The organism is Mesorhizobium loti, from assembly GCF_013170705.1.
GTDB lineage: Bacteria > Pseudomonadota > Alphaproteobacteria > Rhizobiales > Rhizobiaceae > Mesorhizobium > Mesorhizobium loti_D.
This window is the reverse complement of the sequence record NZ_CP033334.1, coordinates 3,700,132-3,757,802: the sequence shown is the minus strand read 5'-3', so window position 1 is coordinate 3,757,802 and position 57,671 is coordinate 3,700,132. Positions and strand designations below refer to the sequence as shown.

Genomic DNA, 57,671 nt, shown 5'->3' with positions numbered 1-57,671 from the left:
GGCGCTACGGGCAATTCCTTCCTCACGTCGATCGTCGGCGGCACGGTCCATGTCCTGCCGTCCCGCCACATCTATGCCGGCGGTGCCAACCGGCCTGTCGTCATGGTGGAGTTGAAATTACCCAATATCGGCCTTGGCTCGGTTGAAGCCCGCAAGGCCTTCATCACCACTGCCGCCGGGATTGTCGCCGATCTCTGCGTCCCGGAGCACAAGCCCGAAAATACCTGGATCAACATCGTCAACGCGCCCGACGGCGGCTGGGGCATCGGCGACAGGCAATATACGAGCGATGCGCTTGTCGCCGCCGTCACCGCCGCGGCGCACTGAACCGATGGGGAACGACAGGATGCGGCTCTCCCCTTCGCTGTTCTTCACCACCAACTGCGAGCCGGCACTGGCCTTCTACGAAGAGTGCGGGCTCGGCCGGGCAACCATCCTGTTGCGCTGGGGCGACAACGGAATGCCGGTTCGCACCGAAGCCATGCGTGGAAAGATCCTGCATGCCCGCTTCGAAGGTCCCGGTGTGCTGTTTCATGCCTCCGACAATGACGATGCGGAGCCGATGAAAGGCTCCGCCATGATGCTGGAATTCGACGATCTGGCCGCCATGCGGGAGCTTTTCCAACGCATGGCCGCTGGCGGCCGCATCACCGTGCCCGTGGCGCGGCAATATTGGGGAAGCAGTTTCGGCATGCTGGTCGACGCCTATGGCGTGCAATGGATGTTCAGCTGTTCCAGCGAGTGAGGACAAGGATCACGACCTTCTTACCGGAAATGGAATTGGCGCCGCATTGCCGCCGCGTCGGATCGCTTTCATGGTGCTCGGATGCATGTCGCTCAAAAATGGATCCCGGCTTTGGGAGAACGACCTGCATGAAACAAGGACCGGAGGTTCGGCATGCGACCGGTGACGGCAATCACGCTGCTCTGGCTGATTTGGGTGCTCACGTGGATTGCGGCCGCAGCGTGGGCTGATCCAGTTCAAAAACGCGCCACTATTAGGGCCGAGGCCCGCTATCGTGTCTTCTGGCTGGCCGGCACCGTCCTGCTGTTCGTTCCGGCGCACGGCTACGAAGGCAGGTTGAGATTGTGGACCCCAACCCTCGCAGAGGCCTGGGCTTGCATTGCCCTGATCGCCGTCGGGCTGATCTTCTCGTGGTGGGCGCGCATTCATCTGGGCAGGTTGTGGTCGGCCTCGGTCACTGCCAAGGCAGACCATCGCATCGTCGACACGGGCCCCTATGGCCTGGTCCGGCATCCGATTTATACGGGGCTGCTGTTGGCGGTGCTCGCCACCATGGCGGCAAAGGGGACGGTCTGGGGTGTTGCCGGCGCGGCCCTGCTCATCATCGGCGTCGTCATGAAGGCAAGGCTCGAGGAACGCTTCCTGCGCGGCGAACTTGGCCCCGCCTATGACGATTACGCACGGCGAGTGCCGATGCTGGTGCCCTTCACACCGGCCTGACACGTTGGAGCGCCGCTTAGTCCGATCTTCTAGAGCGTGTTGCTGTTGATTTGAATCGGTTGGGATTCACGCCGAGGTGATTTTGTGATTCAAGATGCTGGCTGGGCGGAGGCCAGCATCGGATGCCAAGACCCTATTCAAACGATCTTCGTGAGCGCGTTGCGGCAGCGGTTGCGGCTGGCCGGACATGCCGGGAAACGGCTGCATTGTTCGGGGTGAGCGTGGCGAGTGTTGTGAAGTGGTCGCAACGCCAACGATTGAGCGGAAGCGCATCGGCGTTGCGCATGGGGCGTCAATCCGGCCGGGATTTGGAGCCACATCGCGTGTGGCTGCTGGAGCGGGTAGCCTCACAGTCGCATGTGAGCGTGCGAGCGCTGTCGGCGGAGCTTGCCGAGCGCGGCATCGTGGCAGCCCCGGTGTCGGTGTGGCGGGTGCTGAAGGAGGCCGGGTTCAGCTTCAAAAAAAACGCTGTTCGCCAGCGAGCAGGACAGGCCGGCGATTGCGCGGCGCCGGGCGCAATGGAGGAAGTATCAAGGCAGGCTTGATCCACGGCGCCTGGTGTTCATCGACGAAACCTGGGCAAAAACCAACATGGCGCCGCTACGAGGCTGGGGGCCTCGTGGGCACCGATTGGTCGCCAAGGCTCCGCATGGCAAATGGCGCACGCTGACCTTCCTGGCCGCGCTGCGCTGCGAGCGCATCGACGCGCCCTGCGTCATTGATGGTCCCATCAACGGTGCAAGCTTTGCGGCCTGGGTTGAGCAGTTCCTCGTGCCGACGCTCTCGCCCGGTGACATCGTCGTCATGGACAATCTTGGAAGTCACAAGGGGCAAGCCATTCGTCGTGCCATTCGCGCGGCCGGAGCCAAGCTTTTCTACCTGCCACCCTACAGTCCAGACCTAAACCCGATCGAGCAGGTCTTCGCCAAGCTCAAGCACCTCATGCGAAAGGCTTCAGAACGGACCGTCGAGGCCACATGGCGACGTATCGGAACACTCCTCGAAAGCTTTCAACCCGCTGAATGCGCCAACTATCTCGTCAACGCTGGATATGCTTCAATGTAAGTGAAACACGCTCTAGCCGCGCTGCTTTCCCGAAAATGGTCGACGGCGCCGCCGATTTGAACCCAATCATGTTTCGACTGCTCGAAGATCGACCGCGCTGGCGAAGGATATTTCGGATCCGAAAGCGCGCCGACGGCGACGCCGATCATTGACGGCAGCCTGTCGGCCCTCCAGCAGACGGTCGATCCGCAGTTCGGACAAAAGCAGTTGCGGACCTTGCCGCCGCTTGCCGCATCGCGGGTGAATTCCTTCGCGGTTCCAGAGATGGCGACAGCATCAGCCGGATAAAAGGCGCCGACGCCGAAGGGCGCGCCGGTTCGGCGCTGGCAATCGAGACAGTGGCAGGCGACAACCAGCTTTGGTGGGCCTGTCAGCGTGAGCGTGAGGGCACCGCAGCTGCATCGTGCATCGGCCATTGGAACTCTCCTTTCTGAAACGGGATCGCGTTGCTCCAAGTTGAGATACCCCCGACACAGGCTGTGCGAGGGTCAGGTCAGGTTGAAACGGAGTGGAAGACGGCGCGAAGCGGCCCGCTGAGGACGAAAGTCCGAATGGTCTTTCAGGCCGGCATCACCGCGACGTTGCTTAGAGCATTCGGATGAGCGCGCCGCCTATCGAATACCCCGCGCCGAAGGCGCAGATCAAGCCGAAATCGCCGGGCTTCATGTCGGCATGGTTCTCCGACAGCGCCACGATGGCCCCGGCGCCCGCGGTGTTGCCCAGCCGCTCCAGCACCATCGGCGCACGGTCATGATCGACGTCGTGGCCAAAGGAGAGCTTCAGGATCATGGCATTCATGCGCGCATTGGCCTGATGCAGCCAGAAGCGCCGGACCGCCTGAGGGGTCAGCCCGTGCTCGGCCAGGAATTCGACGATGAACTTCTGGCCGGCGACGGTGACTTCCTTGAACACCTTGTTGCCGACCTGCTTGATCAAATTGCCTTCCAGGTTGATCATGTAGGGATCGTCCTGGGCGGTGCGCGTGTGATAGCCGAGATTGGTGCGGATGTTGTTCGACATCTGCGTCCAGATGCGTGTGTCCAACACCTCGAAGCGTCCCGGCCGTTTGTCGCCCTTGGCAAGTCCCTCCACCACCAGCGAAACCGAGGCGTCGCCGAAGATGAAATGCGTCTGCCGGTCGCGGAAATTGAGATGGCCGGTGATGATTTCCGGCGTGGTCACCAGGATGCGCTTGTGCGCGCCCGAGCGCACCAGATTGACGGCCATGTGCAGGGCCGCGGCGGCGGAGGAACAGCCAAGCCCCATGTCGAAGCCCGCGCCCCTTGTCCCCAGCGCTTCCTGCATTTCGATGGCGATCGCCGGATAGGGCCGCTGGTGGTGGGAAGCCGAGCAGATGATCAGGTCGATCTGCGACGGCTCAAGCCCGGCGTGGTCGAGCGCCTTCCTGGCCGAGGCGATGCCGAATTCCGCTTCCAGCGACAGCGCATCGTCGGGCCGCGCCGGAATGCGCGGCGCCATGCGGGTTGGATCGAGTATGCCTTCGCGCTCGATCACATGACGGGATTTCACACCCGAGGCATGAACGATGAAGTCGCTGTCGGATTTCTGCAGCAGCGCCTCACCGGTGACCTGGCGGCGTGCGTTCTCGGTGTCGACCCAGCTGTTGAAGCTCTCGACCAGCTCTTCATTGGTGATGACAGCTTCAGGAATTTCAGCGCCGATGCCGCTGATGATGACGCGATGCATGTTTCAGTCCGTCCCATCCGCAGGCGTTGCGGCTTCATGTGGGCGCCGAAACGCTTCGGCGCAACACTTTTCTCATCCGGCCGGTTTACGCCGGCTTAAAGCAAGGTTTCAGGCCGGCCTGACCCGCTTTCACCAGGCGCACAGCTTGGTGTTCGTCTGCGGGTTGTTCCAGCAGGCGCCGTCGTCGCGGCTGCGCACATACTGTCCCGGCAACGGCACGTTGCGGCGGCCGAGATTGACGTAGCCATAGGCAAAACCCGGCCCGTCGATCTCCAGCACATAGGTCGGATAGCCCGGCGCCGAGATGCGGAAGCTGCCCGCATCGTCGATCATGCGGTAGCTGCAGGGAAAATACCCGTCATCCGTGGTGAAGCAGCGCGCCCGCTTGGCTTCGGCCGAAACCGAAAACGCCAGAAGTGCCGCCGCGCATACGCCACCGCCGCAAAGCAATCTTTTCAAAGTCATCACTCCCCCCTGCCATGCGGGCCATCGTCGCCCGCGCGATGAGTTGGCATGGCGGTCAAACCGGGTCAAGCGGCCGCGTCAGGGCCCAAGAAAAGTGGATAATTCTTTCCTAGCCGGCCCTTTTGGCGACTATGAAAATTCGCGGGAAGCGTAGCAAAACCTTGCCGTTTGCCGTCCTGGGATAGGCCTTGGCGATCTTGGCCGTGTAGCTGTCGAGGAACAGCTTGCGCTCTTCCGCCTCCAGCGGATCGAGGAACGGCTTCAGCCCGGTCGCCTTGACCCACTCGACGATCGCTTCGGCATCGGCCAGCGGATGATTGTAGATGGTGTGCCAGATATCGAGCCGGTCGCTGAGCGGCGACAACAGGTCGTAGTAGAACGACACCGGCGGCAGCGGCGCGCGCGCCGCGCCCTTTATCCTTGCCGCAAACGGCATTTCGGCGGCGGTCTCACGCATCAGCCGATGCGAATCCTCGGCCATATTGTCGGGCATCTGGATCGCCAGCGCACCGCCGGGCGCGAGGAAGCCCATCAGCCGCTGAAACACCGAAGGGTGCTCGGGCAGCCACTGGAACACCGCATTGGCAAAGATGACATTGACCGGCTCGGCCGGCCGCCATGTCGAAGCATCGGCGAGGTCGAAGCTGACATTGGGCAGGCGCGCCCTCGCCTTCTCGATCATGTCGGGAGAGGTGTCGAAACCGCTCACCTGCGCATCCGGCCAGCGCTCGACCAGGAGCTCGGTGGAATTGCCCGGTCCGCAGCCGATGTCGACGACCCGGCGCGGGAAATCGACCGGCACCTGTGCCGCCAGGTCGCGCGCGGGCCGCGTGCGCTCATCCTCGAATTTCAGATATTGGGCGGCGGACCAGTCAGCCATTTGAACTCCTCATGTGGTTTGAGAATTCGCCGCCCCTATGGTCCCCTACCGCGTCAGCCGCTTGTGAGTCATGCGGTGCGGGGCCGCCGCTTCGGCGCCCAGGCGCCGCAGCTTGTCCTTCTCATATTCCTCGAAATTGCCTTCGAACCATTCGACATGCGCATCGCCTTCGAAGGCCAGCATGTGGGTCGCCATGCGGTCGAGGAACATGCGATCGTGGCTGATGATGACGGCGCAGCCGGCATAGGCTTCGAGCGCGTCTTCCAGCGCTCCCAGCGTTTCGGTGTCGAGGTCGTTGGTCGGTTCGTCGAGCAGCAGGACGTTGCCGCCATTCTTCAACATCTTGGCCAGATGCACGCGGTTGCGCTGGCCGCCGGAGAGGTTGCCGACCTTCTGCTGCTGGTCGCCGCCACGGAAGTTGAAGGACGAGCAATAGGCGCGGCTGTTGATCTCGTGCTTGCCGAGCTTGATGATTTCGGCGCCGCCGGAGATTTCTTCCCACACGGTCTTATTCCCATCCAGTGCATCGCGGCTCTGGTCGACATAGCCCAGCTTGACCGTCTCGCCGATGCGCACGGTGCCTGCATCCGGCTTTTCCTGGCCGGTAAACATCTTGAACAGCGTCGTCTTGCCGGCGCCGTTCGGGCCGATGACGCCGACGATGCCGCCTGGCGGCAGCCGGAACGACAGGTTCTCGATCAGAAGCTCGTCGTCAAAGCCCTTGTTGAGGCCTTCGACCTCGATGACCACATTGCCGAGGCGCTCGCTCGAGGGAATGACGATCTGCGTATCGGTCGGCTTGCGGTTCTGCGACTGCTCGACCAGTTCCTCATAGGCCTTGATACGCGCCTTCGACTTGGTCTGGCGTGCCTTCGGGCTCGACTGGATCCATTCGCGCTCGCGCCAGATCGACTTCTGGCGGGCGTCGTCCTCGCGGCCTTCCTGGATCAGGCGCTTGGCCTTGGCGTCGAGATATCTGGTGTAGTTGCCCTCGTAGGGAATGCCGCGGCCGCGGTCGAGTTCGAGGATCCAGCCGGTGACATTGTCGAGGAAGTAGCGGTCGTGGGTGATGATCAGCACCGAGCCCGGATAGTCGCGCAGGTGCTTTTCGAGCCACGCCGTGGTCTCGGCGTCGAGATGGTTGGTCGGTTCGTCGAGCAGCAGCAGGTCGGGCTGTTCGAGCAGCAGCCGGCAGAGCGCCACGCGGCGGCGCTCGCCGCCCGACAGGTTGGTGACTTCGGAGTCAGGCGGCGGACATTGCAGCGCGTCCATCGCCATCTCGACCTGCTGGTCGAGATCCCAAAGGTTGAGCCGGTCCATCTCGTCCTGGAGCTTGGCGGACTCGTCCGCCGTCTCGTCGGAATAGTTCATCATCAGCTCGTTGTAGCGCTCGATGATGGCGGTCTTCCTGCCGACGCCGTCCATGACGTTTTCACGCACGGTCTTGGAGTTGTCGAGATGCGGCTCCTGCGCCAGGTAGCCGACGGTGGCGCCTTCGGCCAGCCATGCCTCGCCCTGGAACTCCTTGTCGAGCCCGGCCATGATGCGCAGGATCGTCGACTTGCCCGAGCCGTTCGGCCCGAGAATGCCGATCTTGGCGTCCGGGTAGAAGGACAGATGAACGTTATCGAGCACCTTCTTGGTGCCATAGGCCTTCGACAGGCCGGACATGTGATAGATGAACTGGCGTGCCACGCGCGCTTTCCCTGAAACTGACTGAATTGTCGATTTGAATGGAGGTTGGCCGCTATGTAGGCGATGCGGCGGCGAACGGCAATCGCTTTTGCCAGATCAAGCCGACCACACGAACTAAGTGCGCGCCGCCTCCTGAAGTTTTCCATCGGCAACGAGCCGCTGAAAGCTCCGGTTAACCCTTCCGCGTCAAAAGAGGATCGGGGTGGAATCGCCGGCTGGCCGCGATTCCTGGAAAGAGAGCGGATCGACGGCATTGCTGAACAGTTTCCTGCTCCTTGCCGAAGCGATCGTCTACTTCAGCGTCATGGTGACGCTTTTTCGCTTCAGGAAGCGCATTGGTCTGGGCGTTTTCGTCTGCGCGCTCGGCGTCATGCACTTCCTGGAAACCTATCTCGCCAGCGTCTTTTATGTCGCCTTGCCATTCGGCATGGTTTCGCCGGGCTCGGCGGTGCTGTTTTCGGGCAAGCTGGTGATGCTCCTCCTGCTCTACATGAAGGAGGACGCCGCCACCGTACGCCAGCCGATCTACGGCCTGCTGCTCGGCAATGCGCTGATGATCGGGCTGGTGCTGCTCTTGCGCCTGCACGCCATAGCGCCGCTGCCCGATGGCCGGCTGCCCGACATCGGCTTCATCGACGAGATGGGCTGGCTGATGGTGTGGGGCACGACGCTGCTGTTCATCGACGCCATCCTCATCATCCTGATCTATGAAAAGCTTGGCCGGTATCTGCGCGAGGCACAGTTCGCACGCATCCTGATTTGCGTCGCCTGCGTGCTGACCTTCGACCAGGCGGGTTTCTTCACCGCGCTGCATTTCGTTGCCGGCGCGCCGATCGATGTCTTCCTCGGCGGCTGGTTCGCCAAGATGGCCGCGGCCCTGGCCTTCAGCGGCATGCTCGTGGCTTACCTCAGATGGTTCGAGGAGCGCGACATTCCGCTGCCGCGTGGGCTGACCGATATTTTCCAGACGCTGACATACCGCGAGCGCTACGAAGCACTGGTCGAGCATGTCGGCCGCGACGGCCTGACCGGCCTGCTGCATCGCGGCCGCTTCGATGCTGACGGGGAAGCCGCGGTCGAGATCAGCCTGCGCACGGCGAGGCCGCTCAGCCTGCTGATCATCGATGTCGACCATTTCAAGTCGATCAACGACCGTTTCGGCCATGCCGAGGGCGACAAGGTGCTGAAGACGGTTGCGACCCTGCTTCGCGAGGTGGCCAGCGCCGAAGACCAGGTGTTCAGGATCGGCGGCGAGGAATTCGCCGTCCTGAGTTCGCGCCCGCATTCGGTCGCCAGGCTGTTTGGCGAAAGCATCCGCTACGCGGTCAAGGCATCGGCCGTCACCAGCCGCTTCGAGCTGACCGTCAGCGCCGGGGTTTCAACCGTCGGCGAAACGACCCGCTGCCTTGCCGATCTGTTCGCGCTCGCCGACCAGCGCCTCTACAAGGCGAAGTCGACCGGGCGTGATCGCGTCGTCGGCGAGCCAGGCGGCCCCGAGGCCGATATGGCGGTCGCTTGGACCAAGTCGGGGCAAATCTAGCGCCGGTCACGGGCAGGCGACGGCCGTTCGGGCGGCGCTTACTGGAACCCGATCGCGTCGACGGTGCCGGTCGGGCAACCGGCCTTGTTGGTCGGCACCGAGGCCAGCAGCAGGTCCTTGAGCGAAGCGTTCGGGCCGATCGGGCCGGCAAGGCCAAGCGTCAGTTCGCCGATCAGCCGCCGGCCGCTCGTGGGATCGATGACGCAGGACACCCGCACGCGGTCGCCTGCTCCCGCGCCGAACGCGGTGTCGAAGGCGCCGCGGATCTGGTCCGCCGTCAGCTTGCCGCCAATATTCTTGACGAAGAGATCGCGCACCGGCGAGCTGTTGACCTGCCGCATCAGGCTGAGCGCATCCGCAAAATACTCCTGCTGGCTCTTGCCGTAGCAGGTGCCGTGCTTGATCCACTCATGCCGTTCCAGCTGGGAGGCCGTCCCCGGCATCACCTGGTCGAGCTCCTTGCGGGTGCCAGCGTCCAGATTGACCGGCGGCAGGTCCTTCCAGTGAGCCGGATTGTCGTTGGCCTTGTCGTTGGCCGCCACCTGGCAATAGAAATTGCCGTTCGGCTGCGGCCACAGGCCGTGCAGGGTGAAATTGGTGGCATCGAACTCGTTCGGGTTCTGCGCCTTGCATTCGGTCTTGTTCGACTTGGTCTCGCAAAAAGCCGGCTGCCAGCTCAGCGCGAAGACATATTCGGGCTTGCCCGAGGCGGCGGGCTTGCCTTGTCCGCCAGGTGCAGCCGGCACCGTCGCGGCACTGCTGCCCGACAGATGGCCGCAACTGACCTTCACCCAGCGGCGCTCCGGATCGGCACCCGGCACCAGGATCAGATAATGTGTCGGCGCGTCCTTGTTGCCGGCCAGCAGCTGGTAGCTCTGTCCGGCATCGGTCGAGACATTGCCGGGATTCTTGCCGTTTTTGATGGCTTGCGTTGCCGGACAGGCAGCGTCGGCGACGAAAGTGCCGCTCATCTTGACGTCGGCATGTGCCGCGCCGGCCAGCGATACCGCCAGCATGGCCAATCCGAAAACAACACCAATTCGCATGAGAATCCCCGGCTGAAGAAAGTGGGCGACAGACTGAAGCTGTCTCCATGTCAGAATTGCGATGTTTTGCTGGCCAAACGCAAGAAACATCGTCGCGCAAAAGCAGTTGCTGTGGATTGACGCGCAACCGGCGCCGGCGCAAACAAAACCAACAACGATAAATGGGGGAGAGAACAGGCGGCCATGCCTTTCAGTCAACAACGCATGGTCCGCTCACCGACCGGGGCCGATCTCAATCTCCTCGTCAGGCATGCCGATGGCCGGCCACGTGCCGTCGTCCAGATCAATCATGGACTGGCCGAACACGCCGCGCGCTATGCCGGTTTCGCCGATTTCCTGGCCGCGCGCGGCCTCCACGCCTATGTCCACGATCATCGCGGCCATGGCGCGACCAAGGCGCCCGACGCGCCGCTCGGCAAGTTCGCCGACAAGGATGGCCCAGCCAAGGTGATCGCCGACGTCGATACCATCCATGACCTGATCGCCAGCGAATGCCCTGATCTGCCGGTCATCCTTTTCGGTCATTCGATGGGCGCGTCGATAGCGCTGAACTACCTTTTGAGCCACTCGCCGCGTGTCCATGCCGCCGCGATCTGGAACGGCAACTTCTCGCAAGGGCGGCTTGGGCAGGTAGCGCTCGGCATCCTTGCCTGGGAACGGATGCGGCTGGGCTCCGACGTCCCATCGCGCCTGCTGCCGAAACTCACCTTCCAGGCCTGGGGCAAGGCGGTGCCCAACCACCGCACGCCGTTCGACTGGTTGTCGCGCGACGAGGCCGAGGTGGCGAAATACATCGCCGATCCGCTGTGCGGCTGGGACGCCTCGGTGTCGATGTGGCACGATGTGGTCTCCATGGCGATGAACGGCGGCAAGGATGCCGGGTTCACGAGCGTGCGGCGCGACCTTCCGGTCGCGATCGTCGGCGGCGAGAAAGACCCCGCTTCGGACTACGGCAAGGGCATCACCCACCTTGCCAACCGCATGCTCAGGATGGGCTTTTCGAATCTCGTTTCAAAGGTTTACGCCGACACCCGCCACGAAAGCCTGAACGAGGTGAACCGCGACCTCATCATGGACGATTTCGCCGCTTGGGCCGACGGTGCCCTGAAGGCGTGACCGATTGGCCTATTGCAAGGGCCGTGACAGCCCTTGCCGGTCTTGGTAGAGCCTCTGCTCTCGCGGCAATCACGGTGATTGCCGCAATCATGGTGATTTATGGCTGAACCCCCGCTGAAAGGCGTCCGCGTCATCGAACTCGCCCGCATCCTGGCCGGCCCCTGGGCTGGACAGTTGCTCGCCGATCTCGGCGCCGATGTCATCAAGGTCGAAAGCCCCGACGGCGGCGACGACACCCGCAAATGGGGCCCGCCCTTCGTCATGAGCCATGACGGCGAGAACCTGTCGGCCGCCTATTACCATTCCTGTAATCGCGGCAAGCGCTCCATCGCCATCGACCTTTCGACGCCTGAGGGTGCGCAAACCATCCGCCGGCTGGTCGCCACATCGGATGTGCTGATCGAGAATTTCAAGCTCGGCGGGCTCAGGAAATACGGGCTCGACCATGACAGCCTGCGTCAGATCAACCCGCGCCTCGTCTATTGCTCGATCACCGGGTTTGGCCAGAACGGCCCGTATGCGCCACGCGCCGGCTACGACTTCATCATCCAGGCCATGGCCGGCATGATGTCGATCACCGGCGAGCCCGGCCGTGAACCGCAAAAGGCCGGCGTCGCCATCTCGGACATCTTCACCGGGCTTTATTCGGTCATCGCCATCCAGGCCGCGCTGCGGCAGGCCGACCAGACCGGCCAAGGCCAGCACATCGACATGGCGCTGTTCGACACGCAGATCTCGGCGCTCGGAAATCAGAACCTCAACTATCTCGTCTCCGGCAAGTCACCGGTGCAGATGGGCAATGCGCATATGAACATCGCGCCTTACGAGGTGGTGCCGGTCCGTGACGGCCACATCATCCTGGCGGTCGGCAATGACGGCCAATTCCAGAAATTCTGTGCCGCCGTAGGGCTGGACGATCTGTTCGTCAATCCCGACTTCGCCACCAACCCCGCCCGGGTCGCCAACCGGGTCGAGCTGCGCGCGCGCATCATCGAGGCGCTGAGCATACTTGATCGCGATCCGCTGCTGGCAAAGCTCGAAGCCGCCGGCGTGCCGGCGAGCCCGATCAACACGATCGGCCAGATGTTCGCCGACCCGCAGACGATCGCGCGCGGCATGCGGCTCGACCTCGACGACGGCCATGGCAACCGTCTGCCTTCCGTGCGCGCGCCGATGGTGATGTCGGGCACGCCGCTGGTCTATGAACGCCCTTCGCCGCGCCTAGGCGAACATACCGACGAAATCCTCGCTGAGCTGGAGAGATCAGGCAAATGAAGACTGGTGGACAACTGATCGTCGAAGCGCTGGAAGCGAACGGCACCGACCGCATGTTCTGCGTGCCGGGCGAATCCTATCTCGCGGTGCTCGACGCGCTGCACGACTCGGCGATCCGCACCATCGTCTGCCGCCAGGAAGGTGGCGCGGCGATGATGGCGGACTGCCAGGGCAGGCTGACCGGCAAGCCCGGCATCTGCTTCGTCACCCGCGGCCCCGGCGCCACCAACGCCTCGGCCGGCATCCACATCGCCATGCAGGATTCGGTCCCGCTCATCCTGTTCATCGGCCAGGTCGCCAGCCACGCCAAGGAACGGGAGGCGTTCCAGGAGGTGGACTATAAGAGGTTCTTCGGCGACATCGCCAAATGGGTGGTCGAGATCGACGATGCCTCGCGCATCCCGGAATTGGTCACTCGCGCTTTCGCCGTGGCGACATCGGGACGTCCCGGCCCGGTGGTCATCTCGCTGCCCGAGGACATGCTGACCAGCGTGGTCGAGGCGCCGGAGGCACTTCCCCACACGCCGGTCGAGACATATCCCGGCGCGGCCGAACTCGACGCGCTGGAGATGCTGCTTAACGGCGCCAAGCGCCCGTTCGTCATTCTCGGCGGCACGCGCTGGAATGAGGAAGCCGTGGCGCACATGCGCGCCATATCAGAGACATGGTCGCTGCCGGTCGGCTGTTCCTTCCGACGGCAGATGCTGTTCGATCATCTGCACCCGAACTATGCCGGCGATGTCGGCATCGGCATCAATCCGAAACTGGCCAACGCCATCAAACAGGCAGACCTCGTGCTGCTGATCGGCGGCCGCATGGGCGAAATGCCGTCTTCGGACTACACCTTGCTGAAAAGCCCCTACCCCGACCAGGCGCTGGTCCATGTTCACGCCGATGCCGGCGAACTCGGCCGCGTCTATCGGCCGACGCTGGCGATCAACGCCTCGCCCTCGGCTTTCGTCGAGGCTTTCGCCAAGCGCAGACCGGCCGCGACACCAGGCTGGGAGGACGAGCCGGCGAAACTGCACGCCGCCTATCTCGAATGGTCGACACCACCGGAAACCGGCCCCGGCACGGTCCAGATGGGGCCGATCATGAACTATCTGGAGAAGGTACTTCCCGACGATGCCATTCTCACCAACGGCGCCGGCAACTACGCCACCTGGGTGCATCGCTTCCACCGCTCCCGCCGCTTCGGCACACAAGCAGCGCCGACATCGGGTTCGATGGGCTATGGCACCCCGGCCGCCGTCGCCGCCAAGGCGCTGTTCCCGGAGCGCACCGTGATCGCTTTTGCCGGCGACGGCTGCTTCCTGATGAACGGCCAGGAATTCGCCACCGCCGTGCAATATGACCTGCCGATCGTCGTCATCGTCGTCAACAACGGCATCTACGGCACGATCCGCATGCACCAGGAGCGCGAATATCCCGGCCGTGTCGTCGCCACCGGCCTCAAGAACCCCGATTTCGCATCGCTGGCCCGCGCCTATGGCGGCCATGGCGAGACAGTCGAGAAGACGGCTGATTTCGCGCCCGCCTTCGAGCGAGCCCGCGCCAGCGGCAAGCCGGCGATCGTCGAAATCAGGCTCGATCCGGAAGCCATCACGCCGACGCGCACGCTGACTCAGATCCGCGACAAGGCGTGATTCAAAAAGGGGCTGATATCAGCCCCTTTTTGAAGTGCTTTCGCTACTTCGCTGCCTCGATCTGGCCGCGGATCTCGCCATCCTTGTTGGCGGCGGTGTGGACGTTGACATAATAATTGCCGGCCGCAAGGTCGGCAGCCTGTGCGTCCGTCAGCGTCGCGGACCCCTTGATCGGGCTCTTGAGCTTGCCTTTGAACGGGATGACGGGAGCGGCATTCGCACCCATCGCCGCCGGGCCGTGAATATGCGCTGCAACAGCCGGTCCGCTGAGGCCGGAATATTTCACGTTCCAGCTGAGCTTCTTCTTGGTGGTGTCGAAGGTGAGCGTGGCGGTGCCCTTGCCCTTGGTGGTTACGGGCGGGCTCTGTTGGCTGCCATCGAGCGTCGCCTTGTACTTCACCACCTCGGCCATGGCCGGGGACGCGAAGAAGAAAGCGGTCGAAATGGCCAACGCCGAAAGTACCGGCAAGATGGAATATGTGCGCATTAAGGACCTCCGTGGCTGTCGCATGCGTCGCGAGCCCCCGTCGCGCGCATGCCTCAACTGGAACGGTTGGACGGTCCAATGTTTCCCTGCACACGGTTTTGTGACCGGGAAAGCAGCAAAAGAGGCGATCGCTCGCCCTTTTCCGAAAGTCGGAAGAGTGGCTGTCAGACCGCCGCCAGCGCCTGCGTCAGGTCGGCGATCAGATCGTCCGGATGTTCGACGCCGATCGACAGCCTGACCGTGGTCTCGAGCACCCCGATGCGCTGTCGCACGTCGAAGGGAATGCCGGAGTGGGTCATCGCCGCCGGGTGGCTGGCGAGCGATTCCGTGCCGCCGAGGCTTACCGCCAGCTTGAAGATCTGCAGGGCGTTGAGGAAGGCGAAGGCCGCCTTCTCACCGCCCCTGATGTCGAAAGAGAAGGTCGAGCCGGCGCCGCTGCATTGCGCCCTGTAGGTGCGGCCAGCCGGCGTATCCTCGCCCAGGAACGGCAGATAATGCACCTTCTCGACCTTGGCGTGATCGCGCAGGAATTCGGCGACCAGGCGCGCATTGTCGTTAGCCCGCTCCATGCGGATCGACAGCGTCTCAAGCGAACGGCCGAGCATCCAGCAGGAATGCGGGTCGAGCTGCGTGCCGATCGCGCCACGCAGCGCCTTGATCGGCTTGGTGACCGCCTTGCTGCCCATGGCCGCGCCCGCGATCAGGTCGGAATGGCCGCCGACATATTTGGTCAGCGAATAGACCGAGACGTCGGCGCCGTGCTCGATCGGCCGCTGGAAGACGGGACCGAGCAGCGTGTTGTCGCAGACGATGATCGGCCTTGAGCGCTGCCCGGCACCGATCTCGTCGGCGATCGTCTTGATCAGCGCAATGTCGACCAGGCTGTTGGTCGGGTTCGATGGCGTCTCGATCAAAATGACCGAAACACGGCCCTTCGCCACCGCGGCATCGGCCGCGGCGCGCACCGCTTTCTCGTCGACACCGTCGGCAAAGCCGACTGCGCCGATGCCGAATCCGGAAAGCGTGCGCGTGAGCAGCGTCTCGGTGCCGCCATAGAGCGGCTGCGAATGCAGGATGACATCGCCCGGGCGGGCATAGGCGAGCAGCGTCGTGGCGATCGCCGACATGCCGGATGAGAACAGGATGCAGGCATCCCTCCCCTCATAGACCGCCAGCCGATCCTCGACGATCTCGCTGTTGGGATGGTTGAAGCGCGAATAGACCAGGCCCGACACCGTGCCGCTCGGCGGCTCCTTGCGGCCGGATGTGTAGTCGAAGAAGTCGCGTCCCTCTTCCGCCGATTTGAACACGAAGGTCGAGGTCAGGAACACCGGCGGCTTGACCGCGCCCTCCGAAAGTTGCGGATCGAAGCCGTAGCTCAGCATCAGCGTCTCCGGATGGAGCTTGTGGTTGCCGATATGGGTTTTCGACGGGCGCGGCGCGGTCATGACTCTTCCTGTTTTTCGAGGGGTATTCCGCCGCAATTTATGCGATCCCGATCAGCCAGTCCTTGCTATTCCTGGGCTTGCATGGCTGCATGTCGGCAACAATTTGCCGCGAGAGAGCGAAAGTGCAGCAGAAGATAGCCGACGACTTCGACCTCAGGATTCTCAGGGAATTGCGGGCGGATGCCCGCATCACCAACAACGAGCTTGCCGAGCGCATCGGCCTGTCGCCGTCGCCTTGCCTCAGGCGTGTGCGGCGGCTGGAGGAGACCGGCGTCATCAGGGGCTACACAACGCTGGTCGACCCCGCCGCCTTCGGCTGGAGCATGGTCGCCATCGCCACCATCCGGCTCAGCCGGCAGAACGAGGACGAGATCGTCATGTTCGAGGAGGCGATCCGCGGCTGGGAAGAGGTGTTGGAGTGCCACCTCGTTACCGGTTCGCGCGACTATGTGCTGAAGGTGGTGACCGGCAGCCTGGAACAGTATGAGCGCTTCATCAAGGAAAAGATCGCGCGGCTGAAATGCGTCGCCTCGATCGAAACCAGCTTCGTCATGAACACCATAAAGGAACGGCGCCTCTGAGGCGCCGTTCCATCTGGTCGTTTGAGCATGATCTTTCCGGGATCACGCTCCCACAGGCCCATTATTTGATCGCCTTGTCGGTGATCGCCGTCGTGTAGGCGCCTTTCGGCTCCTTGGTGATGATCTTCTGGTCGAGCAGCGCCTTGGCGGTGCGCTCGTAGGTCGCCGGGTCGAGCTTGCCATCGGCATTGTCGATCAGCTTGGCGACTTCGCTCATCATCCGCTTCTGGTGGTTCTCGTCCTGGCCGCCGCCGTCCATGACGATGCCGGCGGCTTCGTCATTGTTGTCGACGGCATATTTCCAGCCCTTCATCGAGGCGCGCACGAAACGAACCATCTTGTCCTCGAAGGCCGGGTCCTTGAGCTTGTCTTCCGAGGCATAGAGCCCGTCCTCGAGCAGGTCGTTGCCCATCGCCGAGTAGTTGAACACGGTCAGCTGTTCCGGCTTGTAGCCGGCGTCGATCAGCTGCCAGTACTCATTGTAGGTCATGACCGAGATGCAATCCGCCTGCTTCTGGATCAGCGGCTGCACGTCAAAGCTCTGCTTCAAGACCGTGACGCCGTCCGGGCCGCCGTCGGTCTTCAGGCCAAGCTTGTTCATCCAGGCGTAGAACGGATATTCGTTGCCGAAGAACCAGACACCGAGCGTGTGGCCCTTGAAGTCGGCTTCGGTCTTGATCGGGCCGTCCTTCGGGCAGACCAGTTCCATGCCGGCCTTCTTGAACGGCTGGGCAATGTTGACCAGCGGCACACCCTTTTCGCGCGCGGCCAGTGCGCCGCCCATCCAGTCGACGATCACGTCGGCGCCGCCGCCGGCGATCACCTGCTCGGGCGCAATGTCCGGGCCGCCCGGCTTGATGTCGACGTCGAGACCCTCGGCCTCGTAGAAACCCTTGGCCTTGGCGACATAGTAGCCGGCAAACTGGGCCTGCGTGACCCATTTCAACTGCAACGTCACCTTGTCGGCGGCCATCGCCTGGAACGCGGCCAGCGACATCGCGCCGGCCAGAACGGGAATAATCAGTTTTTTCATTCTTTTACCCTCTGAAGTTAGTGCCCTTAAACCCACCGCCCCTATCCACCACGGACAGAGGGATGCCAAAACGTGACGGCTCTTTCGACAAGAGCGACCACGCCATAAAAGACCGAACCCGCAAGTGCTGCAACTGCGATTTCGGCCCAGACCATGTCGATGTTCATCCGCCCGACCTCGGTCGAGATGCGGAAGCCCATGCCGACCACGGGCGTGCCGAAGAACTCGGCGACGATGGCGCCGATCAGCGCCAGCGTCGAGTTGATCTTCAGCGCGTTGAAGATGAAGGGGGCCGCCGCCGGCAGCCTGAGCTTGATCAGCGTCGGCCAGTAACCCGACGCATAGGTGCGCATCAGGTCGCGTTCCATATGGCCGGAGGCGGCCAGGCCGGCGACCGTGTTCACCAGCATCGGGAAGAAGGTCATGATGATGACGACAGCCGCCTTGGACTGCCAGTCGAAGCCGAACCACATCACCATGATCGGCGCCACGCCGATGATCGGCAGTGCCGAGACCATGTTGCCGATCGGCAAGAGCCCGCGCCGCAGGAACGGCACGCGGTCGGCGAGGATCGCGGTGATGAAACCGGCGCCGCTGCCGACGACATAACCGAAGAGCACCGCCTTGAAGATGGTCTGCCGGACATCGGCGCCGAGCACCGGCAGCGAGCTCGCGATGCGCGCGCCGATGGCGCTGGGCGGCGGCAGCAGGATGAAGGGGATGCCTGCGCCGCGCGTCACCGCTTCCCAGATGATCAGGATCCAGGCGCCGAATATGGCCGGGATGATCAGCCGCAGCGCGTTGCGGGCCAAGCTCCTCATCGGACGAAGGCTGGACAGCACCGCCACGCAGCGCCAGCCAAGCAGCCAGGCGGCCGCGAGCAGCAGGAAATAAGGTGCCAGTGCCGTGCCTTCGAACCCCGCGATGCCCGAGATCAGCAGCCAGGCAACGAGATGGGCGCCGACAAACAGCACGACCGCCTCTGCAAGCGGTGGAATCCTGATCATCGAGATCAGTGCCGCCACGATCGCCAGGCCGAGCATCAAACCCTTGGTTCCGAGATAGGGATAGTTGATGCTCGCTGTCGGGTCCGCGAGCGCTGCCGCTTCCGGCTTCGACATCGCGCCGAGGGCGACCGCGATCAGGCAGAGCAGGATCGCCAGCACCGCTTGCCAGGAGGGTTTCAACCAGTTCATGCCGGCCTCCCGCCCATGGCGCGGTCGACGAGGCGGCCGGCAATGCCGACCACCATGACCAGAAGTGCCGCCACGATGGAACCCGCAACCAGCGCCGACCAGATGTCGATGGACTGGCTGTAATAGGCGCCGGCGAGCAGCTTGGCGCCGATGCCGGCGACCGCGCCGGTAGGCAGTTCGCCGACGATGGCGCCGACCAGGCTTGCCGCCACCGCCACCTTCATCGAGGTGAACAGGAACGGCACCGAGGCCGGGACACGCAATTTCCAGAAGGTCTGCGCACGGCTTGCATTGTAGGTGTGCATCAGGTCGAGATGCATGATCTCGGGCGAGCGCAATCCCTTCACCATGCCGACGGTCACCGGGAAGAACGACAGATAGGTCGAGATCATCGCTTTCGGGATCAGGCCGGTGATGCCGATCGCCGCCAGCACGACGATGATCATCGGCGCCACCGCAAGGATCGGAATGGTCTGCGAAGCGATGATCCACGGCATCAGGCTGCGGTCCAGCGTCGCCACATGCACGATGCCCACGGCGATGATTATGCCGAGCGCGGTGCCGAAGGCGAAGCCGAGCAGTGTCGACGACAGCGTCACCCAGGCGTTGTAGACGAGGCTGCGGTTCGAATTGATGGGCCGCAGGAAGGTGTTTTCAAAGAAATTCACCGCCACCTGATGCGGCGCCGGGAGCGTCGGCTTCGGCTGGGCCAGCGTCTTGCCGATGAATTCGACCGTGCCGGGGGTTTCGTTGGCACGAGTGTCGAGATCGCGCTGGAATGGCGTGTTGAGGATGACGGCCATGACGTACCAGAGCACGACCACGCCGGCCAGGATCGAGGTGACAGGGACGAGCTTGTCGCGGAAGGAGTCCATCTAGCGCTCCCCCTCTCCTCTCCCCGCCGGGGAGAGGATGGCCGGAGCGAAGCGGAGGACGACCACCTGTTTCTTCGTCATCCTAGGGCGAAGCAAGGAGCGAAGCGACGCGGCGCAGACCCTAGGATCCATGCCGTTACCTCTATGTTCCGCAACGGTGCGGAACACGGCACCCTTTGCGCGACCGCGGCTGGAAGCCGTTCTCCGCCGGTTTGACCCCTCGCCCGACGTCACGGCATGGATCCTAGGGTCTGCGCGACGCTTCGCGCCGCTCCGCCCTAGGATGACGAACGCGTAGGACGTTCTCTGGCGAGGGCACTCAATCATCATAGCTGTGCCCTGCCCGCAGACCATCGCGCACGCGCGCGGCGATCGCCAGAAACTCCGGCGTTTCGCGGATGTCGAGCGGCCGCTCCTTCGGCAGTGTCGATTCGATGATGTCGCTGACACGCCCCGGGCGCGGTGACATGACCACGATGCGCGTCGAGAGGTAGACGGCTTCCGGAATGGAGTGGGTGACGAAGCAGATGGTCTTGTTGGTGCGCGCCCACAGTTGCAGCAATTGCTCATTGAGATGGTCGCGCACGATCTCGTCCAGCGCGCCGAATGGCTCGTCCATCAACAAGAGGTCGGCGTCGAAGGCGAGCGCACGCGCGATCGAGGCGCGCTGCTGCATGCCGCCGGAAAGCTGCCAGGGGTATTTCTTCTCGAAGCCCGAGAGGTTGACGAGGTCGAGCGTGCGCTTGATGCGCTCCGCCTGCTCCGCCCTGGAGAGGCCCATGATCTCCAGTGGCAGCGCGACATTGCGTTCGATCGTGCGCCACGGAAACAGCGCCGCGGCCTGAAAGACATAGCCATAGGCGCGCTTCTCGCGGGCCTGCTCCGCGGTCATGCCGTTGACCGAGATCGTCCCCGATGTCGGTTTCTCCAGGTCGGCGATGACGCGCAGCAGCGTGGTCTTGCCGCAACCCGACGGCCCGATGAAGGAGACGAATTCTCCCTTGCCGATGGTCAGGTCGACATTGGACAGCGCCTGGACCGGTCCGTCATTGGTCTGGAAGGTGAGGCCAAGTTTGCTTGCCGCGACGACGGCTGGCGAAATTCCGGTCATCGGCTGCCGCCTGCCTGTTCCCGCCCCTGCGGCGCCGTCCGGATTCCGATTGCTTTTATAGCGATGTTGTTTTCCACTCGCCCAGTCCCATTGGTCTTGTCCCACTCAAATCGACGCCCGGAGTTCCCCGATGTCGCCCAAACCCACTTGCCATCTTATCCGCCCTGAAAGCACTTATGAAGGCAAGCAGGGTTTGACCTATTTCGCCGGCATTGCCACGGAATCGGTCGGCTCCTCCGGCATCTGCATGCACGTTCTCACCATGCCGCCCGGCGCCCGCGCCAAGGCGCATCTGCACGAGAGCCATGAGACGGCGATCTATGTGCTCTCCGGCGAGGTCCATACTTGGTATGGCGACCGGCTCGAACACCACATCGTCGTCAAGGCTGGTGACCTCTTCTACATTCCAGCCGGCGTGCCGCATCTGCCGGCCAATCTGAGCAACGCCCCGTCTTCGGCCGTCATTGCCCGCACCGATCCCAACGAACAGGAAAGCGTCGTCCTGCTGCCGGAACTGGATGCGCTGGTCGCCTGAAGTCGACGCAAAGGCTCGTGCCGTCATTTGCACCGAGAGACTTCGCCCATGACGTTGCCGTCCTCATCGGCGATCACCAATCTCTTCGCGTTCTTGGCGCTCTTCCTGATGGTGAACTGGCCGGGCGTCTCGCCCTCCTCGCCCTCCGCCTGGCAACTGGCCTTCACAACCAGCGACCCGTCGGCCTGGACCTTTTTTTCGGTGAAGGTGCAAGCGCTCGCCACCGTGACGAATGCCTCGCTGGTCAGAAGCAGCATGTCCTCGGCATAGACCTCTTGGCCGTTCTTGTTGATGCAACCGGACTTGTTGCCATAAGGCTTGCTGAGGTCGATGCCGGCCGCCGTCGCCTGGCTTGCCGCCAGAACCATAAAAGCGCTGACAAGAAGTCCCCCGCGCCGCATCTCAAACCCCCGTCGCCGGGATGCCTGTGCGTTCCACCTTGCGCGGCGCGGTGATCTCCTTCCACGTCGACAGCGCGCGGTTGACCGCGGCGTTCGGCTCGCGCCCGACGAACTGGCCGTGGCCGGGCCTGGCCTTCACCTCGGTCTCCTCGATCGACAGTTCGCCGCGCGAGAAGACGAAGCGTGGCAGGCCGGTCACCTCGACGCCTTCGAAGACATTATAGTCGATGACGGACTGCTGCTTCTTGGCTGCGATCGTCTTCTTGCGCTTCGGATCCCAGACGATGATGTCGGCGTCAGCACCTTCAACGATGGCGCCCTTTTTCGGATACATGTTGAGGATTTTTGCGATGTTGGTCGAGGTCACCGCGACGAACTCGTTCATCGTCAGCCGCCCGGTGTTGACGCCCTTGGTCCACAGCACCGGCAAACGGTCCTCGAGCCCACCGGTGCCGTTCGGTATCTTGGTGAAATCGCCGACGCCGAAGCGCTTCTGCTTGGTGGTGAAGGCGCAATGGTCGGTCGCCACCACCTGCAGCGACCCGGCCTGCAGGCCGGCCCACAGCGAATCCTGGTGCAGTCTGTTGCGGAAGGGCGGGCTCATCACGCGCCGCGCGGCATGGTCCCAGTCCTTGTCGAAATACTCGCTCTCGTCCAGCGTCAGGTGCTGGATCAGCGGCTCGCCGAACACGCGCATGCCCTTCTGCCGCGCCCGGCGGATGGCCTCGTGGCTCTGCTCGCAGGAGACATGCACGACATAGAGCGGCACGCCGGCCATGTCGGCGATCATGATGGCGCGATTCGTGGCCTCGCCCTCCACTTCCGGCGGGCGTGAATAGGCGTGACCCTCGGGGCCGTTGTTGCCGGCGGCGAGCAGCTTCTGCGACAGGGCAGCAACCACGTCGCCATTCTCGGCATGCACCAGCGGCAGCGCGCCAAGGTCGGCGCAGCGTTGAAACGACGCGTACATCTCGTCGTCATCCACCATCAGCGCGCCCTTGTAGGCCATGAAGTGCTTGAAGGAGGTGATGCCCTTGTCGACGACGGTCGCCATCTCGTCGAACACCTGCTTGCCCCACCAGGTGATCGCCATGTGAAAGGAGTAGTCGCACGACGCCTTGGAGGTCTTGTTGTCCCACATCTGCAAGGCTTCGAGCAGCGATTGCTGCGGCGCCGGCAGGCAGAAATCGACCACCATCGTGGTGCCGCCGGCAAGGGCCGCACGCGTGCCGGACTCGAAATCATCGGCCGAATAGGTGCCCATGAAAGGCATTTCGAGATGGGTGTGCGGGTCGATGCCGCCCGGCATCACATAGCAGCCGGTGGCGTCGTACTCATGGTCGCCATGCAGGTCGGAGCCGATGGCGACGATCTTGCCGTGGCTGAACAGCACGTCGGCCTTCCAGCTGCGGTCAGCGGTGACGACGGTGCCGTTCTTGATGACTTTGGTCATTTTCGTGTTCCCTTGTTCTTTTCGCGCTTCTTCGTGAGCAGCGTTTGGAATCTGGATGTCTAAAGCTCACTCCACGATGACAGCCGTCTCCACCACAGCATGGAACAGCACGTCGGCGCCCGCGCTCGCCCATTCCTTGGTAATTTCCTCGGCCTCGTTGTGGCTCAGCCCATCGACGCAGGGGCACATCACCATTGCGGTCGGCGCCACGCGATTGATCCAGCAGGCATCGTGGCCAGCACCCGAGACGATGTTGCGGTGGGTGTAGCCAAGCCGTTCGGCGGCATCGCGGATAGCCTTCACGCAGCCGGCATCGAAGGTGACCGGATCGAAATGGCCGACCTGCTCGACCTTGTACTGGATATCCAGCGCCTCGCAGATCGTGTCGATGCCTTCGCGGATGCGGCCATCCATGGCGTCCAGCACTTCTTTCTCGGGCGAGCGTATGTCGATGGTGAAGACGGTGCGGCCGGCGATGATGTTGCGCGAGTTGGGATAGACCTCCATGTGGCCGACCGCGCCGACGGCGTCGGGCTGGTAGTCCATGGCGATCTCATGCACCAGTTCGATCACGCGAGCCATGCCGAGCCCGGCATTGCGGCGCTTGGGCATCGGCGTCGAGCCGGTATGCGCCTCCTTGCCGGTCAGCGTCACCTGCAGCCATTTCAGGCCCTGGCCGTGGGTGACGACACCGATGTCGATGTCTTCGTCCTCAAGGATCGGGCCCTGCTCGATATGCAGTTCGAAGAAGGCGTGGATCTTGCGATCGCCAACCTTCTCGGTGCCCTTCCAGCCGATACGCTCCAGCTCTTCGCCGAATTTCTTGCCGTTCTTGTCCGTGTGCTCGTAGACATCGGCCTGGTCGAGCACGCCGGCGAACACGCCCGACGCCATCATCGCCGGTGCGAAGCGCGAGCCTTCCTCGTTGGTCCAGTTGGTGACGACGATCGGATGTTTGGTCTTGATGCCGAGATCGTTGAGCGAGCGCACGACTTCCAGCCCGCCCAGAACGCCGAGCACGCCGTCATATTTGCCGCCTGTCGGCTGCGTGTCGAGATGGCTGCCGACATAGACCGGCGGCAGGCTGGGATCGGTGCCCTCGCGGCGGGCAAACATGGTGCCCATCTCGTCGACGCCCATTTCGAGCCCGGCGGCCTCGCACCAGCGCTTGAACAGATGCCGACCCTCGCCATCCTCGTCGGTCACCGTCTGGCGATTGTTGCCGCCGGCAATGCCGGGGCCGATCTTCGCCATCTCCATCAGCGAATCCCACAAACGGTCTGAATTGATTCGCAGATTCTCGCCGGGTGCGGCCATTCAAAACCTCTCCAATTGCGCGGCGTCCCCCTCCCCCTCGAGGGGAGGGTGGCCGCGAAGCGGTCGGGTGGGGTCGCCTGACATAAGCTCGCCCTTCCCCTTGACCAACTGCGCGACATGCCAAGCGCTGTTTATGACATCGGGCTCGTCAACGCGAAAGATATCGAACCCGAGCGAACGCAGATAGGCATCACGAACAGCGTCGTGCCGTTTGCCCTTTGCGTGTTCGTGCAGATCGCCATCCACTTCGACCACCAGCTTCACACCAAAACAGGCGAAGTCGACGATGTATGCTCCAATCGGGCACTGGCGGCGGAATTTAATACCGGTCGATTTCAGCTCGCGCAGTTCATACCAGAGCAGGGATTCGCCCTTGGTCGCGTGAACTCGAAGCGCGCGCGCCTTCTGGCGCATTTCGAAGCTTACGCGAGTCCCGGGCATCAACGGCGGCCTCGCGGCAAAAGATCAGGTCGGCGCCCGGTCGCACCGACCCCACCCGACCGCTTCGCGGCCACCCTCCCCTCGAGGGGGAGGGATATCCGCGCCCAGATCTTCAATCGATCGACCTCAATACTTCACGCACATGGTCGATCAGTTCGTTGATCTGGCCCTTGGTGATGATCAGCGGCGGCGACAGCGCGATGATGTCGCCGGTGGTGCGGATCAGCGCGCCGCGTTCGAACGCCTTGACGAAGGCCGAGAAGGCGCGCTTGGTCGGGCTGCCGGCGATCGGCGCCAGTTCGATCGCGCCGATCAGGCCGATGTTCCTGATGTCGATGACATGCGGCTCGTCCTTCAGCGAGTGCAGCGCGTCTTCCCAATAAGGCGCCAGTTCCTCGCCGCGGGTAAGCAGGCCTTCTTCCTTGTATGTATCGAGCGTGCCCAGTGCGGCCGCACAGGCGATCGGATTGCCCGAATAGGTGTAGCCGTGGAAGAACTCGATCATGTGCTCGGGACCGGTCATGAAGGCGTCGTGGATTTCCTTCTTCACGAACACCGCGCCCATCGGGATGACGCCGTTGGAGACGCCCTTGGCCGTGGTCATGATATCTGGCGTGACGCCAAAATAGTCGGCCGCGAACGGCGCGCCGAGACGGCCGAACCCGGTGATGACCTCGTCGAAGATCAGCAGGATGCCGTGCTTGGTGCAGATTTCGCGCAGCTTCTGCAGATAGCCCTTGGGCGGCAGGATGACGCCGGTGGAGCCGGCGACCGGCTCGACGATGACAGCGGCGATGGTCGAGGCGTCGTGCAGCGCGACGATGCGCTCCAGCTCGTTGGCGAGCTCCGCGCCATGTTCCGGCACGCCCTTGGAGAAGGCGTTCTTCTCCGGCAGATGCGTGTGCGGCATGTGGTCGACGCCGCCGAGCAGCGTGCCGAACATCTTGCGGTTGGTGACGATGCCGCCGACCGAGATACCGCCGAAATTGACACCGTGATAGCCGCGCTCGCGGCCGATCAGGCGGGTGCGCGAGCCCTCACCCTTCATCCGGTGATAGGCGATCGCCATCTTCAGCGCGGTCTCGACCGACTCCGAACCGGAATTGGTGAAGAACACGTGGTCCATGCCCTTGGGCGCGATGTCGACCAGGCGGTTGGCCAGTTCGAACACGATGGGATGGCCCATCTGGAAGGCAGGCGCGTAGTCGAGTTCGGCGGCCTGGTGCTGGATCGCCTCGGTGATCTTCGGCCGGCAGTGGCCGGCATTGACGCACCACAGGCCCGCCGTGCCGTCCAGCACCTTGCGGCCATCGCTGGTCGTGTAATGCATGTCCTTGGCGGACACGAACATGCGTGGCGCCTGCTTGAACTGCCGGTTTGCCGTGAACGGCATCCAGAATGCACTGAGATCGTTCGGCGTGACTTTCAGCCGGTTGGACATGACCAAGACTTCCCCTTGTAACCTGTTTCGGTGCGTCCAACGCTTGGTCTTTGCGCCGTTTTCATGCTACGCAAATTTTTGACCGATTGGACAAACGTTAGCACCGCCCTGTCGGCGGTCAAGGGATTACTAGCGGAAATGCGGCTCCTGAAGTGCGTTCCACAGCCTGGGGAAAAACTGGTCCAGAGAATTGGTCCAGATGACCTTGAACACGAGACTTGGCAACGCGAGGGCCCGCAACGGTGAACACCGGCACGGAAGCCCCCCGCCGCACACGCATCCAGCAGGAAAAGCGCGAAGTCATCCTGGAGGCCGCGCTCGAGGTGTTCTCCACAAACGGCTTCCGAGGCTCAACCATAGACCAGATCGCCGAAGCCGCCGGCATGTCGAAGCCGAACCTGCTCTATTACTTCCGCCGCAAGGAAGACATTCACGAGACTTTGATGCAGCGCCTGCTCGACACCTGGCTGGCGCCGTTGCGCGAGCTCGATGATATCGGCGATCCCATGACCGAGCTCAGGAGCTACATCCGGCGCAAGCTCGAAATGGCGCGCGATTTCCCGCGCGAGAGCCGGCTGTTCGCCAACGAGATCCTGCAAGGCGCGCCGCGCATCATGCCGCTGCTGGCCGGCGAATTGAAGACGCTGGTCGACGAGAAGGCATCCGTCATCAAGGGCTGGATGCGTGCCGGCAAGATCGCCAAGACCGACCCCTGGCACCTGATCTTCTCGATCTGGGCGACGACGCAGCACTATGCCGATTTCGACGTCCAGGTCCGCGCGGTGCTGGGACCGAACCGCGGCGGCGACGGCCGCTTCGAGGACGCGGCGCGGTTTCTGGAGCAGTTGTTTCTCGAGGGGCTGAAGCCGAAGGGCTAAATGGTTTCGGTATTCCAGGGCGAAGCAAGGAGCGAAGCGACGCGGCGCAGACCCTAGAATCCATGCCGCGACTTCGACGCGCGGCAACGGTCCAGAATTCTGCTCCGCTGCGCTCCACGGCCAAGGTCACGGAATGGATCCCAGGGTCTCCGCGACGCCGCTTCGCGGCTGCTCCGCCCTAGGATGACGAAGCGGAGGGGGCTGCGGCCAACAACGCTACGCGCTGCGCCGCTCGACCGGCAGCGCGTCCAGCAATGTCTGCAGCTTTGCGATCGAGTTCTGCTCGGCGAGCGGCGTATAGACGATCAGCTTCATGTCCGAGCCGTCATCGATCGACAGGCTCATATGCTCGAACACCATCGGACCGGCCGCGGGGTGGCGCAGGTGCTTCATGCCGGACAGCCGGTGCACGACGTCGCGCTGCGGCCACCATTCCCGGAACTCGGGACTTGAGCGCATCATCAGCGCGATCAGCCGCTCGAAATCCGGATCGCCGACATACTTCGCGCTCTCGGCGCGGAACGCGGCGAGAGAAGCGCGGGCCACCTGCTCCCAGTCGACCAGCAGATGCCGCCGGTGCGGATCGGTGAAAACGCCATGGATGATGTTGCGGGCGTCGCCCTCCAACAGGCCGTAGTCGCCGAAAATGGCAACAGCCGCGTCATTCCAGGCCAGCACGTCCCAGCGCGGGCCGACCACATAGGCGGGCTGCAGAACCAGGCTTTGCAGCATGTGCAGCAAGGGCCCGTCGACCTTCGCCGGCACGATGCGCCGCCGCTCTGGCTGCTGGCGGCCGGCAAGCGTGAACAGATGCCGCTTCTCAGCCGGGTCCAGCCGCAGTGCCTCGCTGAGCGCCGTCAGCACCTCCACCGAAGGGCGCACGTCCCTGCCCTGCTCCAGCCAGGTGTACCAGGTGGTCCCGACGCCGGCGATCATTGCCACTTCTTCGCGGCGCAGGCCCGGCGTTCGCCGCCTGAGGCCTGTCGCGATACCGGTTGCCGAGGGCGTCAGCCTCTCGCGTCGCGAGCGCAGGAAAGCGCCGAGTTCGCGCCGGCGGCTGTCTTCAGCGGAATGAGAGGGAGCATCCATGACGCTTATTATAGCAGTACTGATACCAGGATAAAGTTTGAACTGTTTGAGGCCTGCCGGATGTCCGATCTTCGAGCCGGAGCGACGAAATGGAGGCTCCGGACATGGACCTGCAAGACAAGACAATCCTCATCACCGGCTCGACCGACGGCGTCGGCCGCGTCGTGGCGCAAAGACTGGGCGCCGCCGGCGCGCGCGTGCTGGTGCACGGCCGCGATGCCAAGCGCGGCAAGGCCGTGGTCGCCGAAATCGAGGCCGCCGGCGGCAAGGCCGAGTTCTTCGCCGCCGACCTCGCCTCGCTGGCCGAAATTCGCCGCCTCGCCGAGGCGGTGCGTTCCCGAACGGACCGGCTCGACATCCTCATCAACAATGCCGGCATCGGCACGGCCGGCGCCAAGCGGCAGGTCAGCGCCGATGGCTACGAACTGCGCTTCGCGGTCAACTATCTCGCCGGTTTCCTGCTGACCTCGGACCTTCTGCCGTTGCTGAAGGCGAGTGCGCCGGCGCGCATCGTCAATGTCGCTTCGGCCGGCCAGCAGGCAATCGACTTCGGCGATGTAATGTTGGCCGGCAACTATAGCGGCGTGCGCGCCTACTGCCAGAGCAAGCTGGCCCAGATCCTGTTCACCATCGATCTGGCGGAAGAGCTGAAAGGCACCGGCGTCACCGTCAACGCGCTGCATCCGGCGAGCTACATGAACACCACCATGGTCCGGCAAGCGGGGGTGACGCCATGGAGTTCGGTCGAAACCGGCGCCGACGCGATCGTCAATCTCGCGACCTCATCCGCGCTTGAAGGGCGCAGCGGCCTCTATTTCGACGGCCTGCGCGAATCCCGCGCCGACGCCCAGGCCTACGACGCCAGGGCAAGACAGCAATTGCGGAGCTTGAGCCTCGACCTTGTCGGGCTGGCAACAGCGAAGGAAGAACATTCATGACCGGCAAGACAGAACACACAGTCATCATCGGCGGCTCATCCGGCATCGGCCTGGCCACCGCGCGCAAGCTGATCGGGCCGGGCATGAAGGTAACGATCACCGGGCGCAACCAGGACAAACTCAACGGCGCCTGGAAGAACCTTGGCGGCGCCGCGGAAAAGGCCGCGTTCGATGCTTCAAAGCCGGATGAAGTGCGTCAGTTCTTCGAGCGCCTCGGCCCGTTCGACCATCTTGTTCTGGCGGCGAGCGGCGGCAAGGGCCTTGGCCCCTTCGAGACCCTCGACCTTGCAGACATAGGCAGTGGCGTCGAGGAGAAGGTGCGGCCGCAACTGTCCTGCCTGCAGGCAGCCCTGCCGACGCTCAGCAAGACCGGATCGGTCACCTTCATATCGGCGGTATCGGCTCAGGTCGCCATGCCAGGCATCGCCGGCATCGGCGCCATCAACGGCATGTTGCTGACCGTGGCGCCGATCCTGGCGGTCGAACTGAAGCCGCTGCGCGTCAACGTCGTGGCGCCCGGCGTCATCGACACGCCGTGGTGGGACTTCTTGCCCGACGAGCAGCGGCAGGCGGTCTTCGCCGAATATGCCGGCAAGACTCCCGTGGGCAGGATCGGCCGCGCCGAGGATGTCGCCTCGGCGATAGCCTTCCTCGTCTCCAACGGCTTCATGACCGGCCAGGTCCTGACCTGCGATGGCGGGCTGAGGTTTGCGGCATAGGCGGCAGGTCCAATGCACGGCGGCAATCACGATGCGCCGCCGAGCAACAGGCGGCCGAGGAACAACGGGGTCGAAGGCAAATCGACGGGCATCAAACGCCCCTTTGAAAACTGTGGGAGCGCCGCCTCGGCGGCGCTCCCATGGCGCTGGAAAATCAGGCTGCCTTGGCGGCCGGCATCGGATGAATGGCGTGGAACGGGATGCAGAGCCGGTTCCAGGTGTTGATCATGCCGAGCGCAACCGACAGCTTGACGAGTTCCTCGTCCGAGAAATGCTCGAGCGTACGGGCATAGAGCTCGTCCGATACGCCATTGTTGGCGATCAGGGTCACCGCCTCGGTCCAGGCGAAGGCCGCGCGCTCACGTTCGGAGAACAGCGGCGATTCCCTCCAGGCAGAGACGAGATAAAGCCGCTGCTCTGTCTCTCCGTCGCGCCTCGCCTCGCGGCTGTGCATCTCGACACAGTAGGAACAGCCATTGATCTGCGAGGCCCTGAGCTTGATCAGGTGCAGCAGCCTCACCTCCAGCCCGCATTCGTCGACCGCCTTGTTGAGCGCCGACACCGCCTTCATGATCTCGGGCGCCTTGGCGAAGAATTGCATCCTCTGTTTCATCTTGATGTCCTTTCACATCTGCTTTGGATTTCGCGGGGTGGAACTGGATTTCTGGGGCCGTTGATGACGCGCGACGAAGGCGCAGCTCGCTGCGTACGATCTGGGATCCCCTTCCGCGGCGTAATCCGCCACGATGTCGGACAGCTTCGTCTCGGCGAGCGCTGCCCGATAGGCGCGTTCGGCTTTCAGCATCGCGGCGTTGATGCCGCAGGGTTTGACATAGGCCGAGGCGTCGAGCTTGACCGGGCCGTTGCGGCGGATCTCACCGCAGCGAAAGGCCGGTTCACGCCCCTCGATGGCCAGCACGATGTCGAGCAGCGTGATGCTCTCCGCCGGCCGCGCCAGCCGGTAGCCGCCCGCCGGTCCCGGCACCGATTCCAGGATTCGCTCCGCGCACAGCATGTTGAGATGCTTCAGCAGATAGCTCGGCGACAGGCCAAAGGACTCGGCAAGAGCCGCACCCGGCATGGTGCTGTTTCCGTCCACGCTGGCCAGTGTGGCCGCACAGTGGATGGCCGCTTCAACGCCCTCGCCAAGCTTCATGATGCCGATCTCCAATTCATGGATATCTTTTATCGTGGATAATTTTTATCTGCAATAAGAAAATGCAGCCCTGCTTTTGAAACGAGAATACGTGGATGGCGAAATCGGAAATGACAGCGTCTTTCTCCCCGTCACTATACGGGGAGAAATGCCCGGCAGGGCAATGAGGGGCAGCGCCAACTTAGCGATCTGATGACTAAGACCATACAAAAGCGCCCTGTGCGAACGCACAGGGCGCTTGAGCCAGATCGTCAGGGACGCATGAAATGCGGGACTGGCGGGCAGATCATCTCAAAGGTCGCACGGCCCCTCATCCGCCTACCGGCACCTTCTCCCCGTATAGTGACGGGGAGCAGGGAGCTACTGAGTCCTCGGCGCCCTTCTCGTGACGAATCCCTACTCCGCCGCCACCTTGGCCATCGGATTGTTCGGGTGCGTCGTCCAGTTGGCATAGATTGGCGACACCGGCTTGCCGGTGCGCTCATCCATGGCCCCGGCGGCCAGCGGCTCCATGGTGATGCAATTGTCGACCGGGCAGACATTGACGCACAGATTGCAGCCGACACACTCGGCCTCGATCACCTCGAAATGCCTGACGCCGTTGACCATGTTGGTGATCGCCTGGTGCGAGGTGTCCTCGCAGGCGATGTGGCAGCGGCCGCATTTGATGCAGGCGTCCTGGTCGATACGCGCCTTGGCGACATAGTTGAGGTTGAGATACTGCCAGTCGGTGACGTTGGGCGTGGCGCGACCGATGACGTCGTCGAGCGAGCGGTGGCCCTTCTCGTCCATCCAGTTCTCGAGACCGGCGATCATCTCCTGCACGATCTTGAAGCCATAGGTCATGGCCGCCGTGCACACCTGCACATTGCCGGCGCCAAGCGCCAGGAATTCGGCGGCGTCGCGCCAGGTGGTAATGCCGCCAATGCCCGAGATCGGCAGGCCGCGGGTCTCGGGATCGCGCGCGATTTCGGCCACCATGTTCATGGCGATCGGCTTCACCGCCGGGCCGCAATAGCCGCCATGCGAGCCCTTGCCGTCGATGGTTGGCATCGGCGCGAAGCTGTCGAGATCGACACCGGTGATCGAATTGATGGTGTTGATCAGCGACACCGCGTCGGTGCCACCCGCGTGCGCCGCCCTCGCGGGCTTGCGGATATCCGTGATGTTGGGCGTCAGCTTGGTGATGACGGGCATGCGCGTGTACTGCTTGCACCAGCGCACCACCATTTCGATATATTCCGGCACCTGACCGACGGCCGCACCCATGCCACGTTCCGACATGCCGTGCGGGCAGCCGAAATTGAGCTCGATGCCGTCGGCACCGGTCTCTTCGACCAGTGGCAGGATGGATTTCCAGCTCTCCTCGACGCAAGGCACCATGATCGAGGCGATCAGCGCGCGGTCGGGCCAATCCATCTTGACCTGCTTCATCTCGCGCAGATTGGTCTGCAGGTCGCGGTCTGTGATCAGCTCGATGTTGTTGAGGCCGAGCAGGCGCCGGTCCGCACCCCAGATCGCGCCATAGCGCGGGCCGTTGACGTTGACCACCGGCGGGCCTTCCTCGCCCAGCGTCTTCCACACCACGCCGCCCCATCCTGCCTTGAAGGCGCGGATGACGTTGTAGGCCTTGTCGGTCGGCGGCGCAGAGGCCAGCCAGAACGGATTGGGCGATTTGATGCCGACGAAATTGTTGCGGATGTCAGCCATGACAGGTCCCTTTCAACGGAGACGAAGGAGCAGTTCCACGGGTGCAAGAATGCCGCCTTCAAGCGCGGCGGTGATATTGGCGATCTTGGTGCGGGCGCTCTCGCCCATGATGAGGCCGACGCCGGGCGGCGGTTTTTTGCCTTCTGCTTGCGCGGCGGCCATCCGAGCACGCACAGTGGCGAAGAATTCGATGGCAAAGGCGCCGCGTGGCCGCTCGGCGGTTACCGAGAACCCCGCGGCTGCAGCGGCCGCGCGATAGTCACCGGGCGTGGCAACGAAGGACATGGTTTCATCCGATGCCCATGGCAGCGGATAGGTCAGCGTGCCGCCCTTGAGCCGCATCACATCATAAACGGCGAAGACGCCGCCCGGACGGAGCACGCGCGCGGCTTCGCTCATCAGCTTTTTCTTGTCCGGAAGGTTCATGCCGACATGCAGGATCATGGCCGCGTCGAAGCTGGCGTTTTGGAACGGCATGTCCAAGGCGCTGCCCTGCACGAAGTGCGTCCTGTCGGCCATTCCCGTGCGCTTCGACAGGCTGGTCGCGATGTCGACATAGCTTTGCGTGAGATCGATGCCGGTAACATCAGCGCCGGCTTCGTTGGCGGCAAAGCGGGCCGGACCACCCACCCCCGATCCGATATCGAGCAGCCTGGCTCCAGGCTTCAAACCCATCTGCCCGATGAGTTCCCTTGTGGCGGCGATGCCGCCAATGTGGAATTCGTCGACCGCTTCAAGATCGCCCGCACTTAGATGGGCAACGTCCACGCCCGTATCGGCGAGCGCGGCAAGGATGCGCTGCTCGAGACCCGATATGTCGTAGTGACGGGCGACGCCCGGTTCCACCGTGGCCATGATCCTTATCCCTGCGTCAGACTCCTGTGTATGCTCTCCGCCGCATCGCGCCCTTGCGCCACGGCGGAGACGGTCAGGTCGTCGCCACCAAAGATGCAGTCGCCGCCGGCCCAGACTTTCGCCAGCGAGGTACGCCCTTCCGCGTCGACCTTGATACGGCCGGCTTCGAGCTCGATCGAGGCACCGCTGCCGTTGAGGGCGGCCGGGACAAAGCTCTGGCCGATCGCCTTGAACACCTGGTCGGCGACCAGCGTCAGCGTCTCGCCGGTGCCTGCGAGCCTGTCGCCCTTCAATGCCGTGTATTCGAGTTCGATGCCCGACACCTTGCCGGCCTCGGCGATCACCCGCTTCGGCTGCAGCCAGTGGCGGATGGTGACACCGTTGGCGGCGGCCAGGTCCTGCTCGAACTCGGAGGCGTTCATATGCTCCTGGCCGCGCCGGTAACAGATCGTCACCTCCTCGGCGCCGAGCAGCTTCGACTGCACGGCCGCGTCGATCGCCGTCATGCCGCCGCCGATGACGACGACGCGGCGGCCAACCGGCAGGCCGGCGAGATCGGCGGCCTGGCGCAGTTCGGCGATGAACTCCACCGCGTTGATGACGCCGGCGGCATCCTCGCCATCGGCGCGCAGCGCATTGACGCCGCCAAGCCCCATGCCGAGGAACACCGCGTCGTAATTGCGGATCAGGTCGGAGAGCTGGTAGTCGCGGCCGAGCGCCTTGCCGTTCTGGATGTCGATGCCACCGATCGCCGTGACATAGTCGACCTCGGCCTGGGCGAAATCGTCGACGCTCTTGTAGGCGGCGATGCCATACTCGTTGAGGCCGCCGGCCTTCGGGCGCGCTTCCAGGATGGTCACGTCATGGCCATGGCGGGCGAGCCGGTGCGCGGCGGCAAGACCGGCCGGGCCGGCGCCGACCACGGCAACGGTCTTCCCCGTCGCCGCGGCGCGCGCATAAAACTGTTTGTTCTCGGCCATCGCGACATCGGTGGCGTAGCGCTGCAGGCGGCCGATCTGCACCGGCTTGCCCTCCGCCACCTCGCGCACGCAGACCTCTTCGCACAGCGTTTCGGTCGGGCACACGCGGGCGCACATGCCGCCAAGGATGTTCTGGTCGAAGATGGTCTTGGCCGAGCCGATCGGATTGCCGGTCGAGATCTGGCGGATGAACAGCGGAATGTCGATCGAGGTCGGGCATGCGTTCATGCACGGCGCGTCGTAGCAGAAATAGCAGCGGTCGGATTCGACCAGCGCCTCGTGGTGATCGAGCGGCGGATGCAGGTCGGAAAAATTATCCGCATACTGCTCGGCCGCGAGCCGGCCGCCGGCAATACCTTCCTTGAACTGGCCTTCTGGCATTGTCAGTTCCCCATGTTTTGTTTTGGGGAAGGCTAGCACGTTTTATTTTTTTATCAATTGGTCAATTTTCGGCGCAAGCTACTGAAAAGGTTTGATAAAAACATGATTTTTTCACTCATGTTATGCTGAGGACGGCTGGTCTTGCCGAGCTGGGTGGCGCTCGTCGTCCGGCCGGCCATGGAGTGCCCGGACCTCGTCCGCCACCAGCTCCTGCAGCCGCCACAGATTGCGGTCGTGGATGCCGAACGCCTCGAGATGGCTGACAGTGTTGTAGAGATATTCGGCGCCGGAGCCGATATGGCCGCAGGCCCTGGCCAATATGCTTGCCACCTTGTCCAGTGGCTGGCCCAGCGACGTTCCCCGCCCCTTCACGCCAACCCAGAAACCAAGCGCCCGCAACGGGCCTTGCGCCGTATGCACGGGCAGCCACCGGACTGAGCTGACGCTCTCATGGTCGCTGATCTCGCGCCGCAGCAGCCTTTCGATCTGGGCCGGTTTTTCGCCCTCCTGCAAGCGGTAGATCACGCCGTTGCACCTTCCACCTCGTTCGAGCGCCATCATCAGCCCCGGCTGCTCCGCACTGCCGCGCCAGCGCACCATGTCGAGACAGAAGGAGCGGTGCCAGCCGAAGGCCGTGGCGAGCCTTTGCTCCACCGATTCGAATTCCGGCTTCCAGATCAGCGACCCGTAGGCGAATACCCAGAGCGGCCCTTCGTCCGCTTCAGCGGCAAGCCGCATGGCAAGGGTCCGGAAATCCTCGTCGTTCAGCTCGGTCCAGCTTGGGTCCGGTCCGGGATCGGCCTCCTGCCGATGGCACAGTGCGACAAGCTCAGGCGTGAGCGACATCAGGCGCATGAAACGACAACCCCTCTTTTGCCGCAGAGAAATTGAAAAAAGTCGGGCGCGCAACCCGGGAACGCATGCCATGCGTCGACATTATTCGTCCGGGCGGATGTCGGATTTCCGTCGCCAGGATCGTCCTGCGATGGATCGGACAACGATCGATGCTGAACGGTGAGGAGACCGACCATGCCCAAATCCCCGATGCCTTTCTTCTGGTACGAGCTGATGACATCAGACCTCGATGCCGCCGAGGCCTTCTATACCAAGGTTGTCGGCTGGACGGCGCAGCCCTTCGACACGGCGCCTGGCATGCCGCGCTATATCGTCATGAATGTCGGCGAGCGCGGCGTCGGCGGCCTGATGACCATGCCCGAGGATGTCAGAAAGATGGGCGCGCCGCCTGCCTGGCTTGGTTACATCAAGACCAAGGACGTGGATGCCGCGACGAAATCAGTGAAAGCCGCCGGCGGCGGCGTTCACTGTGAACCCAGCGACATTCCGGGCGTCGGCCGCTTTGCCGTTGTCGCCGATCCGCAAGGCGCGGCCTTCATGTTCCTGCAGCCGAACGGCCCCGACCAACCCGTCGTGCCGGCCAGCACGCCTGGTCATATCGGCTGGCACGAACTCTACACCAGCGATTGGAAGGCCGCGTTCGATTTCTATTCCAGCCAGTTCGGTTGGACCAACGCCGGCGATTTCGACATGGGCCCGATGGGCATCTACCAGACTTTCACGGCCGGCCCCGAATCTGGCGGCGGCATCATGAACAAGCCTGCCCAGATCCCCGTCCCGGTCTGGCAGTTCTACTTCAACGTCACCGGCATCGACGCGGCCGCAAAACGCGTCACCGACAATGGCGGCAAGATCCTGATGGGGCCGATGGAGGTGCCCGGCGGCAGCTGGATCGTGCAATGCCAGGACCCGCAAGGCGCGCATTTCGCCTTGATGGCGCCGGTGCGCTGAAAGCTATGACACCGCTGGCATGAAGCGACGGCCTTTCTTCGCACCACCGACGAAGGGCCGCATGCCTCAACCGGCCGATTTATTCCGGCGTCAGCACCGCGACCTTCAGCTCAGCCTTTTTCGCGCCACTGAACTGGATGGTGGCCGGGCCGGCCGCCAGCTTGAAGCGCACGCTTTTGCGGATACCAGGGCAGGTTTTTACCCCGCTGTAGCCGGCCGATTTAACGGCCTTGCCGTCCTGGATGACATCGATCCACGCCTCGCCCGACAGGCTTATCTGAATGGCGCCTTCGGGCGGCACGGCCACGCTGGCGACAGCGCCAAACGTGCCCTCTCCCGGAGCATGTTCAGGGGGCACGGCGAAAGCGGCCTTGTCGACCGGCACCAGCGCCAGGTCAGCGGCCGCGCCGACCGCCAGCGTCCCTCCGGACGGCGTTGCCGGCGCCGCGGCAAACAACGCCTGTTCCCGCGTCACCGGCCATTTGAAGGCCTCGCAGCCGGCGTCCTCCGCCACGGCGAAACCGGTGCCCGCGACGAGTGCGAATAGGCTGATGATGACTTTTTTCATGGCAAGGAAATCCACCTGTTCAGAGCGCTTATGCTAATACAACCTTTGCGATACAAATGCAACCCAGGCGAGAAGAATATGGGAAGGGCAATACCGGGGAACATTTCCAATCACCGATTGTTGATGACATGCCAACGGAAGTGAATGGTCCGTCGCTGGGCGATAATCTATCGCCGGGCCGGGAGGGTGAAAATGGAGTTCGGATGAAACTTTTTGAAGGCCTTGCCAGATACCAGCCGCAGGCACTCGGCGTGCTGCGTATCATGACCGCGCTGCAGTTCATCGAGCATGGCAGCCAGAAACTGTTCAACTTCCCGCTAAGCGCCCAACCTCATGCCCTGAACAGCCTGTCGCTCACCGCGGGTATCCTCGAATTCGCCGGCGGCAGCCTGCTGGCACTGGGCCTGTTCACGCGGCCCGTCGCGTTTCTTCTGGCCGGCGAGATGGCGATCGCCTATTTCATGGCGCACTATCCGCGCGACTTCTTCCCCGTCAACAACAGCGGCGATGCGGCGATCTCGTTCTGCTTCATCTTTCTCTATCTGGTCTTCGCCGGCGCCGGCGCCTTCGCGCTCGACAATCGCCGCAACGCGTGATGCCCATGCCGCGGGGGTGAGCCTCACCCCCGCATCCGTTCGAAATTCGCATCGAACAGCGGCGCCGCCTGGATGCGCGCCGCGTGACGCTTGCCCAGCAATTCGATCTCGAATCCGTCGCTCTCGTCGGCGATCTCTTTCGGCACATAGCCGACGGCGACCGACTTTTTCGAATGATGCGCGAAGCCGCCGGACGTCACCCAGCCACGCACCGCCCCGCCGAACCAGATCGGCTCGTCGCCGATGACATCGGCATCGTCCGCATCGACGATGAAGGCGCGCAGCCGCAGTTTCCCGCCTTGCTTGCGCTCGGCCAGCGCCGCCGCCTTCCCTATGAAATCGGCGTCCTTGCCATAGGCGACGAAACGGTCGAGCCCGGCTTCCAGCGGCCCATAGATCGGCCGGTATTCGCGTCCCCATGAGCCGTAGTTCTTCTCCAGCCGCAGCGCGTTGAGCGCGCGCGAACCGAACAGGCCGATGCTGAACTCCTCGCCCGCCGCCACCAGCGCATGATAAGCCGCGCGCTGGTATTCGGGCGCCACCCAGATCTCGTAGCCGAGATCGCCGGTATAGCTGACGCGGCCGACAAGGCACGGCGCCATGCCGATATCCATCCTCGCCGCCGCCATGAACGGAAACGCCGCGTTGGAGACATCGGCGCGACTGACCTTGGCCAGCACATCCCTCGCCTTCGGGCCGGCAATGGCAAGACCGGTGAGTTTCGCGCCCAGCGCCTCGATATGAACCGAGCCATCTGCAGGCAGGTGCGCCTCGAACCAGCGCATATGATACTGCTCGGCAATGCCGGAGCCAGCGAGGAACCAGCCATCGGCGCCCAGATTGGCCAGCGTGAAATCGCCGATCAGCCTGCCGTCCTCCTTCAGCATCGGGGCCAGCGTCATGCGGCCGGGTTTCGGCAGTTTGCAGGCGAGCATCCGGTCGAGCCAGGCAGCCGCCCCCTCGCCCGTCACCTTGTATTTGGCGAAACTCGAAATCTCCGCCAGACCGACGCCGCCGCGCACGGTTGCGACTTCCCTCGCAACATGGGTGAAATCGCTTGAACGCCGCCACGAGAACTCATCCTTGATGCCCTCCGGCGCGTACCAAAGCGGCACTTCCAGCCCGTAGGCGACACCCCACTGCGCACCCCTGGCCGACAAGAGGTCATAGACGGGGGTCGTCTTCAGCGGCCGTCCGGCCGGCAGTTCCTCATTGGGGAAGCGGATCGAAAACCGCCTGGAATAGTTCTCGCGCACCTTGGCATTGGTGTAGGCCATTCCAGCCCAGTCGCCATAGCGTGCCACATCCATGGCCCAGATGTCGGCGCCGGGATCTCCCTCGATCATCCAGTTGGACAGTGCCAGGCCGACGCCGCCGCCCTGGCTGAAGCCGGCCATGACGCCGCAGGCGACCCAGAAGCCCGGCAGGCCGCGCACCGGCCCGACAAGCGGGTTGCCGTCGGGCGCGAAGGTGAAGGGCCCGTTGATGATCTGCTTGATGCCGGTGTGCTGGAAAGCCGGGAAGTGGCGGAATCCGACCTCGAGAGACGGCGCGATGCGGTCGATGTCGGGCTCGAGCAGTTCATGGCCGAAATTCCATGGCGTCTGGTATTCGGACCATGGCTTGTTGGCCTTCTCGTAGGTGCCCATCAGCATGCCGCCGCGCTCCTGGCGCAGGTAAAGCTCGCCGTCGAAATCGACCGCATGGATGATCTCGGTGCCGGTCTTGGCGTTCCAGGCGGCGACCTCCGGCATGTCCTCGGTGATCAGGTACATGTGCTCCATGGCCAGCACCGGCAGTTCGAGCCCGACCATGCGGCCGACTTCGCGCGCCCACAGGCCGCCGGCGTTGACGACATGCTCGGCCACCACCTCGCCCTTGTTGGTGATGACGCGCCACATCCCGTCGGGCCGCCGCACGATGTCCTCGACCTTGGTGAAGCGCTCGATCTCCGCGCCGAGCTTGCGCGCGGCCTTGGCATAGGCATGCGTGACGCCCGAGGGATCGAGATGGCCGTCCTCCTTGTTTCTGACGGCGCCGACGAATTGCTTGGGATCGATCAGCGGCATCAGTTCGGCCGCCTCGGCAGGCGAAATCACTTCCAGGTCGATGCCGAGATAGCGTCCCTTGGCGACGACGCCGCGCAGCCAGTCCAGCCGCGCCTCGGTCGCCGCCAGAAGCACGCCGCCGGTCAGATGCACGCCGGTGGCCTGGCCCGACAGCTCCTCGATCTCCTTGTAGAGGCTGATCGTGTATTTCTGCAGCTTGGCGACATTGGGATCGCCATTGATCGTATGCATGCCGCCGGCCGCGTGCCAGGTCGAACCCGAGGTCAGTTCGTCGCGTTCCAGCAGCACCACGTCGGTCCAGCCATGGCGGGCGAGATGGAACAGCACGGAGCACCCGACGACACCGCCGCCAATGACCACGACCTTTGCATGCGACTTCATGGATTTTTCTCTGATATCAATGGATTGGAGGGGAAAGTGGAATCAGGACGGAAGGCATCACGGCTCGCCCTGCCCGATCGCTTCCTTACGCTTGGCCACATAGGCCTCCAGCGCCTCACGAACGGCGATATCCATCGCCGGCTTGACATAGTCCTCGAGCGCCTTCTTCCACAGCCGCGTCGCGCGCGCCGTTGCGTCGAGCCCACCTGCCTCCTGCCAGGCCTCGAAATTCTGCCAGTTGGACAGCATCGGCTGGTAGAAGGCGGTGGCGTAGCGCTCCAGCGTGTGCGGCTCGCCGAAGAAATGGCCGCCGGTCGGCACCGCGCCCAGCGCCTCGACGGCAAGCTCGGCCTCGTTGACTTCGATCGGCCGCAGGAACTCCATCATGTGCTGGATCATCTCGACATCGATGATGAACTTCTCGAACGACGCCGTCAGCCCGCCCTCCTGCCAGCCGGCGGCGTGATAGACGAGGTTGCCATGGCCGAGCACGGCGCCCCACAGCGCCATCAGCGTCTCATAGGCGCCTTGCGCATCGGCGGCGTTGGAGGCCGAGCCCGGCGTTGTCCGGTACGGCAGGCCGTAGCGCCGGGCCAATTGCCCCGAGGCGATGTTGGCCTTGGTGTTTTCAGGCGTGCCGAAGGCCGGCGCCCCGGACTTCATGTCGACATTGGAGGTGAAGGCGCCATACATGACCGGCGCACCGGGTCGCACCAACTGCGTCAGCACGACGCCGAACAGCGCCTCGGCGTTCTGCTGCGCCAAGGCGCCCGCCAGCGTCACCGGGCTCATCGCCCCCATCAGGGTGAACGGCGTCACCGCCACCGACTGGCCGAACTCGGCCATCGTCATCAGCCCCTCGGCCATCATCTCGTCGAAGCGGCGCGGCGAGTTGACCGAGATGATGGTGGCGATGCCGGGATCTTCCCGTAACTGGTCCAGCGTCAGCCCGCGCGCGATCGCCATCATCTCGATACCGTCCAGCGCCCTGCCCCGGCCGATCGCCGAGACGTGGAAACTCTTGTCGCTCAGCGTCAGATTGGTGAAGTAGGTGTCGAGATGGCGCGAATTGGCCGGCAACTCGACCGGCGCGCAGACCTGGTTGCCGAGCATGTGGACGCAGTTGAAATGCTGCGCCAACCGGGTCAGGTCGGCATAGTCGCGCAAGTTTCCTGCGCGGCGGCCTCGCTCCATGTCGTGCACATTGGGCGGCCCGGCAACGAGGGTGAAATTGATGGTGTTGCCGCCTAGATGGATTGTGTTGGCCGGGTTGCGTGGTGTCAGCGTATAGGTGGGCCGTGTGGTCTTCAGCGCCTCGTCGACCATGCCGCGATCGATGCGGACATTGGCTGTCGCATGGTCGACCCTGGCGCCGGCTTTCTCGAACAGCGACAGCGCCCGGGGGCTCATCACCTCGATGCCGAAATTCTCCAATACATGCATCGACGCCTGGTGGATCGCCTCGATCTGGTCGGACGAAAGCAGCGCCATTGGCGGATAGGGGTTCCTTACGCGCCTTTGCGGTAGTTGCGGGATGGGCGCTGGGCCCCGGTTGCTGGTGCGCTCGGCGCCGCGCTTGCGTCTTGGTTCATTCATGCCTGGCATCAAAGCTTCGGCAAACCAGGCAAGCTGTCGGAAATACGCCGCTTACAGGCGCGATTTTAGTCAAGGCGGCATCTTCGCAGTGTCATTTTATAAAAAGCGACAGAGGGCGTCGGAATGCCGATATAGCATTTTCCCGAGCGCTGATGGCCGCGGAGCATTAACGGAGTCGGCAAGATTCCCTTTATGATTTCGGCCTATTGCTCATCCAATGCGTAGGTCGAGTTTTAGTAAAATTGTAGCGGTTGGCGTGTTGCTGGCATTGTCGGCCTGCGCGACCGCGCCCAGCCATATCAACAATGTCTGTGCCGTCTTCGACCAGAATGACGGCTGGTTCGACAATTGGCAGTCGGCGGCCGAACGGACGGAGCGGAAATACGGCATCCCCGTCCCCGTGCTGATGGCGACGGTGCGCAAGGAATCGGGCTTCAAGAGCAATGCCCGGCCGCCGCGCACCAAGCTGCTCGGCTTCATTCCCTGGAAGCACGTCTCGTCGGCCACCGGCTTCTCGCAGGCGCTGGACGGCACATGGTCGCAATATCAGCGAGAGACCGGCAACTGGGCGGCGCGGCGCACCAAATTCGCCGACGCCGTCGACTTCGTCGGCTGGTATCATTCCAAGACATCAGACACCTACGGCGTCGCCCGCAACGACACCTACAATCTCTACCTCGCCTACTATCTCGGCTGGACCGCCTATGGCCGCGGCAACCGCGGCGACGCCGGGGTGCAGGGTTACGCCCGGGCCACGGACAAGATGGCCCGAGACTATGAAGCTCAGCTACGGCAATGCGGCTCCTGATACCTGCCTAGGTTAGTGCCGCCTCGTCGTGTCTTTCGGCTTCGAAACACCGGTTTCGGAGACCTCGTCGCGGACTTCGTGGCGACGGGCCCGCATGCCGGCCTCGCCCTGCTCCACGGCGTCCCCGATCTGGTCGGCTTCCGCGCTGCCCGTTTTGCCACGCGGCCGGTTGGGCGCTGTCCCGGCCAAACCGGGCCCGGTGCCGTGCGCATCGTCCGGCACGCCCTCATGCGCGGCGTGTTCCTTGTCGAACTTGATCACCGGCTCCATCTTCGCCAGCACGTCATCGGCCAGCCAGCACAGGCTCATATGGCCGTCACCGAGATGCTTGACCGGCGGCACCTTGGTCTCGCACAGATTGTCGGGCACGAGCTTCTTGTAGCCGCAGCGTGTCTGGAATGGGCAGCCAGACGGCGGATTCATCGCCGACGGGATGTCGCCCTCCAGCACGATGTGCTTCTTGACCACGCTGGTGTCGGCGATCGGGATCGCCGACAGCAGCGCCTCGGTATATGGATGATAGGGCGGCGCGAAGATCTGGTCGGTCGTGCCTTGCTCGACGATATAGCCGAGATACATGACGACGACGCGGTCCGCGATATAGCGCACGACGGACAGATCGTGGCTGATGAACAGCATCGTCGTCTTGTTCTTGCGCTGGATATCCATCAACAGTTCGGTCACCGCCGCCTGCACCGACACGTCGAGTGCGGAGACCGGCTCGTCGGCCACCACCACCTTGGCGTCGCCGGCAAAGGCGCGCGCCACGCCGATGCGCTGCTTCTGGCCACCGGAAAGCTGGCGCGGCTTGCGCGTCTCGAAGGCGCGCGGCAGCTTCACCAGGTCGAGCAGTTCCAGCATGCGCTTGCGCCGGTCGGCGACCGTCTTGCCGACGTTGAATTTCTCCAGCGTGCGGATGATCTGCGAGCCGACCGAATGGCTGGGATTGAGCGTGTCGAACGGGTTCTGGAACACCATCTGGATCGAGGACACGGTGTCGACGCTGCGCTTCTCGATGCCGGTCGACTGGATCTCCTTGTTGCCCAGCGTCACCGTGCCGGCACTTGCCGTCTCCAGGCCGAGCAGAACCTTGGCCAGCGTCGACTTTCCGCAGCCGGATTCGCCGACGATGGCAACCGTCTCGGATTCGCGCGCCATGAAGGAGATGGTCTCGTTGGCCTTGACGACACGGCCTTCGCTCGACCCGAACACCTCGCTGCCGCCGACCTTGTAGTACTTCCTCAGATCCTCGATCTTGAGCACCGGCGCGCCGGGCACGACACGCTCATTGACCTTCTTGGCACCGGGCGGCAGCGCTTCCCAGTCGATTTCGTTGAAGCGCACGCAGCGCGAGAAATGGCCGTCATGGCCGGCGACCTCGACCATGGGGATTTCGGCGGCGTTGCAGACGCCCTCGACGAAATGGTGGCAGCGCGGGCCGAAATTGCAGCCCTTGGGCCGCTCATGCGGCAGCGGCAGCTGGCCCGGAATGGCGATCAGCGGCCGCGAGTTCTTGTCGGCGCCCGGCAGCGGGATCGAACGGAACAGCCCTTGCGTGTAGGGATGGCGCATCCGGTCGAAGACGTCCTTGATCTTGCCGGTCTCGACCGCCTCGCCCGAATACATGACCGTGATCCTGTCGCAAGTCTCGAGGATGAGGCCCAGATTGTGCGAGACGAAGATCATCGAGGTGCCGAACTTTTCGCCCAGCCCCTTGACCAGTTCGACGATACCCGCCTCCACCGTCACGTCGAGCGCCGTAGTCGGCTCGTCGAGCAGAAGCAGCGCCGGCTTCGACAGCAGCGCCATGGCAATGACGATACGCTGCTGCTGGCCGCCCGACAGCTGGTGCGGATAGGAGCGCATCATGCGCTCGGGGTCCGGCAGCTTGACCGACCGCACCATTTCGACCGCGCGTTTATAGGCCTCTTCCTTCGACACCTTGTCGTGGATCAGCGGCACTTCCATCAGCTGCTGGCCGATCTTCATCGCCGGATTGAGGCTGGCCATCGGCTCCTGGTAGATCATGGCGATCTTGTTGCCGCGGATGGCGCGCAGCTCCTCCTCGGAGAGCTCGCCCATATCCTTGCCCTGGAACTTGATCTTGCCGCCGACGATCTTCCCGATGTTGGAGAGGTCGCGCATGATACCGAGCGACACGGTCGACTTGCCGCAACCGGATTCGCCGACGATGCCCATCGCTTCGCCGGGCATGACCGTGCAGGAAAAATCCATGACGGCCGGTATCTCGCCCTTGCGGGTGAAGAAGGAGATCGACAGGTTCTCGATCTCGATGATCGGCGCAGTGCTTGGCCCAGGGGTCGGCCCAGGGGTCGGCTTGTCGGGATTTCGAACTGCCTCGTTCATGGGTCGCTCCAATCCAAATTATACCAGAGGCGGGCCAAGGCCCGTCAATCAGTCTTTCATCGATTGCTCGCGCAGCGAGTCGGCCAGCAGGTTGAGCCCCAGCACGAACGACATCAGCGCGATCGTCGGTGGCAGCGCCGGATGGATGAAGGAGCGCAGCAGCCGGCTGGCATCCTTGATCGCCGTGCCCCAGTCAGGGCTTTCCGGCGCCAGGCCGAGGCCGAAATAGCCGAGCGTCCCGAGCAGGATCGTGGTGTAGCCAATGCGCAGGCAGGCATCGACGATCAGCGGGCCGCGCGCATTGGGCAGGATCTCCCACAGCATGATGTACCAGGGTGATTCACCACGCGTCTGCGCCGCCGCCACATAGTCGCGCGTCTTGATGTCCATCACCAGGCCGCGCACGATGCGGAACACGCCGGGGCTGGAGGCGAACACCACCGCCACGAAGATGTTGAGCTGGTTGGGGTCGATATGCACGATGTGCAGCGGGTCCCTGTCGAAGACAAGGCCGAGATAGATCCAGCCGCCTACGATCAGCGTCAGGCCGAGCAGGATGTAGATCCGGTCCGGCCGGTTCTTGAAGCGCGTCCAGAACAGGACGCAGAAGAAGATGATCGGAAACAGGAAGAAGACGCCGGCCAGCGCATAGGGGATCGGCGTGTCCATGATCCCGGGCGTCACCAGCAGGTAGAACAGCAGGATCACGGGGAAGGCCAGAACGAGGTTGGCCAGGAACGACAGGATGGAATCGATCTTGCCGCCGTAATAGCCGGCCGGCAGGCCGAGCGTGATGCCGACCATCAGCGCGAAACCGGTTGCCGCCGGTGCGATGATCAGCACGATCTGGCTGCCATAGACCATTCGCGAAAACACGTCGCGCGCCAGCTTGTCGCCGCCGAAGAGATAGACGAGCCCCGATTGCGGCTCGATGGCGCCCGGCAGCGTGTCCTTCATGATCGGGATCTGGCCCAGCGGATCGAACGGCGAGATGGTCGAGGCAAAGATCGCCGTGAACAGCCAGAACAGGCAGATGAACACCCCCGCTATGCCGACGCCGCTGTCGAAAAGCTGGCCATAGAGCGCCAGCTTCTTCTTGTAGAGAAAGCTCGCCCCCATGACGATGGCGAGCGCGACCCAGACCGGCCAGAAGCGCCACAGCACTTCGAGGATGATGGTGGAGGCGCCGATATATTGAGCTTGCATGCGCCTTCTCCCTACTGAACCCGGATGCGCGGATTGAGGAACGCGTAGCCGACATCGGAAATGAGCTGCGTGATCAGGACGATGAACACCGAGACCAGCGAACAGCCGAGCAAGAGATCGATGTCGTTGTTGCCGGCGGCCTCGACCAGCGTGTAGCCGAAGCCCTGGTAGCGGAACATGACCTCGACGATGACGACGCCGGTGAGCAGCCAGGGAAACTGCAGCATGATGACGGTGAAGGGCGCTATCAGCGCGTTGCGCAGCGCGTGCTTGACCACCACGCCGCGAAAGGAAAGGCCCTTCAACCGCGCGGTGCGGATATATTGCTGCGTCATCACCTCGACCATCGAGGCGCGCGTCATGCGCGCGATGTAGCCGATGCCGTAGATCGCCAGCGTGATCACCGGCAGCGTGAAATTGTAGAAGGTGATGCCCTGGCTCGCCGAGGCGGCCGAGCCGTTCAGCCAGCCGAGCCAGGAGGCGAAGACGACGGTGAAGATGACGCCCGACACATATTCAGGCGTCGCCGTCGAGGCGATCGAGGCTACAGAAAGCACCCGGTCGGTTCGTGAACCCTCGCGCATGCCGGCGAGAATGCCGATCAGCAGCGAAACCGGCACCATCACCACCAGCACCCAGAACATCAGGATGCCGGTGGCGCCGAGCGCCGGGAACAGCTTGGCCGCGACCGTGGTCTTGAACTTTGTCGAGCAGCCGAAATCGCCCTCGATCACGCCGGAGAATGTCGGCACGGTCGGGTCGTTGCAGAAGGTGAAGCGCTGGGTCGTCTTGCCGGTCGCCGGATCGGTGATCGGCTGCTTGGGCAGCACGCCGAGCCACTGGCCATAGCGCGAGAAAAAGTTCTGACGGTAGCCATGGTTGACCAGCCAGCTTTCGAGCTGATCGGCCGATGTGTGCATTTCGGTCTGGCTGATCGCCAGCTTCTTCAGGTTGGGTTCGAGATTGACGAGGAAGAAGACGACCAGCGTCAGGCACAGCATCGTGAGCAGGATCGTGCCGATGCGTCTGATGATGAATGAGAACATGCGTGCCCCCCTGCCGGCCGGGTTGGGGTCAGATATGGTCAACCCTGTGACGAAAACCTTGCGACGTCACGCCGCCGCTGCATCTCATGCAACGGCGGCGATCCTGCGAATGCGAAGGGCGATGCCCTTCGCATTCATCAAGCTGTGGGTCACGCCTGATCGAGCCAGACCTTGCCGAAGTCGTGCTCGTAGGTGGGGTGCATCGAGTGGTTCTTCACCTCGGGCTTGATGTTGATGTAGAGCTTGCGCCAGTAAGGCTGGATGATGATGCCGGAATCCTGCAGCATCTGCTCGATGTCCTTCATCACCACCTTGCGCTTCTCCGCATCGGCGATCCCGAGCGCCTCGTTGACCTTCTTGTCGAAGTCCGGATTGGCGTAGGCCGTCTCGTTCCAGGCCTCGCCCGTGCGGTAGGCGATGGCGATGACCTGGATGCCCAGCGGACGCATGTTCCAGTTGGTCTCAGAGAACGGATACTTCGTCCAGTCGTTCCAGAAGGTCGAGCTCGGCAGCACGGTGCGCTTCACCTTGATGCCGGCCTCGCGCAGCTGGGCCGCGATCGCGTCCGTGGTGTTCTTGTGGTAGTCCTCGTCATTGCTGATCAGCTCGTGCTCGAAATCGATCACGCCGGCTTCCGTCAGCATCTGCTTGGCCTTGGCGATGTCGCGCTTGATCTTCGGCAGTTCGACATATTCCGGATGGATCGGCGCGACATGGTGGTTTTCGGCCGGCGTTCCGGCGTTGCCGTAACCAAGCTGCAGCACCACCGCATTGTCGACGGCCAGGCACATCGCCTGACGCACCTTCTGGTCGCCATAAGGCTTGGCGTTGACGTTGAAACGCGACACCACGGTGGCCGCGGTCACAACTTCCGAGGCCGGCGCGCCGACGCCTTCGATGATCTTGACGTAGTCGGCGGTCGTCTCGTGGTTGGTGTGCACTTCGCCCGATTCGAAGGCCGAAACCGTCGCAGCCGGATCGGTGCCGTAGTCGATGAACTCGACGCCGTCGAGGAAGGCCTCGCCCTGCCACCACTTGCCGGTCGTGCGGCGCTTGTAGACGACCTTCTGGCCGACATCGTAGGACACGAGTTCGAACGGACCGGTACCGATCGGGCAGTTCTTGAAGTTCGCGCCCTTCTCGTCGAAGGTCTTGTGGACGATGAGGCCGGGATAGTCGCACAGGTTCGGGATGATGGCGATATCCGGCTTGGTAAGCTTGAGCTTGACCGTCATGTCGTCAACCTTGACGACCGAGCCTTCGCGCAGCTTCTTGGTCGTATCATCGACGAGGCTGCCGAGGCGCCCCGGCATCGAGTTGCCTTCGGCGGACTTGTCGGCCCAGCGAGTGAAATTGTGGATCACGTCGTCGGCCGTGAACTTGTCGCCATTGTTCCATTCGACGCCTGGCCGCACATGCAGCGTGTATTCGGTGGCGTCGTCGTTGATGTCCCAGCTCGCCAGCAGATACGGCGCGAAGGTGTACTCCTTGGTGTATTTCACCAGCGGTTCGAGCGCCTGGCGCTCGGCATTGGAAATCTCCGACCAGTCCGCCGTGCGCGGATCCTTGGGATCCTTGACCGACATGGCGACCTTGATCACGCCGCCCTTCTTGCCCTGCACGTCCTCGGCCCTGGCCGGCGTCGGGGCGGCGAGGCCGAGCAGACCGTAAGCCATGGCCGTCGACGCACCGAAGACGCTGGCAAGCGCCAGGAATTCGCGGCGGTCCACTGTTCCCGCCTTGGCTTCTTCGGCCATGGCCAGGATGTGATCCGGAACGCTGTCGCCGTTACTTTTATAGATTGTCATGACTAACTCCCATTGTTGGCTTTCCGCCGATTAACATTCCGCATCCAGGCCATGATGTCAAAGATGGCTTGGAATGGGAACATGTTAGGGAATGTGCAACTTTGAAAAGGGAGCGGTACGCGCGATAGCGACAGTCTTGACGCAAAATTGCTAGTGCGCCCAGATTCCGCCCAAATCTCTTCGGGCGAGTAAACTGAGGCATTGGCGCTGGTTACGACAGCGCCAGCCGCGGCCATGGTGAGGGCCAGCCCCTCAATATTCCTTCTCGTAGAAGATGCCGCCCTTGGCCTCGCCGGCGTCCGTCGCCTCGCCGCGCAACTTGACGCCACGCCCGACATTGAGGTCGATGGTCGCCTTGCCCGAACCCGGCTTGTCGCCCTTCTGGATGGTCACATAGGTGCGGTCGTTCAGGTATTTGCCGGCTGACACCGCCGTCCCGCCCTTGCTGTCCGTGGTCACATCGAGATCGTCGACGCCGATGGCGCTGCGCAGGTTCTCGAGCAGCGAGGTCGAGCCGCCGACGCCGGCCAATTGCGCGGCGGCTTCGGCAAGCTGCGCGATCTGCAGCGGCGACAGGTTCGACATCGACCGGCCGAAGATCAGTTGCGCCAGCACCTCGTCCTCCGGCAGCGCCGGCACCGAGGAGAAGGTGAATTTCGGGTTGGTCGCCTCGCCCGACACCACGATGGTGACGGTGGCGCCGGTCGTCGTCGTGGTCGCCGTCAGGTTGAGATAGGGCACCAGCGAACCGGAGAAGCCGACAGTGCCCTCGGTGAAGGTCAGCCGCTTGCCCAGGATCGACAGCCTGCCGCGCTGCAGGGTGAAGGTGCCGACCGCCTGCGGCGAAGAAGCCGGGCCGGTCAGGCGGAGCGAACCGCCGAGTTCGGCATCGACGCCCCTGCCCTGGATGAATATCTGGTTCGGCGCATTGACGGTGACATCGAGCGCGAGACCGCTGCCGCCGCTCTTGCCGCTGGTCGTCGCCGGGCGCAGCGCCTTGTCCTGCGCCTTGACGGCGCTTGGCGCGTTCTTGTGCTTGACGTCGAGCGCCGAGAGCGAGCCCGGCAATTTGTCCGGAACCGTGATGACTGTCTTGGCGAGATTGACGGTACCGGCAATCGCCGGTGCCGATGTCAGCGGCCCCTTGATCGTCAGGTCGCCGCCGAGATTGGCGGTCACAACGCGTCCATCCGTATAGCGGCCGTCGGTCAGCTTGATCGAAAGGTCGGCCGGGAAGCCTTGCGCCGGGTCGATGCCGACCGTGCCGCTCGCCGACAGGCTGCCGCGCGTCGATAGCGTCCCGGTCAGCCGGTTGATCCTGGCGACGCCGCCGCCGATCGAGACATCGGCCGTGAGATCGTTGACGGCCAGGCCCGAGCGCGCATCGACGAGCCGCGCGCCCGAGGTGCTGACGCTGCCGCCGATGACGGGCGACGTCGCGGGGCCACGCACCTGGACATTGACATTGGCGGTTCCCGTCAGCGCCAGGCCCTGCGCGGCAAGCTTCTGGCTGAGGAGGCCGAATGGCACGGCGCCATTGAAGTCGAGCACCAGCGCCGGCGTGCCCCCCGTCGTCACCGTGCCGCCGCCCTTGAGGCCAAGGCCGGCTCCGTCGCTGACATTGGCGTTTAAGGTCAGCTTGTTGCCGGCAAAAGTGCCGGACGACGAAACGCTTACCGCGCCGACGCCGGCGCCGCGGGTCTGCGACGTCTGCACGCCGGTCGCATCGATGTTGAAGGCCACGGCCGGACTGGCCGGCGCGCCGGTCACTTTCACCGTGCCCGAAATCGAACCCGCCGCGTCGAGGCCCGGCGAGAAGCTGTTGGCGAGCGACATCGGCACCCGCGCCAGCGTCGCGTTGATGTCGATCGCCTGCCCGATCTTGCCGGTGACCGTCGCCGTGCCGCCGCCGAGATTGAGCACCAGCCGGTCGAGCGTCGTCGTGCCGTTGGCGATGCTGACGGTCGACGCCTGGGCGATCGCCGCCTTGATGCCCTGGATGGTCGCCTGGCCCGAGGCGAGCTCGATCGTGGTCGTGCCATTGGCCACCTTCACGCGGCCTGCGGCCTTGGCCGGAATGCCCTTGACCGTGGCACCGCCGGAAAAGCCGGTCCAGTCGCCATCGCGCTTCAGATCGACATCGATGCCGCTGATCACGGTGCCGCCCGATATGACGCTGTCGGCACGGATCTTGCCCGAGATCACCGGCGCGGCGAGATAGTTGGCGATCAGCGCGTCGATGGAGACGGCCTTCGCCTGCAGGTCGCCGCGCGTGATCGAGGCGGTGGCCGCCTTGATGGCAACCTGGGGTGCGGCGCCATTCCTGGTGAAGGCAATCGTGCCGCGCACATCGCCTTCGGCCTTTTCCAGCGCCAGCGCGGCGAGCGGGCCGATATCGGGCAGGTCGAGCGAGATCGTGCCTTCGGGCACGAACTTGTCGTCCAGCGCCAGATCGCCGGAGATCTTGTTCTGGCCCAGCGACAGGAGGAGGCCGTTGATGGCGCTCCTGCCGTCCGCCGTCGCCAGCACCGCGCTGCCTTGCAGGGCCTGTCCCGCGACATTCCCGGTCAGTTGCACATTCGCCGCCGGGTTGGCGGCATCGGCCTTGCCGGTGGCCGTGAGCCTCAGGCCGGTGATCTCGCGCTCCGCCACCAGCAGCCGATCGCTGTTGACCGTCAGCGACAGGTCGGGCGCGATGGCTGGCCCCTGGGCGTTCAGAGCGAAGGCAATGGCGCCCTTGGCATCCTTGGATAGCAGCGAGATGTCGCTCAGCGCGCCTTTGATGTCGGCGGCCAGCTTGTTGTCGGCAAGGCTGGCTTGCCCGCCGGCGGTCAGCGCGCCGGAGACCAGCTTCAGCCCATCGACATTGATGCTGCCGCTGGGATCGCGTTTCAGCGTGGCGCTGATCTGTGCCCGTTCACCGAGCATGCCGCGCGCCGCGGCCGGCAAGGCCGATGACGGAGCATCCGCATTGAGCTTGAGGTCGATGGTGCCGTCGCGCAGCGATACCTGCCCTGCAACCTGGCTGTTGAGCGCATCGCTTTTGAGCGAGCCGCTGTCGATCGCGACGGAATCGGCGCTCAGCCGGGCATTGAGAGCGGCCGTGACCTTGCCGGCGATCAGCGGCGCGATCGCCGCATTGTCGAGGCCGACCTTGTCCACCGACACCGTGCCGGAAACCGCTCCGGCGCGGTTCTTGAGATCGAAAGCGTCCGAATGCAGCGCCAGGACAAGTCCGTCCACCCTCGCCGGGCTGGTGACGACCGAAGGCAGGATCGCGGAGACATCCAGGCGAGCCTTGGTGCTCTCCCCCGCCACCTTTGCCGACAAGGACTTGACCTCGATCTTCACGGGACTCTCGGCGCTGCCGACGGTCAGCGGCAGGCTGGGGCCGGACGAGGTGAGATCCAGCGCAAAATCGCTGGCGCCGTTCGGATTGATGGTGCCGGCGGCCGTGCCGGAAATCTTGTCGCCGGACAGCGTCGCATGGTCGAGGGCGACGCCGCCGGCCAAGGTGTAGCTGCCGGCCGCATCGACCGCGAGCGGCCCAAGCCCGGCCTGACGGGTCTGGCTGGTTTCGGCGCCGGCAAGCTGCGCGCTGAACCGAACGTCCGGGGCGGCTGGCGTTCCCGTCACCTGCGCCGTGCCGCCGAGCGTACCCACGGCATCGAGGCCGGGCGCAAAATCATTGGCAAGCGCCGCCGGCAGCGCCGAGAACTGCGCGGCGAGATCGAGCGTCTGGCCGGCGCTGCCCGACAACGTCACCGCGCCGCCGCCAATGTCGAGCGCCAGCTTCTCGATGCTGGTGGTGCCATTGGCGATGGTCAGTGTCGAGGGTTGGGCGATTGCCGCCTTGATGCCGCGCATCGTCGCTTCGCCCGAGGCGATCTCGACGCTGGTGGTGCCCTGGGCGATCTTGACCCGGCCGGCCGCTGTCGCCGGAATGCCCGCTATCGTCGCGCCGCCGGTGAAATTGGTCCAGTCGCCGTCGCGCTTCAGGTCGACGCCGATGCCGCTGATCTCGGTGGCGCCCGACGTGACCGAGTCAGCCTTGATGGTGCCCGAGATCGCCGGCGCCTTGAGATAGTTGGCGATCAGCGCGTTGACGGCGATCGCCTTGGCGGTCACCTCGCCACGCGCGATCGAGGTGCTCCTGGCATCGATGGTGACCGATGGCGTCTCGCCGTCCTTGGCGAAATTGATGGTGCCGTTGATATCACCCGTCACCGCCTGCCCGGCGAGTGCCGCCAACTGGTCGATTGCGGGTGCCGCGAGCGTCAGCGTGCCCAGGGGCATGAACTTGTCATCCAGTGCCAGGTCGCCCGAAACCTTGTTGTCGCCCAGCGAGATAAGGAAGCCGTTGATCGACCGCTTGCCCTCGCTCGTCACCAGCGCCGCCTTGACGTCGAGCGGCTGATCGTTGACGGCGCCGGTCAGCGAAACATCGGCGGAAGGGCTCGCTATGTCGGCCTTGCCGCTTGCCGTCAGCTTGATCGCCTTCACCGTGCGGCCCGAGGCCGTCAGGCTGTCGCTATTGGCGGAGACGGTGAAATCCGGGGCTGTCCTGGCGCCGCTGGCCGACAGCGCGAAATCGACGCCGCCGGCGACCGGCACGCCGACCATCGGCGATAGCACCGAAACGTCGCCGAGCGTGCCCTTGATGTCGGCCTGGATGTCGGAGCCTTGCGCGCTGGCGGTGCCGCTGGCGGTGAGCGTGCCGGAGGTCAATGAGATCGAATTGGCGGCGAAGGCCCCTTGCGGATCGCGCGTCGCGGCGGCCGAGAATTTCACCCGCTCGCCGAGCACCGAGCTGATCTGCGGCGGCAAGGCGGTCGACACCGCATCGGCATTCATCTTGAGCTGCATCGACAGGTCCGCGAGCGCCACCGTCATCGTCAGGGAGGCATTGAGCGCATCGGAACGCAGCGTGCCCTGGTCGATGATGATGGCATCCTTGCTCAGTGATCCGGCGAGATCGACATCGACCTTGCCGGTGACCAGCGGCGCCAGCGTCGCCACGTCGGTCTTCAGCCCGCCCGCCGTCAGCTTGACGGCGACCGGCCCGGAGCGATTCTGGATGTCGAAGCCGTCGGAATGGATCTGCGCCGCAAGGTCGTTCAGTTGCGTGCCGCCCGCCACCACCGAAGCCAGCGAGGCACCGATGTCGACGATCGGCGCCTTGCCGTCGCCGAACGCGCGCGCGGTCGCGTTTCTGATCGCCAGCGTGATCGGTTGCGCGGCACTTCCCACGGTGATCCGCACAGGCGCGCCCTTGGCGGCAATTTCCACGGACAGGTCGCTGGCGCCGGCCGGATCGGCGATGCCGGTCGCTGTGCCATGCACGGCATCGCTTTCGATGCTGGCCCGGTCGACACTGATGCCGCCGGCCGATGTCGCGGTGCCCGCGACATCGAAACTGGTCTTGCCGGCAAACAGCGGCTTCAAGTTCTCCGGCAGGAAGCGGGCAAAATCGCCGTCACCCTTGGCCTCGACGTGGCTGCCCTTGTCGGTCGACTGATGGCGGCCCGTCAGCTGAGTGACGATCTCGCCATCCACCGTGAACGTGGCAATGCCGTTCCAATTGGCGAGCGGCCCGGTGCCTGAGACGGTTATATCGACCGGCGGCGTATCGGGCAGCTTGAGCAGGTTGGCGATGATGCCGCCTGCGGGCTCAGAAGCCTTGAACTCGAGGTCGAGCCTGTTGTCGGTTGGCGCAAAGTGGATGTTCGCATCGACATTGCCTTGCTTGCCGTCATGGCGGGTGACGTTGAGCCTGGTCTCGACCGCCAGCGGCGCCGCGTCGGCCTTGAGCATCCCCTTGGCGGCGAGTTCGGCGATGCCGCTGCCGGCCAGCTGCTGGCCAAGCGCGATTTCCGGCAGGTCGATCTGCTTGATGTCGATGGAAACCGGCAGCGTCGCCGTGCCGCCGCTCGGCGCCGGCTGTTGCGTCCCGGCCACCGGCAGGCGTGCCAATTCGATGCGCTCGGCCGCGATGCGGTCGGCACTGAAGCTCTTCGACAGCAGCGCCAGCGGCGACCAGTCGACGGCGACCTTGCGCGCCACCAGCCAGGCCCCGTTGCGGTCTTCCAGCACGACATGATCGACGCTGAGCGCGCCCGACCAGATGCCGTCGATGCCGCTGACCGTGACCTTGCGGTCGTCGCTCGAGGCCAGCCGCGAGATGATGCCGGCGAGATTGTCGCGCCCGCGCTCGGTCTTGGTCAGGACAACGAGTGCGCCGATCGCGCCCGCGACAACAATCAGCAGCGTGTAGAGAACAATGCGAAGGATGCGCCGGACCGTCTTCATGTCAGAACGCCTGCCCGATGCCGGCATAGATGCCGAAATGCGGATCACTGGGATCGCGGTTGAGCGGCACCGCGGCATCGATGCGCAGCGGCCCGAATGGCGTCACATAGCGCAGGCCGACGCCGGCGCCGACCTTGACGTCGGAGAAGTTCGGAACCGACTTCGTCGACACCGTGCCGGCGTCGACGAACGGCACGATGCCGATCGTGTCGGTGACGGCGATGCGCATCTCCACCGAGGTCTCGAAGAAGGACAGGCCACCGATCGGCTGGCCGGTGAAGTCTTTCGGGCCGATGCCCTGATAGGCATAGCCGCGCACCGAACCGCCGCCGCCGGAGTAGAAGCGCCGGTCGGCCGGAACGTTCTCGAGCCCGGTGCCGACGATCGAGCCGACGGCGACGCGCTCGGCCAGCACGAACTTCGAGGCCGTATCCAGCGACTGATAGGCCGATCCCTCTCCCTTGAGCTTGAGGAAGGCGGCCCCGCTCATGATGTCGTAGCTCGGCTCGGCATAGGCCAGCACCCGGAAGCCCCTGGTCGGGTTCAGCCTGCTGTCCCTGTTGTCATAGACATATTGCAGCGGAACACTGGCGATCAGGTAGGTGTGCTTGCCGAACGCATCCGTGATCCTGGAATAGTCGAGCGCCACCTCAGCCGAGACGGTCTGCTTCTTGTCGAGCTCATAGGACAGGCCGGTGCTGCCCTTGACCGAGAAATGGTCGTAGGCGTCGGGATGCTCGAGTACGGTCTTCACGCCGGCAAAGAACTTCGACGCGGGCCCGATCACACCGGGTTTCTCGAACATGATGCCGGCATTGTAGTTGAGATCGGACAGATTGTTGCTGCCGATGCCGCTGATGGCGCCATCGATGCGCAGCTTTTCCGCGTGACCAAATAGGTTGCGGTGTCCCCAATAGCCTTCCAGGCCGAGGCCTTCCGTGTTCGAGAAGGTGCCGCCGAGGCCGAAATAGCGCGGCTTGCGCTCGCTGACCTGGACGCCGATCGGAATGTTGCCGTCGGCATCGAGCTTGTCGGCCTCCTTGAAGGTCACGCTGTTGAAAACCTCGAGCGCCAGCAGCCTGTCGCGCGCATCGCTGATCTCCTGCGGCGAGTACTGCCGGCCGCGCTTCAGCCCGGTCATGTATTCGGTGAAGTCGCGGTCGACCTTCTCGGTGCCTTCCACCGTGGTCGCGCCATAGCCGGCGACGGGGCCTGCCGCGACCGTCAGCGTCACGTCGAGCGTCGAGGTGGCATGGTCGGCGACGATCTGCCGGCCGGTCACCTTGGCGAGCGGCCTGCCCTGTTCTTTCAACGTGCGCACGATCAGCGCCTCGGCCTTCAGCACCGCGCCCGACCCGGCGTCGCCGCCCGATATCAGGCCGTAATCGGCGCTCATCAGCCCCGCCGCGTCCCCTTCCAGCCTGATATCGCCGAGAGTGAACTTGGGGCCGGTCGCGATATTGATCGCCACTGGAATCGGCTGTGGGCCCTTGAATTCGGCGTCCGGCGGCAGTTCGTCGAGCGGCTTGCCGTCGACGGTGATGGTAACCACGCCTTCGTAGCGGGCATCGGCATAAAGCGCGGCGACCAGCTGTTCGCGGTCGCTGCGCGCCTTCGCCATCAGCCCGAGCGAGCCGGAGACCGGCCGATCCTCGTCGCCCTTCAGCGCCGAGGCGTTCTCGAGCTTCTTGACAAGATCCTTGTCCGCATCGGGCACCGTGATGGTCACGGCATAGCGCAGCGGGTCGACAATGTCGGCGTCCTCGTCGTTGGACGACCCCCAAAGCTTGATTCCGAAAAGCTCGAACGCAGCCGCGGACCTTGATTCGGCGCCCAGCACGGTCGAGCAGATCATGGCCAAAAGCAGGGCGCGCGAAAGAACGCGCCCTGGCGCGGTCCCTCCTGACATCTGCTTTTCATGCGCTGGCATTAAGACAACCTAGGTTACAAAACTAAAATTGGAATGAAGTTCTGAAGCGCACGTAAAGGGGCCACAATCCAATTGTCTGAAATAGGACGGGCTTGGAATTCACACCTTCTGCGTTTCCGCAAGAAAGCGTGATCCCCTGTCCTATGGAGGTTACTGTCCGCATACCGGTCCTTGGCCGGAAAATAAACCGTTGGCAGGTGGAACCTGCCGCGTCCGCGCGTTGACAAGCTCGACTGAAGCTTGAACATGCCGGGAC

General features: G+C 63.8%; 49 protein-coding genes (1 of these 49 running past the window's edge). 16 read left to right on the top strand and 33 right to left on the bottom strand.

Going from position 1 to position 57,671, the window contains the following annotated elements:
• The 4 genes from EB815_RS18285 to EB815_RS18270 all read left to right on the top strand — a co-directional run.
• Positions 1-327, top strand: the 3' portion of a protein-coding gene (locus tag EB815_RS18285) for a hypothetical protein (protein WP_056573365.1). The gene continues 96 nt to the left of window position 1, outside the view; only the last 327 of its 423 coding nucleotides appear in the window; its start codon lies off the left edge, out of view; it ends in the stop codon at positions 325-327.
• A 19-nt stretch (positions 328-346) separates the two neighbouring features.
• Positions 347-745 (top strand): VOC family protein, encoded by a 399-nt coding sequence (locus EB815_RS18280; RefSeq protein WP_056573540.1) that lies wholly within the window; start codon positions 347-349, stop codon positions 743-745.
• A gap of 153 nt (positions 746-898) precedes the next feature.
• On the top strand, positions 899-1,465 hold the full coding sequence (locus EB815_RS18275; protein ID WP_056573369.1) for a methyltransferase family protein: 567 nt from the start codon (positions 899-901) through the stop codon (positions 1,463-1,465).
• Between the two features lie 122 nt (positions 1,466-1,587).
• A protein-coding gene (locus EB815_RS18270) for an IS630 family transposase (protein WP_156394344.1) occupies positions 1,588-2,530 on the top strand; the annotation gives its coding sequence in 2 pieces (ribosomal slippage) (positions 1,588-1,923 and positions 1,925-2,530; 942 coding nt in all).
• On the opposite strand, the gene EB815_RS18265 is transcribed toward EB815_RS18270, so the two are convergent.
• From EB815_RS18265 to ettA, 5 genes are all read right to left on the bottom strand, one after another.
• A complete protein-coding gene (locus tag EB815_RS18265; protein ID WP_056571993.1) occupies positions 2,497-2,946 on the bottom strand; it encodes a GFA family protein in 450 nt (149 codons plus the stop codon). The two genes, EB815_RS18270 and EB815_RS18265, sit on opposite strands and share 34 nt — an antisense overlap.
• A gap of 169 nt (positions 2,947-3,115) precedes the next feature.
• A complete protein-coding gene (locus tag EB815_RS18260; protein WP_056571991.1) occupies positions 3,116-4,237 on the bottom strand; it encodes a beta-ketoacyl-ACP synthase III in 1,122 nt (373 codons plus the stop codon).
• 129 nt (positions 4,238-4,366) lie between these two features.
• Positions 4,367-4,702: a hypothetical protein gene (locus tag EB815_RS18255; RefSeq protein WP_056571989.1), complete on the bottom strand. Its 336-nt coding sequence runs from the start codon at positions 4,700-4,702 to the stop codon at positions 4,367-4,369.
• A 109-nt stretch (positions 4,703-4,811) separates the two neighbouring features.
• Positions 4,812-5,582, bottom strand: coding sequence for a trans-aconitate 2-methyltransferase (gene tam, locus EB815_RS18250; RefSeq protein ID WP_056571987.1), 771 nt, complete (start codon positions 5,580-5,582; stop codon positions 4,812-4,814).
• Between the two features lie 45 nt (positions 5,583-5,627).
• Positions 5,628-7,277, bottom strand: coding sequence for an energy-dependent translational throttle protein EttA (gene ettA, locus EB815_RS18245; protein ID WP_056571985.1), 1,650 nt, complete (start codon positions 7,275-7,277; stop codon positions 5,628-5,630).
• Between the two features lie 253 nt (positions 7,278-7,530).
• Here ettA and EB815_RS18240 point away from each other — a divergent pair, with 253 nt between their 5' ends.
• Complete coding sequence (locus EB815_RS18240; protein ID WP_081294913.1) at positions 7,531-8,817, top strand: GGDEF domain-containing protein; 1,287 nt, start codon at positions 7,531-7,533, stop codon at positions 8,815-8,817.
• A 38-nt stretch (positions 8,818-8,855) separates the two neighbouring features.
• Here EB815_RS18240 and EB815_RS18235 read toward each other — a convergent pair whose 3' ends face one another.
• Positions 8,856-9,863 carry a ribonuclease T2 family protein gene (locus EB815_RS18235; protein ID WP_056571983.1) on the bottom strand — a complete coding sequence of 336 codons (1,008 nt, stop codon included), beginning with the start codon at positions 9,861-9,863 and terminating at the stop codon, positions 8,856-8,858.
• Positions 9,864-10,046: 183 nt separating this feature from the next.
• Here EB815_RS18235 and EB815_RS18230 point away from each other — a divergent pair, with 183 nt between their 5' ends.
• The 3 genes from EB815_RS18230 (at position 10,047) to EB815_RS18220 (ending at position 13,900) form a co-directional block, all read left to right on the top strand.
• Positions 10,047-10,979 carry an alpha/beta fold hydrolase gene (locus EB815_RS18230; protein WP_056571982.1) on the top strand — a complete coding sequence of 311 codons (933 nt, stop codon included), beginning with the start codon at positions 10,047-10,049 and terminating at the stop codon, positions 10,977-10,979.
• Between the two features lie 99 nt (positions 10,980-11,078).
• Positions 11,079-12,254, top strand: coding sequence for a CaiB/BaiF CoA transferase family protein (locus EB815_RS18225; RefSeq protein ID WP_056571980.1), 1,176 nt, complete (start codon positions 11,079-11,081; stop codon positions 12,252-12,254).
• Positions 12,251-13,900 (top strand): thiamine pyrophosphate-binding protein, encoded by a 1,650-nt coding sequence (locus EB815_RS18220; protein WP_056571978.1) that lies wholly within the window; start codon positions 12,251-12,253, stop codon positions 13,898-13,900. Before EB815_RS18225 ends, EB815_RS18220 begins: the two co-directional genes overlap by 4 nt.
• Positions 13,901-13,943: 43 nt before the next feature.
• Here the strand turns inward: EB815_RS18220 and EB815_RS18215 are convergent, their stop codons facing one another.
• Together EB815_RS18215 and EB815_RS18210 are read right to left on the bottom strand one after the other, a co-directional pair.
• A complete protein-coding gene (locus EB815_RS18215) occupies positions 13,944-14,387 on the bottom strand; it encodes a CHRD domain-containing protein (RefSeq protein ID WP_056571975.1) in 444 nt (147 codons plus the stop codon).
• A gap of 164 nt (positions 14,388-14,551) precedes the next feature.
• Positions 14,552-15,835 (bottom strand): cystathionine gamma-synthase family protein, encoded by a 1,284-nt coding sequence (locus EB815_RS18210; RefSeq protein ID WP_056571972.1) that lies wholly within the window; start codon positions 15,833-15,835, stop codon positions 14,552-14,554.
• 122 nt (positions 15,836-15,957) lie between these two features.
• On the opposite strand from EB815_RS18210, the gene EB815_RS18205 reads away from it, so the two are divergent.
• On the top strand, positions 15,958-16,416 hold the full coding sequence (locus tag EB815_RS18205; RefSeq protein WP_056571969.1) for an Lrp/AsnC family transcriptional regulator: 459 nt from the start codon (positions 15,958-15,960) through the stop codon (positions 16,414-16,416).
• A gap of 61 nt (positions 16,417-16,477) precedes the next feature.
• Here the strand turns inward: EB815_RS18205 and EB815_RS18200 are convergent, their stop codons facing one another.
• The 4 genes from EB815_RS18200 to EB815_RS18185 all read right to left on the bottom strand — a co-directional run bounded on the left by EB815_RS18200 (position 16,478) and on the right by EB815_RS18185 (position 20,631).
• Positions 16,478-17,449, bottom strand: coding sequence for an ABC transporter substrate-binding protein (locus EB815_RS18200; protein WP_056571965.1), 972 nt, complete (start codon positions 17,447-17,449; stop codon positions 16,478-16,480).
• A gap of 41 nt (positions 17,450-17,490) precedes the next feature.
• A complete protein-coding gene (locus EB815_RS18195) occupies positions 17,491-18,645 on the bottom strand; it encodes an ABC transporter permease (protein WP_056571962.1) in 1,155 nt (384 codons plus the stop codon).
• Positions 18,642-19,520, bottom strand: a complete 879-nt coding sequence (locus tag EB815_RS18190; RefSeq protein ID WP_056571956.1) for an ABC transporter permease — start codon at positions 19,518-19,520, stop codon at positions 18,642-18,644. Before EB815_RS18190 ends, EB815_RS18195 begins: the two co-directional genes overlap by 4 nt.
• 319 nt (positions 19,521-19,839) lie before the next feature.
• Positions 19,840-20,631 (bottom strand): ABC transporter ATP-binding protein, encoded by a 792-nt coding sequence (locus tag EB815_RS18185; RefSeq protein WP_056571950.1) that lies wholly within the window; start codon positions 20,629-20,631, stop codon positions 19,840-19,842.
• Positions 20,632-20,761: 130 nt separating this feature from the next.
• Here EB815_RS18185 and EB815_RS18180 point away from each other — a divergent pair, with 130 nt between their 5' ends.
• Positions 20,762-21,166: a cupin domain-containing protein gene (locus tag EB815_RS18180; protein WP_056571948.1), complete on the top strand. Its 405-nt coding sequence runs from the start codon at positions 20,762-20,764 to the stop codon at positions 21,164-21,166.
• Between the two features lie 23 nt (positions 21,167-21,189).
• Here the strand turns inward: EB815_RS18180 and EB815_RS18175 are convergent, their stop codons facing one another.
• The 5 genes from EB815_RS18175 to EB815_RS18155 all read right to left on the bottom strand — a co-directional run bounded on the left by EB815_RS18175 (position 21,190) and on the right by EB815_RS18155 (position 26,219).
• On the bottom strand, positions 21,190-21,567 hold the full coding sequence (locus EB815_RS18175) for a hypothetical protein (RefSeq protein ID WP_056571945.1): 378 nt from the start codon (positions 21,565-21,567) through the stop codon (positions 21,190-21,192).
• 1 nt (position 21,568) lies between these two features.
• The gene (gene hydA, locus EB815_RS18170) at positions 21,569-23,020 is read right to left on the bottom strand and encodes a dihydropyrimidinase (protein ID WP_056571942.1); all 1,452 of its coding nucleotides are present in this window, start codon (positions 23,018-23,020) and stop codon (positions 21,569-21,571) included.
• Positions 23,021-23,086: 66 nt separating this feature from the next.
• Positions 23,087-24,337 (bottom strand): Zn-dependent hydrolase, encoded by a 1,251-nt coding sequence (locus EB815_RS18165; protein WP_056571939.1) that lies wholly within the window; start codon positions 24,335-24,337, stop codon positions 23,087-23,089.
• Positions 24,338-24,751: an endonuclease domain-containing protein gene (locus EB815_RS18160; RefSeq protein WP_244494089.1), complete on the bottom strand. Its 414-nt coding sequence runs from the start codon at positions 24,749-24,751 to the stop codon at positions 24,338-24,340.
• A gap of 139 nt (positions 24,752-24,890) precedes the next feature.
• Positions 24,891-26,219 carry an aspartate aminotransferase family protein gene (locus tag EB815_RS18155; RefSeq protein WP_056572164.1) on the bottom strand — a complete coding sequence of 443 codons (1,329 nt, stop codon included), beginning with the start codon at positions 26,217-26,219 and terminating at the stop codon, positions 24,891-24,893.
• Positions 26,220-26,461: 242 nt separating this feature from the next.
• On the opposite strand from EB815_RS18155, the gene EB815_RS18150 reads away from it, so the two are divergent.
• Complete coding sequence (locus tag EB815_RS18150; RefSeq protein WP_056571933.1) at positions 26,462-27,097, top strand: TetR family transcriptional regulator C-terminal domain-containing protein; 636 nt, start codon at positions 26,462-26,464, stop codon at positions 27,095-27,097.
• 216 nt (positions 27,098-27,313) lie between these two features.
• Here the strand turns inward: EB815_RS18150 and EB815_RS18145 are convergent, their stop codons facing one another.
• Complete coding sequence (locus EB815_RS18145) at positions 27,314-28,186, bottom strand: helix-turn-helix transcriptional regulator (RefSeq protein ID WP_056571930.1); 873 nt, start codon at positions 28,184-28,186, stop codon at positions 27,314-27,316.
• A gap of 104 nt (positions 28,187-28,290) precedes the next feature.
• On the opposite strand from EB815_RS18145, the gene EB815_RS18140 reads away from it, so the two are divergent.
• Together EB815_RS18140 and EB815_RS18135 are read left to right on the top strand one after the other, a co-directional pair.
• Complete coding sequence (locus tag EB815_RS18140) at positions 28,291-29,124, top strand: SDR family oxidoreductase (RefSeq protein ID WP_056571926.1); 834 nt, start codon at positions 28,291-28,293, stop codon at positions 29,122-29,124.
• Positions 29,121-29,843, top strand: coding sequence for an SDR family oxidoreductase (locus EB815_RS18135; protein ID WP_056571924.1), 723 nt, complete (start codon positions 29,121-29,123; stop codon positions 29,841-29,843). The genes EB815_RS18140 and EB815_RS18135 overlap by 4 nt, the downstream gene beginning before the upstream one ends.
• A 154-nt stretch (positions 29,844-29,997) precedes the next feature.
• On the opposite strand, the gene EB815_RS18130 is transcribed toward EB815_RS18135, so the two are convergent.
• The 6 genes from EB815_RS18130 to EB815_RS18105 all read right to left on the bottom strand — a co-directional run bounded on the left by EB815_RS18130 (position 29,998) and on the right by EB815_RS18105 (position 35,780).
• Positions 29,998-30,456: a carboxymuconolactone decarboxylase family protein gene (locus EB815_RS18130; protein ID WP_056571921.1), complete on the bottom strand. Its 459-nt coding sequence runs from the start codon at positions 30,454-30,456 to the stop codon at positions 29,998-30,000.
• 12 nt (positions 30,457-30,468) lie between these two features.
• Positions 30,469-30,999, bottom strand: a complete 531-nt coding sequence (locus EB815_RS18125; RefSeq protein ID WP_065005385.1) for an RrF2 family transcriptional regulator — start codon at positions 30,997-30,999, stop codon at positions 30,469-30,471.
• 396 nt (positions 31,000-31,395) lie between these two features.
• On the bottom strand, positions 31,396-32,709 hold the full coding sequence (gene preA / locus EB815_RS18120) for an NAD-dependent dihydropyrimidine dehydrogenase subunit PreA (protein WP_056571919.1): 1,314 nt from the start codon (positions 32,707-32,709) through the stop codon (positions 31,396-31,398).
• A gap of 12 nt (positions 32,710-32,721) precedes the next feature.
• Entirely contained in the window at positions 32,722-33,564 is an 843-nt protein-coding gene (locus EB815_RS18115; RefSeq protein ID WP_056571916.1) for a class I SAM-dependent methyltransferase, read from the bottom strand.
• 5 nt (positions 33,565-33,569) lie between these two features.
• Positions 33,570-34,925 (bottom strand): NAD(P)-dependent oxidoreductase, encoded by a 1,356-nt coding sequence (locus EB815_RS18110; protein WP_056571913.1) that lies wholly within the window; start codon positions 34,923-34,925, stop codon positions 33,570-33,572.
• Between the two features lie 120 nt (positions 34,926-35,045).
• Positions 35,046-35,780, bottom strand: a complete 735-nt coding sequence (locus EB815_RS18105) for a gamma-glutamylcyclotransferase (RefSeq protein ID WP_056571909.1) — start codon at positions 35,778-35,780, stop codon at positions 35,046-35,048.
• A 174-nt stretch (positions 35,781-35,954) separates the two neighbouring features.
• On the opposite strand from EB815_RS18105, the gene EB815_RS18100 reads away from it, so the two are divergent.
• On the top strand, positions 35,955-36,731 hold the full coding sequence (locus EB815_RS18100; RefSeq protein ID WP_056571907.1) for a VOC family protein: 777 nt from the start codon (positions 35,955-35,957) through the stop codon (positions 36,729-36,731).
• 79 nt (positions 36,732-36,810) lie between these two features.
• On the opposite strand, the gene EB815_RS18095 is transcribed toward EB815_RS18100, so the two are convergent.
• Positions 36,811-37,299, bottom strand: coding sequence for a hypothetical protein (locus EB815_RS18095; RefSeq protein ID WP_056571904.1), 489 nt, complete (start codon positions 37,297-37,299; stop codon positions 36,811-36,813).
• 203 nt (positions 37,300-37,502) lie between these two features.
• Here EB815_RS18095 and EB815_RS18090 point away from each other — a divergent pair, with 203 nt between their 5' ends.
• A complete protein-coding gene (locus EB815_RS18090) occupies positions 37,503-37,895 on the top strand; it encodes a DoxX family protein (RefSeq protein ID WP_056571901.1) in 393 nt (130 codons plus the stop codon).
• A 23-nt stretch (positions 37,896-37,918) separates the two neighbouring features.
• Here EB815_RS18090 and EB815_RS18085 read toward each other — a convergent pair whose 3' ends face one another.
• Both EB815_RS18085 and EB815_RS18080 read right to left on the bottom strand, forming a co-directional pair.
• Positions 37,919-40,345, bottom strand: coding sequence for a GcvT family protein (locus EB815_RS18085; protein ID WP_056571898.1), 2,427 nt, complete (start codon positions 40,343-40,345; stop codon positions 37,919-37,921).
• A 57-nt stretch (positions 40,346-40,402) separates the two neighbouring features.
• The gene (locus tag EB815_RS18080) at positions 40,403-41,941 is read right to left on the bottom strand and encodes a trimethylamine methyltransferase family protein (RefSeq protein WP_056571895.1); all 1,539 of its coding nucleotides are present in this window, start codon (positions 41,939-41,941) and stop codon (positions 40,403-40,405) included.
• Positions 41,942-42,158: 217 nt separating this feature from the next.
• Here EB815_RS18080 and EB815_RS18075 point away from each other — a divergent pair, with 217 nt between their 5' ends.
• Positions 42,159-42,749 carry a transglycosylase SLT domain-containing protein gene (locus EB815_RS18075; protein WP_056571892.1) on the top strand — a complete coding sequence of 197 codons (591 nt, stop codon included), beginning with the start codon at positions 42,159-42,161 and terminating at the stop codon, positions 42,747-42,749.
• A 12-nt stretch (positions 42,750-42,761) separates the two neighbouring features.
• Here the strand turns inward: EB815_RS18075 and EB815_RS18070 are convergent, their stop codons facing one another.
• From EB815_RS18070 to EB815_RS18045, 6 genes are all read right to left on the bottom strand, one after another.
• Positions 42,762-45,116, bottom strand: a complete 2,355-nt coding sequence (locus EB815_RS18070) for a dipeptide ABC transporter ATP-binding protein (RefSeq protein WP_056571889.1) — start codon at positions 45,114-45,116, stop codon at positions 42,762-42,764.
• Positions 45,117-45,164: 48 nt separating this feature from the next.
• Positions 45,165-46,322: an ABC transporter permease gene (locus EB815_RS18065; RefSeq protein WP_056571887.1), complete on the bottom strand. Its 1,158-nt coding sequence runs from the start codon at positions 46,320-46,322 to the stop codon at positions 45,165-45,167.
• A gap of 11 nt (positions 46,323-46,333) precedes the next feature.
• Positions 46,334-47,368, bottom strand: a complete 1,035-nt coding sequence (locus tag EB815_RS18060; RefSeq protein ID WP_056571884.1) for an ABC transporter permease — start codon at positions 47,366-47,368, stop codon at positions 46,334-46,336.
• Between the two features lie 149 nt (positions 47,369-47,517).
• Positions 47,518-49,176: an ABC transporter substrate-binding protein gene (locus EB815_RS18055; RefSeq protein WP_056571882.1), complete on the bottom strand. Its 1,659-nt coding sequence runs from the start codon at positions 49,174-49,176 to the stop codon at positions 47,518-47,520.
• 252 nt (positions 49,177-49,428) lie between these two features.
• Entirely contained in the window at positions 49,429-55,485 is a 6,057-nt protein-coding gene (locus tag EB815_RS18050) for a translocation/assembly module TamB domain-containing protein (RefSeq protein ID WP_056571878.1), read from the bottom strand.
• A 1-nt stretch (position 55,486) separates the two neighbouring features.
• Positions 55,487-57,415, bottom strand: a complete 1,929-nt coding sequence (locus tag EB815_RS18045) for an autotransporter assembly complex protein TamA (RefSeq protein WP_056571875.1) — start codon at positions 57,413-57,415, stop codon at positions 55,487-55,489.
• Positions 57,416-57,671: the final 256 nt, after the last annotated feature.

Bases quoted from the DNA above. Each gene is read 5' to 3' on its own strand.
- EB815_RS18065 (WP_056571887.1), bottom strand. From the start codon at position 46,322: ATGCAAGCTCAATATATCGGCGCCTCCACCATCATCCTCGAAGTGCTG.
- EB815_RS18095 (WP_056571904.1), bottom strand. From the start codon at position 37,299: ATGAAAAAAGTCATCATCAGCCTATTCGCACTCGTCGCGGGCACCGGT.
- EB815_RS18160 (WP_244494089.1), bottom strand. From the start codon at position 24,751: ATGCGCCAGAAGGCGCGCGCGCTTCGAGTTCACGCGACCAAGGGCGAA.
- EB815_RS18115 (WP_056571916.1), bottom strand. From the start codon at position 33,564: ATGGCCACGGTGGAACCGGGCGTCGCCCGTCACTACGACATATCGGGT.
- EB815_RS18260 (WP_056571991.1), bottom strand. From the start codon at position 4,237: ATGCATCGCGTCATCATCAGCGGCATCGGCGCTGAAATTCCTGAAGCT.
- EB815_RS18225 (WP_056571980.1), top strand. From the start codon at position 11,079: ATGGCTGAACCCCCGCTGAAAGGCGTCCGCGTCATCGAACTCGCCCGC.
- EB815_RS18055 (WP_056571882.1), bottom strand. From the start codon at position 49,176: ATGACAATCTATAAAAGTAACGGCGACAGCGTTCCGGATCACATCCTG.
- EB815_RS18110 (WP_056571913.1), bottom strand. From the start codon at position 34,925: ATGCCAGAAGGCCAGTTCAAGGAAGGTATTGCCGGCGGCCGGCTCGCG.
- EB815_RS18100 (WP_056571907.1), top strand. From the start codon at position 35,955: ATGCCCAAATCCCCGATGCCTTTCTTCTGGTACGAGCTGATGACATCA.
- EB815_RS18070 (WP_056571889.1), bottom strand. From the start codon at position 45,116: ATGAACGAGGCAGTTCGAAATCCCGACAAGCCGACCCCTGGGCCGACC.
- EB815_RS18125 (WP_065005385.1), bottom strand. From the start codon at position 30,999: ATGAAGCTTGGCGAGGGCGTTGAAGCGGCCATCCACTGTGCGGCCACA.
- EB815_RS18185 (WP_056571950.1), bottom strand. From the start codon at position 20,631: ATGACCGGAATTTCGCCAGCCGTCGTCGCGGCAAGCAAACTTGGCCTC.
- EB815_RS18255 (WP_056571989.1), bottom strand. From the start codon at position 4,702: ATGACTTTGAAAAGATTGCTTTGCGGCGGTGGCGTATGCGCGGCGGCA.
- EB815_RS18210 (WP_056571972.1), bottom strand. From the start codon at position 15,835: ATGACCGCGCCGCGCCCGTCGAAAACCCATATCGGCAACCACAAGCTC.
- EB815_RS18080 (WP_056571895.1), bottom strand. From the start codon at position 41,941: ATGAATGAACCAAGACGCAAGCGCGGCGCCGAGCGCACCAGCAACCGG.
- EB815_RS18175 (WP_056571945.1), bottom strand. From the start codon at position 21,567: ATGCGGCGCGGGGGACTTCTTGTCAGCGCTTTTATGGTTCTGGCGGCA.
- EB815_RS18235 (WP_056571983.1), bottom strand. From the start codon at position 9,863: ATGCGAATTGGTGTTGTTTTCGGATTGGCCATGCTGGCGGTATCGCTG.
- EB815_RS18190 (WP_056571956.1), bottom strand. From the start codon at position 19,520: ATGGACTCCTTCCGCGACAAGCTCGTCCCTGTCACCTCGATCCTGGCC.
- EB815_RS18130 (WP_056571921.1), bottom strand. From the start codon at position 30,456: ATGAAACAGAGGATGCAATTCTTCGCCAAGGCGCCCGAGATCATGAAG.
- EB815_RS18215 (WP_056571975.1), bottom strand. From the start codon at position 14,387: ATGCGCACATATTCCATCTTGCCGGTACTTTCGGCGTTGGCCATTTCG.
- EB815_RS18155 (WP_056572164.1), bottom strand. From the start codon at position 26,219: ATGTCCAACCGGCTGAAAGTCACGCCGAACGATCTCAGTGCATTCTGG.
- EB815_RS18165 (WP_056571939.1), bottom strand. From the start codon at position 24,337: ATGGCCGCACCCGGCGAGAATCTGCGAATCAATTCAGACCGTTTGTGG.
- hydA (WP_056571942.1), bottom strand. From the start codon at position 23,020: ATGACCAAAGTCATCAAGAACGGCACCGTCGTCACCGCTGACCGCAGC.
- EB815_RS18140 (WP_056571926.1), top strand. From the start codon at position 28,291: ATGGACCTGCAAGACAAGACAATCCTCATCACCGGCTCGACCGACGGC.
- EB815_RS18045 (WP_056571875.1), bottom strand. From the start codon at position 57,415: ATGCCAGCGCATGAAAAGCAGATGTCAGGAGGGACCGCGCCAGGGCGC.
- EB815_RS18060 (WP_056571884.1), bottom strand. From the start codon at position 47,368: ATGTTCTCATTCATCATCAGACGCATCGGCACGATCCTGCTCACGATG.
- EB815_RS18145 (WP_056571930.1), bottom strand. From the start codon at position 28,186: ATGGATGCTCCCTCTCATTCCGCTGAAGACAGCCGCCGGCGCGAACTC.
- EB815_RS18050 (WP_056571878.1), bottom strand. From the start codon at position 55,485: ATGAAGACGGTCCGGCGCATCCTTCGCATTGTTCTCTACACGCTGCTG.
- EB815_RS18200 (WP_056571965.1), bottom strand. From the start codon at position 17,449: ATGAAAAAACTGATTATTCCCGTTCTGGCCGGCGCGATGTCGCTGGCC.
- EB815_RS18195 (WP_056571962.1), bottom strand. From the start codon at position 18,645: ATGAACTGGTTGAAACCCTCCTGGCAAGCGGTGCTGGCGATCCTGCTC.
- EB815_RS18075 (WP_056571892.1), top strand. From the start codon at position 42,159: ATGCGTAGGTCGAGTTTTAGTAAAATTGTAGCGGTTGGCGTGTTGCTG.
- EB815_RS18135 (WP_056571924.1), top strand. From the start codon at position 29,121: ATGACCGGCAAGACAGAACACACAGTCATCATCGGCGGCTCATCCGGC.
- EB815_RS18090 (WP_056571901.1), top strand. From the start codon at position 37,503: ATGAAACTTTTTGAAGGCCTTGCCAGATACCAGCCGCAGGCACTCGGC.
- EB815_RS18275 (WP_056573369.1), top strand. From the start codon at position 899: ATGCGACCGGTGACGGCAATCACGCTGCTCTGGCTGATTTGGGTGCTC.
- EB815_RS18280 (WP_056573540.1), top strand. From the start codon at position 347: ATGCGGCTCTCCCCTTCGCTGTTCTTCACCACCAACTGCGAGCCGGCA.
- EB815_RS18220 (WP_056571978.1), top strand. From the start codon at position 12,251: ATGAAGACTGGTGGACAACTGATCGTCGAAGCGCTGGAAGCGAACGGC.
- EB815_RS18230 (WP_056571982.1), top strand. From the start codon at position 10,047: ATGCCTTTCAGTCAACAACGCATGGTCCGCTCACCGACCGGGGCCGAT.
- EB815_RS18105 (WP_056571909.1), bottom strand. From the start codon at position 35,780: ATGCGCCTGATGTCGCTCACGCCTGAGCTTGTCGCACTGTGCCATCGG.
- EB815_RS18180 (WP_056571948.1), top strand. From the start codon at position 20,762: ATGTCGCCCAAACCCACTTGCCATCTTATCCGCCCTGAAAGCACTTAT.
- preA (WP_056571919.1), bottom strand. From the start codon at position 32,709: ATGGCTGACATCCGCAACAATTTCGTCGGCATCAAATCGCCCAATCCG.
- EB815_RS18085 (WP_056571898.1), bottom strand. From the start codon at position 40,345: ATGAAGTCGCATGCAAAGGTCGTGGTCATTGGCGGCGGTGTCGTCGGG.
- EB815_RS18265 (WP_056571993.1), bottom strand. From the start codon at position 2,946: ATGGCCGATGCACGATGCAGCTGCGGTGCCCTCACGCTCACGCTGACA.
- tam (WP_056571987.1), bottom strand. From the start codon at position 5,582: ATGGCTGACTGGTCCGCCGCCCAATATCTGAAATTCGAGGATGAGCGC.